The sequence below is a fragment of the Pseudomonas sp. SMN5 genome (assembly GCF_052041925.1).
Lineage (GTDB): Bacteria > Pseudomonadota > Gammaproteobacteria > Pseudomonadales > Pseudomonadaceae > Aquipseudomonas.
Map to the genome: position 1 here is coordinate 167,496 of NZ_JBKGGX010000005.1, position 57,671 is coordinate 225,166.

The 57,671-nt window shown below is 61.3% G+C and carries 49 protein-coding genes (2 of these 49 cut by a window edge); 24 read left to right on the top strand and 25 right to left on the bottom strand.

All coding sequences use genetic code 11. The features are described 5' to 3' along the window. Positions 1–601, bottom strand: the beginning of a protein-coding gene (locus tag ACLEJR_RS07215; protein WP_440812964.1) for an LTA synthase family protein. 1,604 nt of this gene lie to the left of the window's left edge; 601 of the gene's 2,205 nt are visible here — the first part of the coding sequence; its start codon is at positions 599–601; its stop codon lies beyond the left edge, outside the window. 320 nt (positions 602–921) lie between these two features. Here ACLEJR_RS07215 and ACLEJR_RS07220 point away from each other — a divergent pair, with 320 nt between their 5' ends. Further along, positions 922–1,824, top strand: a complete 903-nt coding sequence (locus ACLEJR_RS07220; protein WP_440812966.1) for a LysR family transcriptional regulator — start codon at positions 922–924, stop codon at positions 1,822–1,824. Between the two features lie 126 nt (positions 1,825–1,950). Beyond that, entirely contained in the window at positions 1,951–2,577 is a 627-nt protein-coding gene (locus ACLEJR_RS07225; RefSeq protein ID WP_440812969.1) for a glutathione S-transferase family protein, read from the top strand. Between the two features lie 171 nt (positions 2,578–2,748). Here the strand turns inward: ACLEJR_RS07225 and ACLEJR_RS07230 are convergent, their stop codons facing one another. From ACLEJR_RS07230 to ACLEJR_RS07265, 8 genes are read right to left on the bottom strand one after another with little or no spacing between them, the layout of a single operon-like run. Beyond that, positions 2,749–3,879: a glycosyltransferase family 4 protein gene (locus ACLEJR_RS07230; RefSeq protein ID WP_440794635.1), complete on the bottom strand. Its 1,131-nt coding sequence runs from the start codon at positions 3,877–3,879 to the stop codon at positions 2,749–2,751. Then, a complete protein-coding gene (locus ACLEJR_RS07235) occupies positions 3,880–5,010 on the bottom strand; it encodes a glycosyltransferase family 4 protein (protein ID WP_440812970.1) in 1,131 nt (376 codons plus the stop codon). Further along, complete coding sequence (locus ACLEJR_RS07240; RefSeq protein ID WP_440812971.1) at positions 5,001–6,368, bottom strand: glycosyltransferase family 4 protein; 1,368 nt, start codon at positions 6,366–6,368, stop codon at positions 5,001–5,003. The genes ACLEJR_RS07235 and ACLEJR_RS07240 overlap by 10 nt, the downstream gene beginning before the upstream one ends. Further along, a complete protein-coding gene (locus ACLEJR_RS07245; RefSeq protein ID WP_440812973.1) occupies positions 6,365–7,630 on the bottom strand; it encodes an ABC transporter ATP-binding protein in 1,266 nt (421 codons plus the stop codon). Before ACLEJR_RS07245 ends, ACLEJR_RS07240 begins: the two co-directional genes overlap by 4 nt. After that, on the bottom strand, positions 7,630–8,427 hold the full coding sequence (locus tag ACLEJR_RS07250) for an ABC transporter permease (RefSeq protein ID WP_440813101.1): 798 nt from the start codon (positions 8,425–8,427) through the stop codon (positions 7,630–7,632). The genes ACLEJR_RS07245 and ACLEJR_RS07250 overlap by 1 nt, the downstream gene beginning before the upstream one ends. Next, positions 8,427–9,869 carry a mannose-1-phosphate guanylyltransferase/mannose-6-phosphate isomerase gene (locus ACLEJR_RS07255; protein WP_440812975.1) on the bottom strand — a complete coding sequence of 481 codons (1,443 nt, stop codon included), beginning with the start codon at positions 9,867–9,869 and terminating at the stop codon, positions 8,427–8,429. The genes ACLEJR_RS07250 and ACLEJR_RS07255 overlap by 1 nt, the downstream gene beginning before the upstream one ends. A 3-nt stretch (positions 9,870–9,872) precedes the next feature. Next, positions 9,873–10,841: a GDP-mannose 4,6-dehydratase gene (gene gmd / locus ACLEJR_RS07260; protein ID WP_440812977.1), complete on the bottom strand. Its 969-nt coding sequence runs from the start codon at positions 10,839–10,841 to the stop codon at positions 9,873–9,875. Then, positions 10,838–11,749 carry a GDP-mannose 4,6-dehydratase gene (locus ACLEJR_RS07265; RefSeq protein ID WP_440812978.1) on the bottom strand — a complete coding sequence of 304 codons (912 nt, stop codon included), beginning with the start codon at positions 11,747–11,749 and terminating at the stop codon, positions 10,838–10,840. Before ACLEJR_RS07265 ends, gmd begins: the two co-directional genes overlap by 4 nt. 427 nt (positions 11,750–12,176) lie before the next feature. Between ACLEJR_RS07265 and ACLEJR_RS07270 the strand changes: the two genes are divergently transcribed. From ACLEJR_RS07270 to ACLEJR_RS07300, 7 genes are all read left to right on the top strand, one after another. Continuing rightward, positions 12,177–13,802 (top strand): glycosyltransferase, encoded by a 1,626-nt coding sequence (locus tag ACLEJR_RS07270; protein ID WP_440812980.1) that lies wholly within the window; start codon positions 12,177–12,179, stop codon positions 13,800–13,802. Further along, positions 13,796–15,088, top strand: coding sequence for a glycosyltransferase (locus ACLEJR_RS07275; RefSeq protein ID WP_440812983.1), 1,293 nt, complete (start codon positions 13,796–13,798; stop codon positions 15,086–15,088). The genes ACLEJR_RS07270 and ACLEJR_RS07275 overlap by 7 nt, the downstream gene beginning before the upstream one ends. After that, the gene (locus tag ACLEJR_RS07280; protein WP_440812986.1) at positions 15,085–15,957 is read left to right on the top strand and encodes a class I SAM-dependent methyltransferase; all 873 of its coding nucleotides are present in this window, start codon (positions 15,085–15,087) and stop codon (positions 15,955–15,957) included. Before ACLEJR_RS07275 ends, ACLEJR_RS07280 begins: the two co-directional genes overlap by 4 nt. Then, a complete protein-coding gene (locus ACLEJR_RS07285) occupies positions 15,954–17,102 on the top strand; it encodes an acyltransferase family protein (protein ID WP_440812989.1) in 1,149 nt (382 codons plus the stop codon). The genes ACLEJR_RS07280 and ACLEJR_RS07285 overlap by 4 nt, the downstream gene beginning before the upstream one ends. Then, positions 17,096–17,911 (top strand): class I SAM-dependent methyltransferase, encoded by an 816-nt coding sequence (locus ACLEJR_RS07290; protein WP_440812992.1) that lies wholly within the window; start codon positions 17,096–17,098, stop codon positions 17,909–17,911. Before ACLEJR_RS07285 ends, ACLEJR_RS07290 begins: the two co-directional genes overlap by 7 nt. 201 nt (positions 17,912–18,112) lie before the next feature. Further along, positions 18,113–19,306, top strand: coding sequence for a DUF3142 domain-containing protein (locus ACLEJR_RS07295; RefSeq protein WP_440812994.1), 1,194 nt, complete (start codon positions 18,113–18,115; stop codon positions 19,304–19,306). Further along, entirely contained in the window at positions 19,293–21,443 is a 2,151-nt protein-coding gene (locus ACLEJR_RS07300) for a tetratricopeptide repeat protein (RefSeq protein WP_440812996.1), read from the top strand. The genes ACLEJR_RS07295 and ACLEJR_RS07300 overlap by 14 nt, the downstream gene beginning before the upstream one ends. 564 nt (positions 21,444–22,007) lie before the next feature. Here ACLEJR_RS07300 and lpdA read toward each other — a convergent pair. Beyond that, on the bottom strand, positions 22,008–23,408 hold the full coding sequence (lpdA, locus tag ACLEJR_RS07305) for a dihydrolipoyl dehydrogenase (protein WP_440812999.1): 1,401 nt from the start codon (positions 23,406–23,408) through the stop codon (positions 22,008–22,010). A gap of 220 nt (positions 23,409–23,628) precedes the next feature. Between lpdA and hflK (ACLEJR_RS07310) the strand changes: the two genes are divergently transcribed. The 5 genes from hflK (ACLEJR_RS07310) to cfaB all read left to right on the top strand — a co-directional run bounded on the left by hflK (ACLEJR_RS07310) (position 23,629) and on the right by cfaB (position 30,965). Then, positions 23,629–25,593 (top strand): protease modulator HflK, encoded by a 1,965-nt coding sequence (gene hflK, locus ACLEJR_RS07310; protein ID WP_440813001.1) that lies wholly within the window; start codon positions 23,629–23,631, stop codon positions 25,591–25,593. Beyond that, a complete protein-coding gene (hflC, locus tag ACLEJR_RS07315; RefSeq protein ID WP_440813004.1) occupies positions 25,590–26,630 on the top strand; it encodes a protease modulator HflC in 1,041 nt (346 codons plus the stop codon). The genes hflK (ACLEJR_RS07310) and hflC overlap by 4 nt, the downstream gene beginning before the upstream one ends. After that, positions 26,627–27,679, top strand: coding sequence for a protease modulator HflK (gene hflK, locus ACLEJR_RS07320; protein ID WP_440813006.1), 1,053 nt, complete (start codon positions 26,627–26,629; stop codon positions 27,677–27,679). The genes hflC and hflK (ACLEJR_RS07320) overlap by 4 nt, the downstream gene beginning before the upstream one ends. Beyond that, complete coding sequence (locus ACLEJR_RS07325; protein ID WP_440794671.1) at positions 27,676–29,616, top strand: heavy metal translocating P-type ATPase; 1,941 nt, start codon at positions 27,676–27,678, stop codon at positions 29,614–29,616. The genes hflK (ACLEJR_RS07320) and ACLEJR_RS07325 overlap by 4 nt, the downstream gene beginning before the upstream one ends. Positions 29,617–29,777: 161 nt before the next feature. Further along, a complete protein-coding gene (cfaB, locus tag ACLEJR_RS07330; protein ID WP_440813008.1) occupies positions 29,778–30,965 on the top strand; it encodes a C17 cyclopropane fatty acid synthase CfaB in 1,188 nt (395 codons plus the stop codon). Here the strand turns inward: cfaB and cls are convergent. Then, positions 30,962–32,401, bottom strand: coding sequence for a cardiolipin synthase (gene cls / locus ACLEJR_RS07335; RefSeq protein WP_440813011.1), 1,440 nt, complete (start codon positions 32,399–32,401; stop codon positions 30,962–30,964). The genes cfaB and cls overlap by 4 nt on opposite strands. Positions 32,402–32,540: 139 nt before the next feature. Here cls and ACLEJR_RS07340 point away from each other — a divergent pair, with 139 nt between their 5' ends. Then, entirely contained in the window at positions 32,541–33,062 is a 522-nt protein-coding gene (locus ACLEJR_RS07340; protein WP_440794677.1) for a DUF3617 domain-containing protein, read from the top strand. A gap of 84 nt (positions 33,063–33,146) precedes the next feature. On the opposite strand, the gene ACLEJR_RS07345 is transcribed toward ACLEJR_RS07340, so the two are convergent. From ACLEJR_RS07345 to ACLEJR_RS07365, 5 genes are all read right to left on the bottom strand, one after another. After that, a complete protein-coding gene (locus ACLEJR_RS07345; protein WP_440813013.1) occupies positions 33,147–34,022 on the bottom strand; it encodes a metal ABC transporter substrate-binding protein in 876 nt (291 codons plus the stop codon). 11 nt (positions 34,023–34,033) lie between these two features. Further along, entirely contained in the window at positions 34,034–34,900 is an 867-nt protein-coding gene (locus tag ACLEJR_RS07350) for a metal ABC transporter permease (protein ID WP_440794681.1), read from the bottom strand. Further along, entirely contained in the window at positions 34,900–35,568 is a 669-nt protein-coding gene (locus ACLEJR_RS07355) for a metal ABC transporter ATP-binding protein (RefSeq protein ID WP_440813015.1), read from the bottom strand. The genes ACLEJR_RS07350 and ACLEJR_RS07355 overlap by 1 nt, the downstream gene beginning before the upstream one ends. Next, positions 35,565–36,461 (bottom strand): GTP cyclohydrolase FolE2, encoded by an 897-nt coding sequence (gene folE2 / locus ACLEJR_RS07360; RefSeq protein WP_440813017.1) that lies wholly within the window; start codon positions 36,459–36,461, stop codon positions 35,565–35,567. The genes ACLEJR_RS07355 and folE2 overlap by 4 nt, the downstream gene beginning before the upstream one ends. A gap of 108 nt (positions 36,462–36,569) precedes the next feature. Next, a complete protein-coding gene (locus tag ACLEJR_RS07365) occupies positions 36,570–36,959 on the bottom strand; it encodes a glutamine synthetase (protein ID WP_440813019.1) in 390 nt (129 codons plus the stop codon). A 145-nt stretch (positions 36,960–37,104) separates the two neighbouring features. On the opposite strand from ACLEJR_RS07365, the gene zigA reads away from it, so the two are divergent. After that, on the top strand, positions 37,105–38,313 hold the full coding sequence (zigA, locus tag ACLEJR_RS07370; RefSeq protein WP_440794689.1) for a zinc metallochaperone GTPase ZigA: 1,209 nt from the start codon (positions 37,105–37,107) through the stop codon (positions 38,311–38,313). Between the two features lie 18 nt (positions 38,314–38,331). Here the strand turns inward: zigA and ACLEJR_RS07375 are convergent, their stop codons facing one another. Further along, positions 38,332–38,685 (bottom strand): NADH:ubiquinone oxidoreductase, encoded by a 354-nt coding sequence (locus tag ACLEJR_RS07375; protein ID WP_440794691.1) that lies wholly within the window; start codon positions 38,683–38,685, stop codon positions 38,332–38,334. Between the two features lie 27 nt (positions 38,686–38,712). On the opposite strand from ACLEJR_RS07375, the gene ACLEJR_RS07380 reads away from it, so the two are divergent. Next, complete coding sequence (locus ACLEJR_RS07380) at positions 38,713–39,678, top strand: CobW family GTP-binding protein (protein WP_440813021.1); 966 nt, start codon at positions 38,713–38,715, stop codon at positions 39,676–39,678. 3 nt (positions 39,679–39,681) lie between these two features. On the opposite strand, the gene ACLEJR_RS07385 is transcribed toward ACLEJR_RS07380, so the two are convergent. Continuing rightward, a complete protein-coding gene (locus ACLEJR_RS07385) occupies positions 39,682–40,104 on the bottom strand; it encodes a DUF3301 domain-containing protein (RefSeq protein ID WP_440794695.1) in 423 nt (140 codons plus the stop codon). A gap of 119 nt (positions 40,105–40,223) precedes the next feature. On the opposite strand from ACLEJR_RS07385, the gene pdxY reads away from it, so the two are divergent. Beyond that, a complete protein-coding gene (gene pdxY / locus ACLEJR_RS07390; RefSeq protein ID WP_440813023.1) occupies positions 40,224–41,096 on the top strand; it encodes a pyridoxal kinase PdxY in 873 nt (290 codons plus the stop codon). A gap of 120 nt (positions 41,097–41,216) precedes the next feature. Here the strand turns inward: pdxY and ACLEJR_RS07395 are convergent, their stop codons facing one another. Further along, the gene (locus ACLEJR_RS07395) at positions 41,217–41,705 is read right to left on the bottom strand and encodes an acyl-CoA thioesterase (protein ID WP_440794699.1); all 489 of its coding nucleotides are present in this window, start codon (positions 41,703–41,705) and stop codon (positions 41,217–41,219) included. 255 nt (positions 41,706–41,960) lie between these two features. Between ACLEJR_RS07395 and ACLEJR_RS07400 the strand changes: the two genes are divergently transcribed. Then, complete coding sequence (locus ACLEJR_RS07400) at positions 41,961–43,724, top strand: cation:proton antiporter (protein ID WP_440813026.1); 1,764 nt, start codon at positions 41,961–41,963, stop codon at positions 43,722–43,724. A 22-nt stretch (positions 43,725–43,746) separates the two neighbouring features. Here the strand turns inward: ACLEJR_RS07400 and ACLEJR_RS07405 are convergent, their stop codons facing one another. The 3 genes from ACLEJR_RS07405 to uvrD form a co-directional block, all read right to left on the bottom strand. Next, positions 43,747–44,154: an SMI1/KNR4 family protein gene (locus ACLEJR_RS07405; protein WP_440794703.1), complete on the bottom strand. Its 408-nt coding sequence runs from the start codon at positions 44,152–44,154 to the stop codon at positions 43,747–43,749. A 141-nt stretch (positions 44,155–44,295) separates the two neighbouring features. Beyond that, the gene (locus tag ACLEJR_RS07410; RefSeq protein ID WP_440813029.1) at positions 44,296–45,171 is read right to left on the bottom strand and encodes a Tim44 domain-containing protein; all 876 of its coding nucleotides are present in this window, start codon (positions 45,169–45,171) and stop codon (positions 44,296–44,298) included. 297 nt (positions 45,172–45,468) lie between these two features. Further along, on the bottom strand, positions 45,469–47,649 hold the full coding sequence (gene uvrD / locus ACLEJR_RS07415; RefSeq protein WP_440813032.1) for a DNA helicase II: 2,181 nt from the start codon (positions 47,647–47,649) through the stop codon (positions 45,469–45,471). 260 nt (positions 47,650–47,909) lie between these two features. On the opposite strand from uvrD, the gene ACLEJR_RS07420 reads away from it, so the two are divergent. Next, a complete protein-coding gene (locus ACLEJR_RS07420; RefSeq protein ID WP_440813034.1) occupies positions 47,910–50,780 on the top strand; it encodes an EAL domain-containing protein in 2,871 nt (956 codons plus the stop codon). A 57-nt stretch (positions 50,781–50,837) separates the two neighbouring features. On the opposite strand, the gene ACLEJR_RS07425 is transcribed toward ACLEJR_RS07420, so the two are convergent. Next, entirely contained in the window at positions 50,838–51,152 is a 315-nt protein-coding gene (locus ACLEJR_RS07425; RefSeq protein ID WP_440813036.1) for a hypothetical protein, read from the bottom strand. 457 nt (positions 51,153–51,609) lie between these two features. Here ACLEJR_RS07425 and hexR point away from each other — a divergent pair, with 457 nt between their 5' ends. Continuing rightward, positions 51,610–52,476 carry a transcriptional regulator HexR gene (gene hexR / locus ACLEJR_RS07430; RefSeq protein ID WP_003187110.1) on the top strand — a complete coding sequence of 289 codons (867 nt, stop codon included), beginning with the start codon at positions 51,610–51,612 and terminating at the stop codon, positions 52,474–52,476. Positions 52,477–52,764: 288 nt separating this feature from the next. Next, on the top strand, positions 52,765–52,974 hold the full coding sequence (locus tag ACLEJR_RS07435; RefSeq protein WP_440794713.1) for a PA3496 family putative envelope integrity protein: 210 nt from the start codon (positions 52,765–52,767) through the stop codon (positions 52,972–52,974). Here the strand turns inward: ACLEJR_RS07435 and ACLEJR_RS07440 are convergent. After that, positions 52,916–53,878, bottom strand: coding sequence for a LysR family transcriptional regulator (locus ACLEJR_RS07440; protein WP_440794715.1), 963 nt, complete (start codon positions 53,876–53,878; stop codon positions 52,916–52,918). The two genes, ACLEJR_RS07435 and ACLEJR_RS07440, sit on opposite strands and share 59 nt — an antisense overlap. A 187-nt stretch (positions 53,879–54,065) precedes the next feature. Here ACLEJR_RS07440 and ACLEJR_RS07445 point away from each other — a divergent pair, with 187 nt between their 5' ends. Beyond that, entirely contained in the window at positions 54,066–55,481 is a 1,416-nt protein-coding gene (locus ACLEJR_RS07445; RefSeq protein WP_440794717.1) for an acetyl-CoA carboxylase biotin carboxylase subunit, read from the top strand. 12 nt (positions 55,482–55,493) lie between these two features. After that, positions 55,494–57,302, top strand: coding sequence for a sodium-extruding oxaloacetate decarboxylase subunit alpha (gene oadA, locus ACLEJR_RS07450; RefSeq protein WP_440813039.1), 1,809 nt, complete (start codon positions 55,494–55,496; stop codon positions 57,300–57,302). Positions 57,303–57,498: 196 nt separating this feature from the next. On the opposite strand, the gene ACLEJR_RS07455 is transcribed toward oadA, so the two are convergent. Beyond that, positions 57,499–57,671: the 3' end of an autotransporter outer membrane beta-barrel domain-containing protein gene (locus ACLEJR_RS07455; RefSeq protein WP_440813041.1), read on the bottom strand. Its footprint extends 1,921 nt past the window's final position; the window shows 173 of its 2,094 coding nt (coding positions 1,922–2,094); the start codon falls outside the window, past its right edge; the stop codon is at positions 57,499–57,501.

Genomic DNA, 57,671 nt, shown 5'->3' on the forward strand with positions numbered 1-57,671 from the left:
GGGCCGGATCCACCGCATCGCCGTCGAGCCATTGCTGGGCCCGTTCCTGCCCGGCAGCGATGCCCGCCGCGACCAGTTGGTGTGGCAGGTTGAATACGTTCCACTGGTCCGCCTCGCTCGGCCGCCAGGATTGCACGGCGCTGTGAACCAGCAATAGCGTCACCGGCAATGCCCAGGCGTGGCGTGGCAAGCGCGCCTGCCGGGAAGGTTGACCGGTCCAGCGGACCACCAGCCAGAGGGCCAGCGCCACCAGTTGGATCGCCGCCAGCCAGGGATGGGCGAAACCGCCGCTGGTGGAGTTCTCGACGAACTGCGGATCGAACAGATAATGCAGGTCCGAGGGATTGGGCATCCGCCCGACGGCGCTGACCAACTCGATGCTGGCGAGCATCAACGCACTCCAGGCCAGCAACACCGGCAATGCCAGCCACCAGGGGCGACGGTGGAGCAACACGACCAGCAAACCACCGATGCCCAGGTCCGAGAGGTAGCCCAAGGGGGCGGACCAACCGAGTGCCAGGCGTAGGATGATGGGGACCAGCAGTACGCAACTGGCCAGGGCGATGAGAGACGTACTCGAACGGGAAAAAATGGAATTCACTAAAACAGGCCTTTCAGTTCAAGCCAAACCATGGGGTTGCACACGTACCCTGTGGGAGCGAGCCTGCTCGCGATAGCGGTGTGTCAGCCAACATGCATGGATGTTGTTCCGACGCCATCGCGAGCAGGCTCGCTCCCACAGGGTTTTCCTTCAGTCATTGAGCGCGATGGTACCAAGCACCGCCGCACTGGGCGGCGCCAATCTCCTGGTGTCCGGCTGCGCCAGGCTGTGGTTCACTGGTCCGGGCCTCTACACTGGGCGCGTAGCGCTGCTTCGGTACGTTTAGAAAACTTGTATCAGGATTTCTCATCGGGGGACGGATGGACAGGTTCCAGGAAATGCAGGTCTTTGTCGCAGTCGCTCAGGACGCGGGGTTTTCAGCCGCAGCACGGCGCCTGGGGTTGTCTGCGGCCAGTGTGACGCGGGCAGTGGCGGCGCTTGAACAACGCATCGGTACGCCGCTGTTGGTGCGCACCACACGCAACGTTTACTTGAGCGAAGCCGGCCAGCGTTTTCTCGATGACAGTCGGCGGATTCTCGCGGACTTGCAGGAGGCCGAGGATTCGGCGGCCGGCAGCCACGTACAGCCGCGAGGGCAACTGACGATTACCGCGCCGGTATTGTTCGGTCAGTCGTTCGTCACGCCGGCGCTGGTCGACTACCTGCAACGGTTTCCGGAAGTCTGCATCAATGCGCTGCTGTTGGACCGCACGGTCAGCATGGTGGAGGAGGGCATCGACGTGGCGGTGCGCATTGGCGAACTTCCGGACAGCAACCTGCACGCCATCCGTGTGGGCGAGGTGCGCCGTGTGGTGTGCGGTTCGCCTGGATTTTTTGCGCGCCACGGACGGCCCGAGCATCCTCAGGACCTCGAGCGGATGCCGGTGGTGGCGTCTTCGGCCATCGGCCAGATCAAGAACTGGACCTTCATCGACGCAGGCCAGGCTATGGCCGTCCGGCCCCTGCCGCGCCTGGTAGTGACCGCCAACCAGGCGGCGATTACGGCCGCCTGCCAGGGGCTGGGCATGACCCGGGTCTTGTCGTACCAAGTGGCGGGCAATGTGGCGGCCGGCGAACTGGAAATCGTCCTGGCTGAATTCGAGCTGCCGCCGCTGCCCATCCATGTCGTCTATCAGGGCGGCCGCAATGCGCCGGCGCGGGTGCGCAGTTTTGTCGATTTCATGGTCAGCGCCTTGCGTGAACATGCGGCCTTGAGCGGTTGAATTGATTGTTTCATGAGACGAAACGATGGATTGCATTTGCGGGTGATTCTCCTGGTTTCGCCCACGGAGCAAGATGACTCCATCGACGCCGTTGTGCTGATGGCGTCACTCTCAGCGGAGTTGACCATGAAACCTATCAAGCACTACCACTTCCCACTTTCCGGCCATTCGCACCGTGTCCAACTGATGCTTTCGTTGCTTGAGCTGCCGGTCGAAGTGGTTTTCGTCGACCTGGCCAAGGGCGCCCACAAGTCGCCTGAATTCCTGGCGATCAATGCGTTTGGCCAGGTACCGGTCATCGACGACGACGGCGTGGTGCTGGCGGACTCCAACGCCATTCTGGTGTACCTGGCGACCAAGTATGGCAAGGACCGCTGGTTGCCGACCGACCCGATCGGTGCCGCCCGGGTGCAGCGCTGGTTGTCGGCAGCTGCCGGGCCGATCCACGGCGGGCCTGCGACGGCGCGATTGATCACGGTGTTTGGTGCGGCCTACAACGCCGAGGACGTGATCGCCCGTGCCCACGGCCTGTTGAAAGTGGTGGATCAGGAACTGAGCACCAGCCGCTATCTGGCCGGTGATGTGCCCACCATCGCCGATATTTCCGCCTACACGTATATCGCTCACGCGCCGGAGGGCAATGTGTCGCTGGATGATTACGCGAACGTTCAGGCCTGGCTGGCGCGGATCGAAGCCTTGCCGCATTTTGTGGGCATGCCGCGTACGGTCGTGGGGTTGCAGCGGCACGCCTGAAACAACTGAAATTTCCTGTGGCGGGGGAGCTCGCTCCCGCTGGGCTGCGCAGCAGCCCCAACAAGCAGCTCCTCGGTAGTTGGTTCATGTTGCGGCGTGACATCAAAGGTCTGCTGCGCAGCCCAGCGGGAGCGAGCTCCCTCGCCACGGAGACATTGGCGCATCCTGATCCTAGGCATAGGACAGCGCCCGCTCCTCCAGCATTTCTTCATACAGCCGCACCCATCTGCGTCCCATTTCTTCGGAGGTGAACAGCTGACGGTAGCGGGCTTCGGCCTTCTGGCCCATGGCTCGAGCCTGGTCAGGGTTTTCCCACAGAGTGCGCATTGCCTCGCGGAACGCCTCGGGGTTACTGGGAGGCACCACCAGCCCGGTTTCGTCGTGGATGTTGATGTAGCTGGTGCCGGTGCCGATTTCACTGGAGATCATTGGTTTACCGAACATCGCGCCTTCGAGCAGGGAAATGCCGAAGGCCTCCGAGCGCAGGTGCGAGGGGAATACGATGGCGTAGCTCAGCTCCAGTAGCGCCACCTTGTCTTCGTCCCCCAGGCGTCCGAGGAAATGCAGGTTGCGCAGGCCCAGTGCCTTGGCCTGGGCATGCAGTTGCTTCTCCAGCGGGCCGGCACCGACGATGACCACCGGATAGTCCACGCCTTCAAGGGCATCGAGCAGAATGTGCAGGCCTTTGTAGTAGCGCATCACGCCGACGAACAGGAAGAAGCGTTCGCCCAGTTTGGCCTTCCACCTCGCCATGCGCTCGCTGTCAGGCTGTGGATAACTGGTCTTGTTGAGGCCGTAGGTGATGACTCTGGTTTTATCCGGGTAATTCTTGAGCACATCGCTGGTGTGCACGTAGTTCGGCGATGCCGCGACGATGCGATCGGCGCCGTCCAGGAAGCGGCGCATCAAGGGCCGATACAGCGTCAGCAGATGGCGCTGGCGGACAATGTCCGAATGGTAGGTGACGACGTAGGGTTTTTTGATGGCGCTGCAAAAGTGCACCACGTCCATGAATGGCCAGGGAAAGTGATAGTTGATCACGTCGGCTTCGGCGGCCAGCTCGCGGAATTTTCTGAAAACGCTGTAGGAGAACCCGGTGGAGGCGAGTTGGAAATCCATGCGAGCCTGATGCACGACATGCTGCCGGATCTTCATCGGCCCGGGGTCTGGCCGCCCGCTCAGGGTCAACACGGTGTTATCGATAGCCAACCGGTCGGTGCTATCGCACAGCTGAAAGATCACCTGTTCGATGCCGCCCATGGAATCAGGCAGGTAGGTTTTGTAAAAGTGCAGGACTCGCATTCAACCTCCCAAGGCCTGGCGATACGCTGCAGCGGTCAACTTCGCGCAACGTTCCCAAGAAAACAGCGTCGCTTGTTGCAATCCGGCCGCCCGGCACGCCTGCCAGTGCTGCCGGTCTTCGATCAACCGCAGCATAGCCTCCCGCAGTTCCTGGGGATCGTCCGGTTCACAATAGTTGCCGGCTGGCCCCGCCACTTCGGGCATTGCCGAGCAGCGGGTGGTGATCACCGGCGTGCCGCTGGCCATGGCTTCGAGCACCGGCAGGCCGAAGCCTTCGTAGCGCGACGGAAAAACCAGTGCTCGTGCGCCGGCCAGCAACTGGGCCACCTGTTCGTCCGGTAAGTAACCAGCCAGACATACGTGGCCGTCGGCCAGGGCGCTTTTCAATTCGGCGTTGAGCTGCGCCTGCTGCCATCCGCTCATTCCAACGATAAACAAAGGGAAGGCCTGGCGCACCGACTCGGGCAAGGCTGCGTGGGCTCGCAGGGCGAGCGACAGGTTCTTGCGCGGCTCCAGCGTACCGACGCACAGTAAATAGCGACCCGCCTCCAACCCGTGGGCCTTGAGCACGCCGTCGATAGCCTCGGGTTCACGAGGGTGGAAACGTGCCGAGATGCCCAGCGGGGCAACTCGCAGGCGTTCGGCTGGCAGACCGAAGTGCTGCCGGACTTCATCGGCGATGAACTGCGAGTCCGTCAGGATCAGTCGTGCCTGTTCCACGGCGTGGCCCAGCCTGCGCTCGATTTCCCTGAGCCGGGCTGGCGGTTGCGTTTCGGGATAACGCAGGTGAGTCAAATCATGCAGGGTCATCACGGTCGGGCCGTCGAAGGCCAGCGGCCACAGGCTGGGCTCGTGGTACAGGTCGATGACCTGGGAACGGCGCTGATCGAAGCGTTTCTGTTCAAGCCAGCGACGCGCCCGATAGGCCCCCGGAACCTGGCGCAGCAGTGGGCCCAGGCGCGAATAGCCCGGCATGGCGGCTTGCGGCAACTGCGAACTCCAGCCCCAGCCGTGAAACAGAGACAAGTGCACATCAGGTTCCCGGGTCAGGGCCGTTGCCAGTTCCGCCACGTAATGGCCGATTCCGGTACGAGGGGCCTGGAGAATCCGGGCGTTGAAGGCTATCCGCATACCGCTTCCCGGTCGGAGGCAGTAGTCGTAACGTGATGCTCGATGCGTTCCACCAGTTGCTCACTGGCCTGGCGCCAGCTCAGCCATTGCCATTGGTTCAGAGGGCGAGCTGCCGGAAAAATCCCGCTGAGCTCCATGCCGGTGACCAGGTCCGCCAGGCTTTGCGGGTCATCGAGGTCGAAATAGACCATGAAGTCGCCGCCGATCTCCCGAAACACTTCGATGTCACTGCCCATCGCCGGCAGGCCGCGTTGCATGGCTTCGACCAGGGGCAGGCCGAAGCCTTCCACGTAGGATGGAAACACCAGTGCGGTGGCATGCTGGTAGGCATGTTCGAGGCTTCGGTCCGAAAGGTTGTTGAACATGAACAGGCGTTTGTTGAGTTGCGGATGACGTTCGATCCGTTCGATCAGGGCTTCGCATTTCCAGCCGATTTTCCCGACGATGCACAACCGTGCCCGTGAGCCGGACGCCCAGGCGCGTTCGAAGGCGTCGAGCAGATACGCATGGTTTTTGCGCGGCTCGATGGTGCTGACCATCAGAAATACCGGCTCGGGTTTCTCGAGCATTCGCTGCAGATCCTGGTCGACCTTGAGGTTGGGGTCCACCAGATCCAGTTCGCTACCCAAGTGGAAATAGTCGAACCAACGTTCCTGTGCTTGCTGTGCGCCGATGCGCCGTACCAGTTCCTCGCGCACCTGGTCGCGGATGGTGGTGGAAATAGCCATGTAGCCGTCGGCGGTGCGGGCGATCCAGTCGAACCAATGGTTGAATACCTTGACCAGCCCTGCGTCGCAGAATTGCGGATGAGTCAGAGGGATCAGGTCGTAGATCACGGAGATGATCCCGACGCCGTCGCGCTTGAGCCGTTCGGCCAAGGGGAAAAAGCCGGAGTGCCACGAGGAATCCAGTAACACCAGCTGGTCACCTGCACGGTGTTGCAACGGTACGCTGCGTGCCGGGGCTTGTTCGCGGGTGAGGACACGGTCGATCAGCCGGATCGGGATGCTCAGACAGGCCACGGCGAATAACCGGCAGCCCCAGTACAACAGACGACGGGCCCAAACGGATTGGCTGAAGGGGCGCCGCCGTTCGAGGGTTCGCTGCCTCAGCCAGAAGAGATTGGCGAACTGTTGCAGCTTTGCCCGCAGGCCGGCCAGGTCCAGGCCCTTTGCAGGCAGCGGCGCCAGGCTTTTCACTTCGTACAGCTCACCCTGCAGCATCACCACTGGAATGCATTCGCGCTGCTGGTCTTTGGCCGGTAGCTCGCGAATCACATTGCGCACTACCCGCTGAATACCGGAGTTGTCACTCGGGTGATCGTACACGTAGGTGCAATCCACCAACAGGCGAGTCATGGCAACTCCTTTTGCGCAAGCGCTTCGACGGCAGGCAGGCTGGAACGCTGGATGCTGGTCCGGGCCGCTAGCCACGAACAGCCAACGAAATCTTCCTGGCGATTGTTGATCACGTGAAAAACCAGTCCATAGTCGCGCCACTCGAAATTGCGGTCCAGATGCGAATCCAGTCGCGACAGGCTCAGGGCAACGGAATAGTTGCCCTTGCCCAGGCGCATGTCGAAGCTGAAGCGGAAGGTGATGCGTTCGCCGGCCACCAGGTCGGTGACGGCCTGGTCCTGGCGATGGGTATTGATGCCGTACATGGGCTGGCCGAGGCGGTCCTTGATCAGGAAGCCCAGCACCAGCCGCTCGATGTCCTTGCGGATCTCGACCCGCACCTGCAATACCATCGGTTGGCCAATCTCGGCCACTTCCACCGGCTGGCCCTGGCTGTCGAGCAGTTGTACATCGAGAATACCGGCCTCGCCGGTGCCGGAAATCGTCCGCACCTGGCCGTTGGCGAGCATTTCCTGGCGCACGATCTGACCTTCGCGCTGGGCCAGCATCGCGTTGTAATAGTCCATCACTTCTTCGGGCCTGCCGTGCATGGCCATGCGTCCGTTTTCGAGCAGGATCGCGCTGTCGCAGATCGACTGGATTGCCGAACGGTCATGGGACACGATCAGCAAGGTCGTGCCGGCTTTGCGGAAGCTGCGGATGCGCTCGAAGCTCTTGTGCTGGAAGTAGGCGTCGCCCACCGACAGCGCCTCGTCGACGATCAGGATATCCGGTCGCCGGGCAGTGGCGACGCTGAAGGCCAGGCGCATCTGCATGCCGCTGGAATAGGTGCGCACCGGTTGGTCGATGGCCTCGCCAATTTCGGCAAACCCTTCGATCTGCGGCATCAGTGCCTGGATTTCTTCTACCTGCATACCCAACAACTGACCGGCCATGAAGGCGTTCTGGCGGCCCGTGAAGTCCGGGTGAAAACCCATGCCCAATTCCAGCAATGCGGCCACGCGACCTCGCACCTCGATGTGGCCGCAGGTGGGTTGGGTGGTGCCGGTGATCATCTTGAGCAAGGTGCTTTTACCGGCGCCGTTGACCCCGACGATGCCGACGGCCTCGCCAGGCTGGATCTCGAAATCCACGCCTTGCAGGATCCAGTGCAACTGATGACGTGGAGGGGAAAACGGAATCGCCCATTCGAACAGCCGGCTCCAGCGATTCGGATACTGCTTGTAGGCCTTGCCCAGGCCACTGACGCGCAAATGTCCCATCAGAGTTCGTCCACCATCTCACCGCCGCGCTGACGGAACATCCGCAAGCCCACGGCGCACAACAGCAGGCCGACCACCAGCAGCGGCGTCAGCGAACCCCAGGCCGGCCACTGGTCATACAGGAACAGGTTCTGGTAGCTCTGCATCAGGGCGGTCATGGGATTGAAGGCGAGCAGTTGCTGGACCGATGGCGGAAGAATCGTCATCGGATACACGATCGGCGTCAGCCAGAACCAGAATTGCAGGAAAATCCCGAACAGCTGGCCGACGTCGCGGAAAAACACATTGAGAATTCCCAGCAGCATGCCCAGCCCGGCGGCGAACATCACTTGCAGGGCCAACAACGGCACTAACGCCAGCAGGCTCAAGCCCGGCAGGCGACCGGTGATCAGCAGGAAGCCGAGAAACAATCCGAGGATGATCGCAAAGTTGATCCCGGCATTGAGCAGCACGATCACCGGCAGACAGATCCGGGGAAAGCTGATTTTTTTCAGAAGGTTGGCGTTTTCCAGGAACATGCCCTGGCTGCGGGTGGTGATTTCCGCGAACAGCCCCCAGGTCAGAAGCCCGGCACACAGGTAGACGCTGTAGGCCATGCCGTCTTCTACCCCTGGCAGGCGCGCGCGCATGATGTGGGAAAAAATCACCGTGTAGACCAGGATCATCGACAGCGGGTTGAGCACTGTCCACAACGCGCCGAACAACGAGTTGCGATACCGCGCCTGGAACTCGCGCTTGACGCTGCCGAGGACGAAGCCGCGGTAGCTCCACAGTGTGCGCTGCAATGCCAGCAACATCATACGACCCTGCCGTAGTGATCCTCGAAGCGCACGATGTCGTCCTCGCCCAGGTATTCACCGCTCTGGACTTCGATGATGACCAGGTCGATGACGCCGGGGTTCTCCAGGCGATGCTTGTGGCCGGCGGGGATGAACGTCGATTCGTTCTTGGCCACCAGGTGCGAACCCGAGCCGTTGTTGGTGACCTTGGCCATGCCTTCGACCACTACCCAATGCTCGTTGCGGTGGTGGTGCATCTGCAGCGACAGCGACGCGCCGGGCTTGACCACGATGCGCTTGATCTTGAAGCGGCGGCCTTCCTCGAGCACGGTGTAACTGCCCCAGGGGCGGCTGACCGTACGGTGCAGGCGATAGGCTTCGTGGTCCTTGTCCTTGAGTTGCCGGGCCACGCGGCGCACGTCCTGGGCGCGGTCGGCGTGGGCCACCAGCACGGCGTCTGCGGTGTCGATGATGATCAGGTTTTCCACGCCCAGAGCGGCCACGAGGCGGTCCTCGCCCTGGACAAAGTTGTTCTGGCTGTCGATGAACAACGCCTCGCCCGTGGCGCGGTTGTTCCGGGCATCGGCGGGCACCAGGTCAGCCACGGCGTTCCAGGAGCCGATGTCGCTCCAGTCAAATGAGGCTGGAATCACCACGACGTTGGTGGAGCGCTCCATCAAGGCGTAGTCGATGGAGATGTCCGGCATGTCGCTGAAATGGCTCGCGGACAACTCCTGTTGCACGCAGCCTGAAGTCTCCACGGCTGTGCTGGCCGTAACGCAGACCCGCGCCTGCTCCAACAGCTCGGGTGCGTGGGTTTGCAGCTCCGCCAGCAGGGTCTTGACGCAAAAGCAGAACATCCCGGAATTCCACAGGAACCGGCCACTTTCCAGGTAATGGGTGGCGGTCTGCAGATCCGGTTTTTCAACGAAACGCACGACCCTGGCCGCGCCCTTGGTATCCAGCGGCTCGCCGCGCTCGATATAACCGAAGCCGGTTTCGGCGGCCGTGGGCAGTACGCCGAAGGTCACCAGGTGCCCGCTCTTTGCCAGTTCCACTGCATGCTCCACGGAGGACCTGAACGCGGCCTCATCCTGGATCAGGTGGTCGGCGGGCATTACCACCAGGATCGCATCGTCGCCGTGCAGCGCTTGTACCGCCAGGGTCGCGGCGGCGATGGCCGGCGCGGTGTTACGGCCGGTCGGTTCCAGCACGAAATGCCCGCGATGCCGTTCCAGCTGGGCGCTTTGATAATGGTCGCGGCTCTGGAAGTAGTACTCGCGATTGGTCACGGTGACAATATCGCCGCGACCGTCGAACAGCCCGGCGGCACGACGATAGGTCTTGCCCAGCAGCGACTGGCCGTCGGGCAGGATCATGAAGGGTTTCGGATGGCCTTCGCGGGACACCGGCCACAGCCTCGTCCCGGCACCGCCGGAAAGGATCACGGGAATGAGCATGGCCTACTCCTTGGCAACGCGTTTCATATCCGCATCCATCATCATGCGGATCAGGGTGTCGAGATCGGTCCTGGGCTTCCAGCCCAGGACCCGCTGGGCCTTGGCCGGGTTGCCGAGCAGCACTTCGACTTCGGCCGGGCGGAAAAACGCCGGGTCGATCTTCACGTAGTCGCGGTAATCCAGGTCCACATGCTCGAAGGCAATTCTGCACATCTCGCGCACGGTGGTGGTGATTCCGGTGGCCACCACGAAATCGTCGGGCTTGTCCTGCTGCAACATCAGCCACATGGCTTCGACGTAGTCACCGGCAAAACCCCAGTCGCGCTTGGCGTCGATATTGCCCAGGCGCAGTTCGGTCTGCTTGCCCTGCTTGATGCGCGCAGCGGCGTCGGTGACCTTGCGGGTCACGAACTCGATGCCGCGCAGGGGCGATTCGTGGTTGAACAGGATGCCGCTGCTGGCGTGCAGGCCGAAGCTCTCGCGGTAGTTGACGGTGATCCAGTGGCCGTACAGCTTCGCCACGCCATAGGGGCTGCGGGGGTAGAACGGCGTGTGCTCGTCCTGTCGCTCGGCCTGGATCAGCCCGAACATTTCGCTGGTGGAGGCTTGGTAGAAACGGGTTTCGGGACTGAACTGGCGAATGGCTTCGAGCAGGTGGGTGACCCCCAGCCCGTCGACGATGCCGGTGGTCACCGGCTGGTCCCAGGACGCGGCGACAAAGCTCTGGGCGGCCAGGTTATACACTTCGTGCGCAGCAGACTTGATCACGGCCCGCTGGACCGAGCAGGCGTCAGCCATGTCACCGTCCAGGTAGACGATGTCCTGTTCGATCCCCATCTCTCGCAGCCGCCAGCGCGAATCGCTGCTGCGCCGCGCCACCAGGCCGTGGACCCTGTAACCCTTGTCGAGCAGCAACTTGGCCAGATACGCGCCGTCCTGGCCGGTGATCCCTGTGATCAATGCACTTTTCATTCTTCTTGTACCCGTATCTCCCAGTCGGACAGGATCGCCCGCAAGGATTGTTGTGTTGTTGTTTCAGGCGTCCATCCGGTGGCTTGTCTTAGCTTGGCTTGGCTACCACAGACACGACGCTGTTCTGCGCGGCGAAGACGCGTAGGGTCCTGGATCAGTTGCACATCGACCTGGGCGATGTCTGCCAGTTGTTCGATCAGGTGGCGGATGCTCTGCTCTTGCCCCGAACAGATGTTGTAGACCTGTCCCGGCGTACCCTTGTCCAGCAGGGCCAGGTAGGCCGCGATCACGTCGCTGACATCCAGAAAGTCGCGGGTCACGTCGATATCGCCCACTTGCAGCCGGGCCGGTTGCAAGCCCTGTTTGATACGGCTGATCTGCCGGGCGGCACTGGCGATCACGAAACTGTCTTTCTGACCGGGGCCAATGTGATTGAACGGGCGCGCCACCAGTACCGGCCACCCTTCGCTCATGCCCCATTGCAGGCTCAGCAGTTCGGCCGAGAGCTTGCTCACGCCATAGGGGTTGCGCGGGGCAGGGGGGTGCCCTTCGGTGATAGGCAACTGGTCTTCGCTGACCTGGCCATAGACATCACCGGAGCTGACATACAGGAAGGTACCGGTGAAACCTCGGGCCTTGAGGGCCTGAAGCAGGTTGAGGGTGCCGAGCAGGTTGATTTGCAGGGTACGCGCCGGGTCACGGAAGGATTCGGGAACGAATGTCTGGCCTGCCAGGTGGATCACGGCGTCGGGTATTTCAGGCCAGAGACCTTCTAGGGTCTTGGCGTCTGTCAGATCATAGCGGGCAGGGACCGATATCACCTGCCACGCCTCGTGGTTTTCCAGATGAGATTTGATGTGACGTCCCACGAAACCGCTGAGGCCCGTAATGAACAGACGTTTTTTCAAGCATCAATCCCCTTCTGTGGACGCTTCACTTATGACGAGCCGGTGTGGGAAATTTCCGTAAGATCGGGGAAAAATCGCTCATCGATCAGCCTGGAGGCGCGTTTGTTGTAATTGTTTGACGGTCAATCTGTGCCAAATCTGCGGCAATTTCAACAGTGAAAAACGTGACTGGTCAGTTCTCATATTTATAGTCGGTTTATTCGCGCCAGGCGGTTCACGAACCCTTGGCGGATGTGTTTAGAATGCCCCTCGTCACGCTGCCCGCCCCCGCATTTCGGTCTTCGGATCATGCTGTAGGAAAGGGCCACAACAACAAGAACGAGACGGGTAACAAGATCATCGACGAATGCGGCTCCGGCCGGTTCGCTCCGTGACTCGGCCGTCGTGAAGAAAGGCTGCCAGGATGGCGGCCCGATGATGGGGTGCCATGAATTTCATTCTTTACTCGGACGTGAACGATCACTCCATCAGCCGTAGCCTCGGCCGCCCGGAGTACAGCTACTACTTCGTTCTCAAGGCTTACCGCCCGGTTCTTGAGAGCCTGGGTCAGGTGCATGTGGTGTCGTCGGTTGCCGAGGTCGATCCTTTGTACCTGACATTGCAGCGAGCCGGGCAGGACTGCCTGTTTCTTTCATTTTCCCCGCCGCACAAGACACCGTTGGATTTGCAGTGCCCGATGGTCTGTGTGGTGGCATGGGAATTCGATTCGATTCCAGCCGAGCATTGGGACGACGATCCTCGCCACGACTGGAGCCGTACGCTGGCCCGCCATGGCCGGGTGATTACGCTGTCCAGTCATACCGCCGAGGCGATCCGGCGGACCTTGGGCGAGGATTTCCCGGTGTTGGTGTTACCGACGCCGCTGTGGGAGCGCTTTGCCGCTGTTCGTGAGCAATATCCGAGTGTGCCGGTGAACCCGGGCGCGGTCCTGCAAATTCGGGGGTGCATCATCGACACCCGCTCCCTCGGGCTTTCGGCCGATGGCCTGATTGCACCGCTCATCGAAGATGAAGCTGTGCCTGAGCCGGTACCCGAGCCTGAGCCTGTGCCTGTTGTCGAGCCGGCGCCGCCTACCTGGCGGCGGCGCGCATTCATCTCTCGCCATTACCTGCGTGAGGTCATTCATGTCTTTACGCGTAGCGCCGAGCAGGGCCGCTTATGGCAGATCAAGCACAACCTGTTGTGCTGGTATCGTGAAGCGGTCCGCGACCTGATGCCGGTGCCGCTGCGTATTTTAAGCAACCGTCTGTTGCGAGGGCCGGCAACCCCGCCGGTCCCGGTGTTTGTCGAGCCGCCACCCGAGCCGCCACCACCGGAGCACCCCCAGGCGATCCTGCCAGATACCAGCCAGATCGTGGAGACACAGGTCAGCGGGGTGGTGTATGTCAGCGTGTTCAATCCCGATGACGGGCGCAAGAACTGGCACCACCTGATCACAGCATTCTGCTGGGCCCTGCGGGACGTCGAGGACGCCACGCTGGTGTTGAAGATGACTCAGAACGACCTGTCGACCTATTACGTCGAATTGCTCACGTTGTTATCGCAATTGTCGCCGTTCAGTTGTCGGGTGGTGGTGATGCACGGCTTTCTGGAGGACGAACAGTTTGCCCGTTTGTATGGTGCGGCGAGCTTCTACGTCAATGCTTCGCGCTGCGAAGGCTTGTGCCTGCCGCTGATGGAGTTCATGTCCTGCGCCCGGCCGGCCATCGCGCCGGACCACACAGCGATGCGCGACTACATCGACCCCGAGGTGGCCTTTATCGTCAAGTCCAGCCGTGAGCCGACCATCTGGCCGGAAGATTCGCGCATTTTGTATCGCACCCTGCGCCACCGACCGGATTGGGGGTCGTTGAAACTCGCCTATGAGCAGAGCTATGCCATGGCCCGGCACCAACCGCAGGCCTACCAGGCCATGGCCGAAGCAGCGAACGAGCGGATGCGCCGTTATTGTGGCTTCGAGCCGGTGCGGCAGCGCCTGGCGGATTTCCTGGTGCCGCCTGCGGGTGCCGAGCAACTGCCATTCGTCGCCAGCGCAGGTGCGGCCTCATGCTGATCATCATTTATTCGGAAACCAACCAGACCAACATCCTGGAAAACCTCGGCAAGCCTGAATACAGCTATTACTTCGTGCTCAAGGAGTTTCGCCCGGTGCTGGAGCGGCTGGGCCAGGTGGTCGAAGTGACCCGCCCGGACGAGGAAGTCGATCAGCTGTACGCCGAATGCCAGAGACGTGGCGAGGATTGCGTATTCCTGTCCTTTTCTCCACCCCATCGCACCGCCGCTCACTATGCTTGCCCGACGATTCCGGTATTCGCCTGGGAGTTCAGCACCATCCCTACCGAGAGCTGGCAAGGAGAACCCCGACATGACTGGCGGGTGGTACTGAGTGCTACCGGCATGGCGATCACCCATTCCAGCTTCACCGTCAACGCCGTGCGCGAAGTGATGGGAGCGGACTTTCCCATCATCGCCATCGCGGCCCCCGTATGGGACCGCTTCGCCGCCCGAGGCGCACTGCTGGCCCAACGGCCCACGGTCGAGCACCTGCGTCTGCAACTGCGTGGCTTGTTGATCGACAGCCGCACCACCGACCTGCGTCCCTATGGCCCACCGGCGCATCAGACCGGCACACCGCTGGTGCTCGACGGCCCACCCCAGGATTGCGAGCTGCTGCTGGACGGTGTGGTCTATACGTCGGTGTTCAACCCGTACGACGGGCGCAAGAACTGGAAGGACATGATCAGCGCCTTTTGCACCACGTTCCGCGACGTCGATGACGCCACGCTGGTGCTCAAGCTGACCCACCATGACGTCGCGTCTGCGCTCACCGACATGCTGCATCACGTCTACAAGAACCAGTCCTATCGCTGTCGTATCGTGCTGATCCACGGTTACCTGGCGGATGCGGATTACGAGCGCCTGGTGGAAGCCACCCGCTACGTGGTCAACAGTTCCTATGGCGAAGGGCAGTGCCTGCCGCTGATGGAGTTCATGTCCTGCGGCCGTCCGGCCATCGCACCGCTGAACACGGCGATGGCCGATTACATCGACCACGACAACGCCTTTGTGGTGGACTCCACAGAGGAGCTGACCGCCTGGCCCCATGATCCCCGAGCGGCCTATCGAACCCTGCGCTACGTCACTGACTGGGACTCGCTGTGCTCGGCCTTTCACGCCAGCTATGACGTGGCCAAGAACGACCCCGAGCGTTATCGCCGGATGTCCGCCCATGCCGTGCGCAGCCTGAAGACATTCTGCAGCCAGGCCAACGCCGAGCAGCGTTTGCATACGTTCTTCCAGCAGTTGTCCGAGCGTCGCCGGAGCGCGTCACAGCCATGATCCAGCGATGGCTAGCACGGCTCAGGCCGCCAGTTGAACCTGCGCTGTCACCTACCGACCGCGTTTCGCCCCGTGATGCAGGGCTCTACGATGCGATGCTGGACGGTTGGTTCTGCAATGAGACCGGCGAGTTGCTCAAAGGCTTCGCCTTGGGCGCCGGCGACACTCTGCTGGACGTGGGTTGTGGAGAGGGCGTGGCGACCCTGTTCGGCGTGCGCCAGGGCGCATCGGTGATCTTTACCGACAGCGAGCACGACAAGGTGCGTGATCTGGCGCGCCAGGTCGCAGGGCAGACGGGCGCACCGTTCCTGGGATTGGTGAGCAACAGCTTGCCGCTGCCTCTGGCCGATGGCTGTGCGAATAAAATCGTCTGCATGGAAGTGCTCGAGCATATCCACCAGCCGGAACCGTTCATGGCCGAATTGGTGCGCATGGGCCGGCCAGGAGCGCAGTACTTGCTCAGCGTACCGGCACCGGTGGGCGAGCATCTGCAACAGGGCATCGCGCCGCCCGCCTATTTCCAATCGCCCAACCATGTGCAGATCTTCAGCGCCGAACGCTTTGCCGCGCTGGTGGAGGACGCCGGGCTGGTGATCGAGCATCGCCAGGCCAGCGGATTCTTCTGGGTCATGGGCATGATTTTCTTCTGGGCCAGCCAACAGGCGGCCGGGCGCAGTCTTGAAGGCGCCGTGCGCGACCGCATCCAGGCGCCGTACCCGCCTTTGATGGAGCGCTGGGCCAGTGTCTGGCAGGACTTGCTGACGCAACCCGATGGCCTGGCGATCAAACAGGTGCTGGACCGGTTCATGCCCAAGAGCCAGGTCATCATTGCACGCAAACCCGATCCTTCGGCCAGGGGTGGCGCATGAGCAGCAAGCGGATCCTGGACATCGAGTTGCTGCGCGCCATTGCGGTGGGCGGGGTGCTTTTCCATCACATACAGGGCATGTTCCCGGGCGGCTGGCCGCGCCTGACGGCACTGGCCGATACGTTCCAGCTGTGGTGGGGCGTGGATCTGTTCTTTGCCATCTCGGGGTTTGTCATCGGGCGCAGCCTGATTCCCCAATTGCGTGGTTGCGACGGCTCCCGGCAGTTCTGGGCCGTGACCCGCGAATTCTGGATTCGCCGGGCGTTTCGCCTGTTGCCGTCGGCGTGGCTGTGGCTGCTGCTGGTGCTGCTAGCGGTGTTCTTCTTCAATCGCTCCGGCGCGTTCGGCAGCGTACAGGCCAACCTGCAAGCGACCTTGGCCGGTTTCCTGCAATTTGCCAACCTGCGCTTCGCCGACGCCTTCATGCGATATGAATACGGCGCCAGTTTCGTCTACTGGACGCTGTCGCTGGAAGAGCAGTTCTATCTGATTTTGCCGCTGCTGGTGTTCGTCTCGCGCCGCTACCTGGTCTGGGTGCTGTTGGCGGTGGTCGTGGTGCAGTTCTTTACCTGGCGGGCGCTGTGGCTGTCGGTTATCCGCACCGATGCCCTGGCGCTTGGCGTGCTGCTCTCGATCTGGAGCCTGCGTCCGGGTTATTGGCGCTTGGAGCCCAAATGGCTGCGCTGGCCCGGGTTTGGGCTGGCGTTGATCGTAGCAGCCGGAGGCGTGATGGCCTGGATCGCGACCGAGCGCTTCAACCTGTCTTTCTACCGACTCGGGGTCATCGCGATACTCAGTGCGGTGCTGGTCTGGGTGGCTTCCTATGACCGGGACTATCTGCTGCCTCGGGGCCGATTGAAGACCGCGCTGACCTGGGTCGGCAGTCGGTCCTACGGGATCTACCTGATCCACGTCCCGGTGTTTTTCCTGCTGCGCGAGTTGTGGTTTCGTTTCGCGCCGTCGGGCTCACAGGACCCGGCGAGCCATCCCTGGCTGGCCCTGTCGTGCGCCTTGTTGTTGATCGGCCTGCTGAGCGAGCTCAACTACCGGCTGGTGGAAATGCCCCTGCGCAATCGCGGCGCCCAACTGGTCGGACGCCTGTCCGCCGCCCGAACCCTTCCTGTCTCCGGAGCCCCTTCATGCTGAGCCTTTTGAAGAAACTCACCACGGGCACGCCCGCGCCCGCTACGCCTGCCGCTGATAAGGTCGACCCTTATATGCTCGGGCTGCACGACGCGATGCTCAGTGGCTGGTTCAACCAGCAGACGGGAGAGCTGTTCAGCGGTTTTCCGGTAACGGCTGACGACACGCTGCTGGACGTGGGCTGCGGCGATGGCGGCAACGTGCATTTTTGCGCGATGCGTGGGGCGAAGATCATCATCGCCGACATCGACGCGGCCAAGGTCGAGGCCACGCGCCAGCGCTTGAGCGACACGCCGGCGCGGGGCGTCGAATGCCACGTGACCGACTGCAACCCGCTGCCCCTCGCCGATGCCACGGCGACTCGGGTGGTCTCCACCGAAGTCATCGAGCACGTCGATGACCCGGCGCAGTTTCTCGCCGAACTGGTGCGGGTCGGCCAACCCGGTGCGCTGTACCTGTTGAGCGTGCCGCACCCCAGCTCCGAAGACCTGCAAAAGGACATCGCCGCACCGGAGTATTTCCAGAAGCCCAACCACATTCGCATCATCACCGAGGACCAGTTCAAGGCGATGGTCAGCGAGGCCGGGCTGGAGGTGTTGAGCCACAGTCAGTATGGGTTCTATTGGTCGATGTGGATGCTGCTGTTCTGGGAGGCCAAGGTCGACTTCAGCAACGCTGACCACCCCTTGCTCAACCATTGGGCCGACACCTGGCAGGCGGTGCTCGATTCGCCACGCGGGGCGCAGATCAAGCAGGCGCTGGATGCGGTGGTGGCCAAGAGTCAGGTGATCATTGCGCGTAGGCCTGCTTGATCGGGCGATTTCTTGTGGCGAGGGGATTTATCCCCGCTGGGTCGCGAAGCGGCCCGTAAGATACGAACGCGATGAGTTTGTCGGTTGAATGTGCCTTCTTGGGACTGCTTTGCAGTCCAGCGGGGATAAATCCCCTCGCCACGGTTTTCGCGTCTGCCAATGTAGCGGTAATCTGCCGGCCATTTGGGGTGGTGAGGTTTCATGAGATTTGTTTTCCGGCTTTCGCTGGCGCTCGCCGCGTTGCTGTCGGGCGGCTGCGGGCAGCCGACACCGGTCGTTCTAGACCAACAGCTGTATATCTGGCAACGCCAGTGGACGCCGGCTCATGAGTCGGCGCTGCGTCAGAGCCGTGGCGATTTCTCCAGTTTGCGGGTGTTGGCATTGCAGGCGTTCCCTGGGGCAGGGTGGAGCCGCGCACATATCGATCCGGCCTTGCTCAAGGCGGATGGCCGCCCTGTGATTGCCGTGATTCGCCTGGACGGCCAGCTCAAAGCCCTGGATCAGGACGAGGTGATTGCGCAGATCCAGCAAGTCTTGAGCGATTGGCAGGCCCAAGGCCTGGCGCCGGTGGGTGTGGAGATCGACCACGACGCCGGCAACGCCCGGCTGCCGGCCTACGGAAAATTCCTTCACCAACTGCGCCAGGTGTTGCCCGAAAGCTTGCGGCTGAGCATCACGGCGCTGCCGGCCTGGCTCGACAGCCCGGCACTGCCAGGATTGCTGGCAACGGTAGACAGCAGCGTGTTGCAAGCCCATGCGGTGAGCGACCCGCAGCAAGGGTTGTTCGATCCGGAACTGGCTCGGCGCTGGGCTGAGCGCTGGGGTGCGGTCACCACACGGCCGTTCTATCTGGCCTTGCCCGCCTACGGCGTGGCGTTGCTGACAAAGGACGGCGGCGGGCCGGTGGTTGAAAGCGAAGTGCCGATCGATCGGGTCGGCGAACGTCGGGAGTTGTTGGCCGATCCGCAACAAGTCGCCGGATTGGCGGCCGACTTGCGGGCCGACCCGCCCAAGCATCTGGCCGGGCTGATCTGGTTTCGCCTGCCACTGGCCGGCGACCGACGGGCCTGGAGCCTGACCACCCTCAGCGCCGTCGCCCGAGGGGACAACCTGGACAGCCGCTTGGCCTTGCAGTTGGAAGAGCGGGGCGGGCTGTACGACATCCGCCTGGTTAACCAGGGCAATCTGGATAGCCCTTGGCCGCAACGCCTGACCCTGGCGGTCGGCGCGTGTGACGGTGTCGATGCCTTGGCGGGTTACACATTGCAACAAAGTCCCGGACTGCTTACCTTCACCCGCATTCAGCAAGGCCGCCTGGCTGCGGGTGCGCAACGGGCAATCGGCTGGGCGCGCTGTACAAAAATTGAACAAGGAGCTTTCAATGTTTACCCGTAAGTGGCCTCGTCGCCTGCTGTGTCTGAGCCTCAGCCTGCCGTTAGGCTCCGCGTTGGCGTGCGGGCCGGAATTCCCGATGCGCCTGCTGGATAATCGCGCCCAATCCCTGGCCGAACTGCCCGAAGGCAGCTTTCGCTTCGAAGTCAGCCGTCTCGGCCAGGCCATCAACGGGCTCAAGCCGGTCACCGAGGCGACGCGCAATCCCGATTACAGCTATGACGATGTGTCTTCCTACATTGAACAGCGCAATCAGGCCGAACGGATCGGCCTGACCCCACCCCAGCAAGCGGTGGTGGAACGGCTGCGGGCGATGACGGATCCGGAGCAGATCGCTGTCGAAGCGGCAAAGCTGCCTGACGAGCTGCGTTTGTATGCCATCGGCGCGGCGGCTTTCAGCGCTGGCGAGCATCAACGTGCCGTCGAATCGTTCCAGCAACTGTTGGCGTTACCGGCCGACCAGCGTCCGCTGCGCAGCACCTGGGCCGCGTATTCCCTTGGGCGAGCCTTGTTCAACATGAGTTCCGAGGCCGGCAGCGGCGAACCGGCGGCCTTGCACCAGCAGGCGCGCGAAGCGTTTCGCCAGGCCCGCGAGCTGAGCGTTGCCGGCTTTAGCGATCCCTTGGAACTGGGCGTCGCCAGCCTGGGCGAAGAAGCCCGGGTGGCCTACACCAGCAACGACTGGGACAGTGCCATCGGTTTGTATGCGAGCCAGTTATTGCAAGGTTCACCGGTGGGCTACAGCTCGCTGTTGCAACTGGCCGGTGACCTGAACGTGCAATCTGACGAGCATTTGAGCGAATTGCTCAAGAGCAAGGCGGTGCAGCGCCTGGCGACTGCGTACCTGCTCAGTCGCGTTGGCTGGTGGGACGGTGAGGAACCTTCAGGCGAGAAAAGACTGTTCCAACTCTTGCAAGCCAACACCCAAGGCAATCTTGACGATGCTGATCGCCTGGCGGCGGTGAGTTATCAACACGGTGACTACGCCAGTGCCAAGGCTTTCGTCGATAAAGCCCAAGGCAGCGGATTGGCTTGGTGGGTGCGGGCCAAGCTGGCGTTGCGCGACGGTGACAAGGTGGCAGCGGCGGCGGCTTATGCCAAGGCGGCCCAGGCCTTCCCGGACGATGAGTCGTGGGGCAGTCGCCGTACACCGGATTGGGATTTCGAGTCGGTTCAGCCCAAGTGCCGGGTCGAAGGGGAAAGCGCGATTCTTGCCTTGCAGCGCGGCGATTACTTGCAAGCCTTCGATCAGCTTTATCGCGGCCAAAGCAATTACTGGTACGACGCCGCCGCAGTCGCCGAGCGCGTGCTGACTGTCGAGGAACTCAAACAGTATGTCGACGCCCAGGTTCCAGCGCCGCCGGCGTTGAGCCAACAGGATCGGGACAACTATGTGCCGCTGCCGGTCGCCGCGAGCCTGCGCAACCTGTTGGGTCGCCGCCTGTTGAGGGAAGGGCGTTACGAGGAGGCGCCGGCCTACTTCGATAATCCCGATCTGCAGAACAAGGCGCAGGTCTACGGGCAGTTGCGTCAGGACGCCGAATCGAAATGGTGGCCGACCCGCCGGGCCGAGGCTTATTACCAAGCGTCGTGGATGGCGCGCAGGTGGGGCATGGAACTGCTCGGCTATGAGATGGCGCCGGACTACGCCAGCCTGGGCGGAAGCTACAGCTTTGAACCGGTCGAACTGAAAGTCGGGCCGCTGGTGGCCGAGGGTGAAGTGCAACGCCAGCAAGCCAGCGCCGCACAACCGGACGTGCGTTACCACTATCGGTTTGTCGCCACCGCGCTGGCGGGCAAGGCGGCTGACTATCTGCCCCACACCAGCCAGGCGTTTGCCGCGGTGTTGTGCAAGGCGGTGGGCTACAACTCCAGCCTGGAAGAGCAAAGCGCGTTGTATCAGCGTTATGTCGACGAAGGTCCCTACGTGACCTGGGCCGGCGATTTCGGTCACCAGTGCCAGGAACCGGACTTCCAGAAAGCCGACAAACGCTACGTCACCCAGGCGCTGGAACCGATTCGCTCGACGCTACGGCCTTACAAGGTTTGGCTGGAGTTTGCCGGCGTGGTGCTGGTGGTCGCGGTGGCGCTGGGGCTGATCAGCCGACGCCGACGCAAGGCACGGATGTCGGCAGGCTAAAGGGGAATACCTGTGAGGGCGAGCCTGCACGCGATGCCGTCCTGACTGACACCATGAGGCGGGACTGAAGGCCTCATCGCGAGCAGGCTCGCTCCCACAATTGAATTGGGCTCGGTCGAAATAACAGGCCGACTGTAAGGCCGCTTCGCGAGCAAGCTTTGCTCCCACAGTAGATCCAGGCACAGCCGAAAAAACAGGTCGGCTATAAAGCCGCTTTTGCTTTTTGCTTTTGATCTTGGACGCCCCATCAACCACAAGGGCCGAACGCAGGCATTGCGTAGTGGGCAACCCGGCATGGATGCCGGGTTAGCCGCGCAGGGCCATGGATGGCCCATCGCGGCGGGCCCACGGAGCAATGCCGGAGTGAGGGAACACCTCGCCTTGGCGAGGTGCCCAGTGGTGGGGCAAGAGCGCTTTGGTTACTTTCGCGCTGTCGAAAGTGACCCGCCGTAAGGGCGGAACCCTAAGCCGCCGTTACCGCAGCAATGGATATGTACTCAGTCAAAAATCCACACAGGCCTCATCGCGAGCAGGCTCGCTCCCACAGGGTCAAGGGGCAGCCGCTTACATCTGCGTGGCCATTCCTTCGACATCCATCGCCGCCTGACGCAACGCCTCTGAACGGGTCGGGTGCGGGTGGCAGGTCAGGGCAATGTCTTCGGCCGAGGCGCTGAACTCCATCGCCACGCAGTATTCGCCGATCATTTCACTGACGCTAGGGCCTATCAGGTGCACCCCGAGAATCTGGTCGGTCCGCTCATCGGCCAGTACCTTGGCGAAGCCTTCGGTCTCGTGGTTGATCTTGGCCCGGCTATTGGCAGTGAATGGAAATTTTCCGACCTTGTACGCACGGCCTTCGGCCTTGAGCTGTTCCTCGGTCTTGCCAACGCTCGCCAGTTCCGGGCGGGTGTAGATGACGCTGGGAATCAGATCGTAGTTGACCTCGGCGGCCTTGCCGGCGATCCGCTCGATGCAGGCCATGGCTTCGTCTTCAGCCTTGTGGGCCAGCATCGGGCCGGAGGTCACGTCGCCGATCACCCACACGCCGGGTGCTTCGGTGCGGTGCTGCTGGTGGGCGAGCATGCCGCGCTTGTCGGTAGCGAGTCCGACATTCTCCAGCCCCAACCCTTGGGTGTAAGGCCGACGGCCAATGGCGACCAGCACGTAGTCGGCGTCCATGGCCTGGGACTCGCCGCCCGCCGCCGGTTCAATCTGCAACTGCACACCGCTGGCCGAGGGCACGGCGCCGGTGACTTTGGTGCTTAGCTTGAAGGTAATGCCCTGTTTGGCCAGGGCGCGTTGCAGGGTCTTGCCGGCTTCAGCATCCACGCCCGGACAGATGCGATCCAGGTACTCGATCACCGTTACCTGCGCCCCCAGTCGGCGCCAGACCGAACCCAGTTCCAGGCCAATGACCCCAGCGCCGATCACCACCAGATGACGCGGCACTTCATTCAGGGACAACGCGCCGGTGGAGTCGAGGATGCGCTGGTTATCGATGGTCACGCCGGGCAGTGGAGTGGGCTCGGAACCGGTGGCGATGACGATGTCCTTGGCGCTGAGCTGGGTCTTGCTGGCGTCTGCGTGGGTAACGGTGACTCTGCCCGGACCGTCGATATGGCTCCAGCCTTTGATCCAGTCGACCTTGTTCTTGCGAAACAGAAACTCGATGCCTTTGGTCAGGCCTGCGACGCTCTCGTCTTTCTGTTTCATCATTTGCGCGAGATTGAGCCTCGGGGTGACGTCGATACCCAGATCGGCGAACTCTTTGCCAGTGGCCGCTTCGTACAACTCCGAGGCGTGGAGCAATGCTTTGGAGGGCATGCAGCCCACGTTCAGGCAGGTGCCGCCCAGGGTCGCCCGGCCTTCGACGCAGGCGGCTTTGAGCCCCAGCTGTCCGGCACGGATCGCCGCGTTATAGCCACCGGGGCCGCCGCCCAGAATCACCACGTCGTAGTTGCTCATCGCTACACTCCCCGTTCGGACTGGAAAAAATTATGCTCGTAATATGAGCGTTTTTGCAGATTCAGGTCAAGGCTCTAGTCAAGTGCCTGCACGGCCCTCGTCATGAAGAATTCAAAACGGAAATTTCACAGCAATCGTTATAAGGTAACGGGATATAACGAAGCGGCGCTGGTGTTTTCCACCGGCCCGGATTTTTGATCGCTACAGGCGCTGGGGTGGTATGCAAGTCGATCTGGATGTCGAGGGGGCCCAGGTGGCCCAATGGCCGCGCTTTCAGCGAGCGACGTTCCAGGCGCAACGCCTGAAGCGCATCGGTGTTGCACTGACAACGATGGCCGGCCTGGGACTTGTCCTGGCGTTTTTCATCGGACTCTTTTCGCCGCAATCGCTGTGGCCGGCTTTGCTGGTCAGCCAGAGCGCCGGGTTGCTGGTGCTGGTGGCGGGCGTGCAGTCCGTCTGGTGGATCACCCGGTGGCGCAGCCAGGCATTAGCGCCGACAGCCGGAAATGACACGGTCTTGGAATATCCGGGGCAGGAGAACCCTGGCTGGTATGAGCGACTGCTTGATCGCATTGGCGCCCGCTCGGTTCAACTGCTCAAGCAGATCGGTGCGCCCACCTCGTGGCTGGCCGGTTGGGCAACGCTCGTGCTGTTGAGCCTGGAGCAGACCTGGGACTTGAACTTGCCTGCGGCGGCGCTTGGTATGTCGGCCAGCGTGGGGGCAGTGCTGGGCTTGCTGTCGGCGTTCGGGCTGTTGGTGTTCGAGCGTCAGTTGGTCCAGCAATCCCCTTTGGAATGGCCGGAAGCCCAGCAACTGGCGCAATTGGCCCGGGTGCCGATCATCGTTCTGGTGCTCGGCACGTTGTGCTTGCTGTTCGCTTCGCAAACGTCTGTGTGGCCGGTGCGCCTGGCGGTGTTGATGGGGATTTTGCCAGGGGTGGTGGCGCTGGAGTTATTGCTGCGTGCATTGCTTTCGCTGTTCGTTGCGCGGCGAGATACCGTGGAGCCGACGCTGCTTGGCCGCAGTGTCGTTGCCGACCTGTTGCGCTGGCCGCCGCAACCGCTGTTGGCGCTGCAGCATGAGCTGCACAACCGTTTCGGCATCGACCTGCGTCAGATCTGGGCGTTCGGTTACATGCGCCGCGCGTTCTTGCCGGTTCTGGCGCTCGTGTCATTGCTGGGTTGGTCACTCACGGGGGTGCATGAAGTGCCGTTGCATGAGCGGGGCATCTATGAGCGTTTCGGCAAACCGGTGGAAGTCTTCGGCCCGGGCTTGCACGCTGGATTGCCCTGGCCGTGGGGCAGGGTACTCCCTGTCGAATACGGGGTGGTGCGCGAATTGGCGACCAGCGCGAGCGACAAACCCGTGCCCACCCAGACGGAACCGGCGGATGGACCGGCGCCGCTGATTGCCAATCGCCTGTGGGACGCCAGCCATGTGAACGACAAATCCCAGGTGATTGCCAGCCGCCGTGCCGATCAGCAGAGCTTTCAGATCGTCAACATGGATGTGCGCTTCGTCTATCGCATCGGTCTGACTGACGCAGCGGCATTGGCCGCGACCTACAACAGTGCCGATGTGCCAACGCTGATTCGCAGCATCGCCAGCCGTGTCCTGGTGCACGAGTTTGCGTCGCGCACGCTGGACGGCTTGCTCGGTGTGGACCGTCTCAGCCTGGCCGATGAAATCGGTCGCGCCGTGCAGGCCGATTTGCAATCACTCGACAGCGGCGTAGAAATACTCGCAACCGTGGTGGAAGCGATTCACCCGCCGGCGGGGGCGGCCAATGCCTACCACGGTGTGCAAGCGGCACAGATCGGCGTCCAGGCGTTGATTGCCCGAGAGCGTGGCGCGGCGGCGGAGCAGATCAACCAGGCGCAGCTACAAGCCAGCATTGCCCATGACCAGGCCCAGGCCAGTGCCCAGGAAATCAACGCCGCTGCCCAGGCCAGCGACTTGCGCTTCAGCGCCGACCAGAAAGCCTACACAACCGCCGGCCATGCCTTTGTGCTGGAGCAATTCCTCAGCCAACTGAGCCGGGGCCTCGGCAATGCCAGGCTGTTGATTCTTGATCATCGCCTGGGCGCCGGCGGCAACGCGCCGACTATCGACCTGCGTACCTTCATGCTGCCGGCAGACCCCGCGTCGCCGCGTAACTCTGTCCAGCCAGGAGCTGCCCATTGAGCCAGTCCTCTTCCCACACTCATCATGATCACGCCGGCCACGATCACGCGCATGCCGGTCATCACCATGGCCATCACCACCACCATCATGGCGATCCGCAGCAGGCCGGTCCGTTTCCCTGGCGGCGGATGGGCTGGGCAGCGCTGCTGGTGGCATTCGCCATCGCAGCCGCCAGCCTTGTACAAGTGCGCTCGGGGGAGGCCACCGTCATTACTCGTTTTGGCAATCCGGCCCGGGTGCTGTTGCAACCGGGGCTGGGTTGGCGTTGGCCGGCGCCGTTCGAAGCGGCGATCCCGGTGGACCTGCGACTGCGCACCACCTCCAGCGGGCTACAGGATGTCGGGACACGCGACGGGTTGCGGATCATCGTTCAGGCTTACGTGGCTTGGCAGGTCCAGGGGGATCCCGATAACGTTCAGCGCTTCATGCGCGCAGTGCAGAATCAACCGGATGAAGCAGCGCGGCAGATTCGAACCTTCGTAGGTTCGGCGCTGGAAACCACGGCGGCCAGTTTTGACCTGGCGAATCTGGTGAACACCGACGCCAGCCAAGTGCGCATCGCCGATTTCGAAGCGCAATTGCGTCAGCAGATCGACCAGCAGTTGCTCACGACGTATGGCGTGCGCGTGTTGCAGGTGGGTGTCGAGCGCCTGACGCTGCCCTCGGTCACGCTGACCGCAACAGTGGACCGCATGCGGGCCGAGCGCGAAACCATCGCCACCGAACGTACCGCCATCGGCAAGCGCGAAGCGGCGCAGATCCGTTCGGCTGCCGAACGCGATGCGCGGATCGTGCAGGCTGATGCCACGGTAAAAGCCGCCGATATCGAGGCGCGATCCCGGGTGGAAGCGGCGGCCATCTATGGCAAGGCGTATGCCGGTGCACCCCAGCTCTACAACCTGCTGCGCTCGCTGGACACTTTGGGCACGATTGTCAGCCCTGGCACCAAACTCATTTTGCGCACGGACGCGGCGCCGTTTCGGGTGTTGGTGGACGGTCCACCTTCCATGGAACTCAAAGGTGGAACACAACCATGAGTTTGGTTCCACGTGGAACAAATGAGTTATCCAGTCCGTGGATCCAGGCTGGGCGCCTGGCTTTTCTGGCCCTGTATGCGGTAACGGTGCTGACGGCGCTGGCTTGGGCGTTTTCCAACGTCCGCCAGATTGACCCACAAGACCGCGCGGTGGTGCTGCGCTTTGGCGCTTTGGATCGAATCCAGAATGCGGGCCTGTTATTGGCTTGGCCACGTCCCGTGGAACAAGTGGTGTTGCTACCGGCAGCAGACCGGGTGCTTGAACGGCGCGTGGAAAATCTGCTGCGTTCGGATGAAGCGCTGCAGGCTGATCGCGTTGCCAGTTTCGCTACACCGGTGAGCGATGCGCTGGCAGGGTCTGGTTATTTATTGACCGGAGACGCCGGTGTGGTGCAACTGGATGTACGGGTGTTCTACAGAGTGACCGATCCGTTTGCCTTTGTGTTGCAAGGAGAACATGTGCTGCCTGCATTGGACCGGATAGCCACGCGTAGCGCCTTGGCACTCACGGCGGCACGGGATCTGGACACCATTCTGGTGGCTCGTCCTGAACTAATGGGCAGTGACAATCAGGCCGCCGAACGCCGCGAACGCTTGCGTGGCGATTTGGTGCAAGGCATCAACCGCCGCTTGGCCGACCTGGCGACGACAGGGCAGGGGCTGGGTCTGGAAGTGGTGCGGGTCGATGTGCAATCGAGTCTGCCCGGGCCGGCCGTTGGTGCATTCAATGCCGTACTGACGGCCAGCCAACAGGCGGACAAGGCTGTTGCCAACGCCCGGACCGAAGCCGAAAAACTGACTCAGACCGCTCGACAGGAGGCTGACCGCGCCGTGCAAGTCGCCCATGCCCAGGCCAGCGAGCGGCTCGCCAGGGCTTCGGCCGACACCGCCACGGTGCTCGGTCTGGCGAAAACCCAAGGCAGCGATCCGCAACTGTTGTTGCGCCTGTATCGCGAACGCATGCCTGGCATTCTCCGCCAGGCCGGCTCAGTGACCACGGTTAATCCGAAAGACGATTCCCGCCTGATCATTCAGGGAGCCGAACAATGACCGCCCAAACCCACGCCTTGCCCATGCTATCTTCGGCTGAACAACGCGTTGCCGCCCGGCAGTTGACCCTGGCGATGCTCGCCCTCGGTTTGCTCGCATTAGGTCTGGCATGGCGCGGCTGGTCGCCGGAGCAGAGCGGGGTCAGTCAACTGCTGCTGGGCTTTGCCTCGCTGCTGGTGGCGGTGCCGGTGATGCGGTCGGCCTGGTACAGCTTGCGCTACCCCAGCCTCCACGGGATCACCGATCAACTGATCGCTTTGGCCATGCTGGGTGCTTGGGCGACAGGCGATCTGCTGACGGCGGCGCTGTTGCCGATCATCATGATCTTCGGCCATGTGCTGGAAGAGCGCAGCGTCATCGGCTCCCAAGAGGCGATCCACGCCCTGGGCCAGCTGACGCGCAGCCAAGGGCGCAAGGTGCAGGCCGACGGAACGATCATCGACGTGGACAACGGCACGCTACGGCCAGGCGATGTGGTGGAGGTGCGTGCCGGAGACCGAGTGCCTGCGGACGGCCGGGTGCTGTCCGGCCAGGCCAGTCTGGACACTGCGCCGATCACTGGCGAATCGGTGCCACTTGAGGCTGTGGTGGGGACTGACGTCTTCGGTGGGGCAATTAACCTGGACGGCTTGTTGCGCCTGGAAGTGACCCGCACCGGTGACGAGTCCACGTTGGGTAAAGTCATCGCCCTGATGCAAAACGCGGAGCGCTCGAAGCCGCCGATCACCCGATTGCTGGAGCGCTACGCCGGCAGCTATCTGGTGCTGGTGTTGCTGCTGGCAGCGGTAACCTGGTTCGTGACGAACGATGCCCAGGCGATGCTCGCGGTGCTGGTCGCGGCGTGCCCCTGCGCGTTGGTGTTGTCGGCGCCCGCCACAGCCATTGCCGGGATTGCGGTGGCGGCACGCCATGGAATCCTGATTCGCAGTTCGGCATTTCTTGAAGAGCTGGCGGACCTCACTTCATTGGTGGTCGACAAGACCGGGACCCTGACCTACGGCGCCCTGCGCCTGCAATCGGTGGAACGCGCCCGTGACGATCACGCGTCTATGTTGTTGCCCTTGGCCGCCAGCCTGGGTTCGGCCAGCAGCCATCCAGTCAGCCGTGCACTGGCCGGGTTGGTGGAGGCGGAAAGTGCTGTGCCGCTGACACAGATACATGAGCGCCAAGGGCTGGGCGTCGTCGCGATGACCGCACAGGGCGAAGCGGCGCTCGGCCGGCCCGAATTGTTCGCCCTACTGGGTATCGAGACGCCGGCCGTGCCGGATCACGACGGTCCTATTGCCGGCCTGGCGCTGGGCGGACAGTTCCTCGCCTGGCTGCTGTTGGCCGACAGTATGAAACCGGAGGCCAGGGTCGCGATGGCTGAACTGCGGGAGCTGGGACTGGGGCGGCAACTGTTGCTCACCGGCGACCGACAGAGTGTAGCCACTACGTTGGCAAGGGACGTCGGCATTGGCGATGTGCAAGCCCAGGCCTTGCCCGAGGACAAACTCAAACGAGTCATGGGCGAGATCGCTCATGGCTACCGCCCTATGGTGGTAGGCGATGGCATCAACGATTCCCTGGCGCTCAAGGCCGGCGTGGTGGGCGTCGCGATGGGCGCGGGCGGCGCGGACATCGCGCTGGCGTCGGCGGATATCGTGCTGATCGGCAGTGACCTGCGGCGCCTTGGCACGTGCGTGCGGCTCAGCCGTCAGTGCCGACGCACACTGCAGGTCAATGTGATCATCGGCCTGGGCTGGACGTTGGCCATCGTCGCGTTTGCCGCCTTCGGCTGGCTGGGTGCGGCGGGGGCGATGATCGCTGCACTGCTGCACAACCTGAGCACGTTGCTGGTCTTGGGGAATGCCGGACGCCTGCTGCGGTTCCAGGAGCCGTTGGCGAAGATCCATCAGGATGGACAGTCGCAAGCGTTGGGTCGAACTGTGGACTAGACTTGCGGTCAGCAACGAAGAGAGGGGCACGCCATATCAGGCAGTTACTGGCATCCAGTAGATCAGGACGGCGATAGATAAAGGCTATAAATTCGATAGCCTGCTATTTTTCCAGCATGGACTACCCTCATTTCAGGTATCTGGAATCAGGGGGATATCCCATGCTCGCGCAACTTCCACCGGCCTTACAGAATTTGCATCTGCCGCTTCGGCTTCGGCTCTGGGACGGCCATGAATTCGCGCTGGGGGCCGATCCCAGCGTCACGATCGTGGTCAAGGACCCACAAATGGTCGCGCAATTGACCCATCCCAGCCTGGATGCGCTGGGGGCCGCGTTCGTCGAAGGCAAACTGGAACTCGAAGGTTCGATCCACGAGGTCGTCCGGGTTTGTGATGAATGGAGCCAGGCCCTGCTGGAGGAAGACATCGGCAGTCAGCCGGTTCGGTCGGTCCATGACAAGGAAACCGACGCCAAGGCCATTTCCTACCATTACGATCTTTCCAACGCGTTTTATCAGCTGTGGCTCGACAGCGACATGGCCTATTCCTGCGCCTATTTCGAGACGGGCAGTGAAACGCTGGAGCAGGCGCAACAGGCCAAATTCCGTCATCTGTGCCGCAAGCTGCGTTTGCAGCCGGGAGATTATCTGCTAGACGTGGGCTGTGGCTGGGGCGGCTTGGCGCGTTATGCCGCAAGGGAATTCGGCGCCAGGGTCTTTGGCATCACCTTGAGCAAGGCTCAATTGAATTTGGCTCGCGAGCGAGTCAAGGCTGAAGGCTTGGAAGGCCAGGTGGAACTGCAATTGCTCGATTATCGAGACTTGCCCCAGGATGGCCGCTTCGACAAGGTGGTCAGCGTCGGGATGTTCGAGCATGTGGGTCATGCCAATCTCGCCCAGTACTCCAAGACACTGTTCGGCGCGGTACGCGAAGGCGGGTTGGTCATGAATCATGGCATCACTGCCAGGCACACCGATGGCCGTCCGGTTGGAAGGGGGGCAGGTGATTTCATCGAGAAGTATGTGTTCCCCAATGGCGAGCTACCGCACCTGTCGATGATTTCCGCCCATATCAGCGAGGCCGGGCTGGAGATTGTCGATGTGGAAAGCCTGCGCTTGCATTATGCCCGCACGCTCGATCATTGGAGCGAGCGCCTGGAGGACAACCTCGAGGCCGCAGCGAAAGAAGTGCCGGAGCAGGCGCTACGGATCTGGCGGTTGTATCTGGCCGGGTGTGCCTATGCGTTCGCCAAGGGCTGGATCAACCTGCACCAGATCCTGGCGGTGAAGGCGCATGCCGATGGAAGTCATGAGTTGCCATGGACCCGTGACGACATCTACAGGCCCTAGAGGATCGGCGAGATAAGCCGGGCGATCCGCATGCCGATTTTCTGCACGCGGTGAGTCTCCCGGCTTTCCTGTTTGTCGATTTCCAGGGCTTGGGCGAAATCCTTTTCGAGCATCTGTTCGACCTCGGTGGCGAATGAACTGTCCACGGTGAGCAGCATCACTTCGAAATTCAAGCGGAACGACCTGTTGTCGAGATTCGCGCTACCGATGGCGCTGATTTCCTGGTCGATCAGCACCACTTTCTGGTGCAGGAAGCCCGGCCCATAGCGGAACACCCGGACGCCGGCGCGCACCGCTTCGAATGCGTAGAGGCTCGACGCCGCATAGACCACCTTGTGGTCGGGACGTGAAGGCAGCAGGATGCGCACATCCACCCCGCGCAATACCGCCAGGCGTAACGCCGCAAACACCGCCTCGTCCGGAATGAAATACGGCGTGGTGATCCAGACCCGTTCGCTGGCCGCGTGAATCGCTTCAACGAAGAACAGCGAGCAGGTTTCGTAGGGGTCGGCCGGGCCACTGGCGAGCAGTTGGCAAAGCACACCGTCATCCGGATAAGCGTCCGGCAGAATCAGCGGCGGTAGCGAACGGGCCGCCCAGAACCAATCTTCGGCGAACGACTCCTGCATGCTCGCCACCACCGGTCCGCGGACCTGGACATGGGTATCGCGCCAAGGCGCCAGCGGAGGCATTTCGCCGAGGTATTCATCGCCCACGTTGTGCCCGCCGACAAACCCCAGCACGCCATCTACCGCGACGATCTTGCGGTGGTTACGGAAATTGACCTGGAACCGGTTGAGCCAGCCGCTACGAGTGGCGAACGCTTTGACATGTACGCCGCCGTCGCGCAGGGCCTGGACATAATGGTGGGGCAGGGCGTGGCTACCGATCCGGTCGTAAAGCAGATACACCGCCACGCCTTCGGCAGCTTTCTTCAGGAGCAGCGTTTTCAGGCGTTGGCCGAGCCGGTCGTCATGAATGATGAAAAACTGGATCAGCACTGCCTGTCGGGCAGCTTCGATGGCTTGGAATATCGCCTCGAAGGTCGCTCGTCCATCCACCAGCAAGCGCACCTGGTTATTCGCCAGGCAAGGTGCCCGTCCCAGTTTTGGCATGGCCCGCAACGAGGCATAGGCCTTGGATGCTCGGGCTGCGAGGGCTTCCTCGACCCAGGGGCGCCAGTTCAATTCCGAGATGGCTTTGCGCATCTGCTCGTTGGCCTGTCGACGGGCCTTGATGTAGCCATCGAAGGTGCTGCGGCCGAACACCAAGTAAGGAATCAGCGTCAGGTAGGGAATGAACACCAGCGACAAGGCCCAGGCGATCGAGCCTTGGGCGGTTCGTACAGTCAGTACCGCATGCACGGCGGCGATGGCGCCCAGGGTATGCAGCAGCGCGATCAGGTAACCGAAAACATGCGGGCCGAAGTAATCCATTGGGCAGTCTTGCTCCTGAAGTCCAATGCTTAACAGACCATGTTCCACGGCGAATGTCGCTATTTAAATCACTGGCTCGCGCCTGAACCGAAGTATGCCTGCGGCGTCTAACGGCCACTTGTCCTCTGGAGTTCTTGCAATGAATGTTCGTCTGCTGGGTTTGGCCTTGGCGGTGGGTTTATCGATTCCTGTGGCCGCTCAGGCGCAGATGCTTCAACCGGGGCTGTGGGAATTGACGACCAGCAATATGAAAGTCGACAACCAGAACCTGCCGGACCTGCAACTGATCCTCGGCCAGCTGCAAACCCAGATGACTCCGGAGCAACGGGCCATGCTGGAAAAGCAGGGCATTACCATGGGCGGCAAAGGCATCCGTGTATGCCTGACCCCAGCCCAGGTGCAAACCAATGACATCCCGCTGCAAGACCCTCAATCGGGGTGCAAGCAGCAGATCACCGAGCGGACCGGCAACCAGTGGAAGTTTCGCTTCAGTTGCCCGAAAGCGCAGGGTAGTGGGGTGGCGACGTTCCAGAGCGACCGTGAATTCACCACCAAGGTCAACGGCACGTTCAACGCCACCGGCATCCAGCAGAACGGCAGCCTCGATACCCGTGCCGTGTGGCTGGGGCAGGATTGCGGAACGGTCAAGCCGCGGGCCTGACGGGCCCCAAGCTCCTGTGGCGAGGTAGCTTGCTCCCGCTGGGTCGCGACGCGGCCCCAAAAAGGATCTGTGGCCACTGCGCATTCAAGGCCGGCCCAACGCCTCATACAACGTATTGAGGTTGTATTCAAACAGGCCAGTGAACGTACTGGCCGGTCCACTCGCAGCAAGGGCATCGGAATACAGTGTTCCGCCGATGTGCGCTCCACTCTCGTCGGCGATCTGCTTGAGCAGCCTGGCGTCCTTGATGTTTTCCATGAATACCGCTTTGACCTTCGCCTGACGGATCTGGGTAATCAGTGCGGCAACCTCCGCCGCCGATGGCTCACGCTCCGTGGATAACCCTTGGGGCGCCATAAAGTCGATGCCATAGGCCTGGCCCAGATAGCCGAAGGCATCATGGGAGGTCACGATCTTGCGATTGCCCGCAGGCAGTGTGCCGAGCTTGGACTTCGCTTCGGCGAGCAGTCCGTAGATTTTCTTGAGATACGCTTGGCTGTTTCGCTCGTAGTCGGCCTTATTGGCCGGGTCCACGGCTTCCAAGGCCTTGGTGATGTTGCGAACGTACAGCTCGGCATTGGCCAGATTGTGCCAGGCATGTGGGTCTGGAATGGTCTCGCCATCCTCTTCCAGTGAGCGTGGAATGACCCCACGGCTGGCGCTGATCACCGGTGCTTTTGTTTCAGTGCTCGTAATCAGCCGATCCAGCCACGGCTCGAAACCCAACCCATTCTTGATGATCAGTTTTGCGCTGAGTAGTGCCTTGGCATCGTCGGGCGTGGGCTCGTATGTGTGTGCGTCGGCATCCGGGCCGACCATGTTGGTGATCTGGATATGGTTACCGCCGACCTGTCGGGTCATGTCGGCGAGGATACTGAAACTGGTCACCACCTGGAGTTTTTCAGCGGCTGATAAAGACATGGACAGCGTCAGACTGAGCAGCACGAGCAGCATACGCATGGGCGCAAACCTCATTGGGATGTGAGCAAGGGCGGGCGGTGCAGCAAGCCGTGCACCGGACCGGATATCACGGACAGCAGGTACAACGCACCCGCCACCAATACAATGGAAGGGCCGCTGGGCAGTGAGAAATAGAATGACAACAACAAGCCCAGCCATACGGAGAGGCATCCCAGCAGCGCCGCGACCATCATCAGAATCGGCAGGCGGCGGCTCCAGAATCGCGCCGCGGCCGCCGGCAGCATCATCAAGCCGACCACCATCAGAGCGCCGATGGCCTGGAAGCCGATCACCAGGTTCAACACCACCAAGGTCAGGAACACGCCATGCGCCAGAGGCCCGAGACGGCTGACCGTTTGCAGGAACAGTGGATCTAGCGTGTCGAGCAGCAAAGGGCGATAAATCAGTGCCATGGCGACTAGGCTGACGCCCGATACCCAGAGCATGCCGGTAAGTGTCGGACCGTCGACCGCCAACGCAGAGCCGAATAACAGATGGAGCAGATCCAGGCGTTTGCCGGCCATGCCGAGGATCAATACGCCGGCAGCCAGGGAGATGGGATAGATCGCCGCGAGACTGGCATCCTCGCGTAAGCCGGTACGGCGGGTGATCCAGGCCGCGAGTCCGGCCATGCCCAGGCCTGCGCCCAAACCGCCCAATGTCAGGGCCGGCAGGCTCAAGCCTGCGAACCAGAAACCCAGGGCTGCGCCGGGCAAGATACCGTGCGCCACGGCGTCGCCGATCAGGCTCATGCGACGAAGAATCAGGAACACCCCCAGCGGAGCCGTACTGCAGGCCAACACCAGCCCGCCTATGAGCGCCCGGCGCATGAAGATGAATTCCTGGAATGGCTGCCAGAAATGAGTGGCCGCCAGCATCAAGCCACCTGCGCGTGAGGGTGTTGGACGATCAGTTCCGCACTGGCGCCCAGGACGCAGCCGGACGGGCTGATCCGTAGCGTTTGCACGATATGCTGGCGTACCGCAGCCAGGTCATGACACACCACGACCAGGGTCCGGCCCTCGGCGTGCCAGCGGTGGATATGGTTCCATAGCAACGCCTGGCCCAATTCGTCGAGGGCGGCGTGAGGTTCATCGAGCAACAGCAGCGGTGCTTCGGCAAGGCTCAGGCGGGCGAGCAGGGCGCGTTGCAATTCCCCGCCGGACAACGCCATCAACGGTCGGTGCTCAAGGCCATTCAGCGCCCAGTCGTCCAACACGGTTTGCAGCTTCAGGCGTCTCATGGCGGGTGTATGGCGAGTGCCCCATGAGCCTGCTGCGACCAACTCCTGCAGGTTGATGGGAAACTGCCGGTCCAGATGATGTTGCTGCGGTACGAACGAGACCCCGCCGCGACGTGGAACATCCAGCGTGACCTTTCCGGAAAGAGGTTTCTGCAACCCCGCGAGCACCTTCAACAAACTACTTTTGCCCACCCCGTTGGCGCCGATCACTGCGGTGAGGCTTCCGGCCGGTCGTTGCAGATTCAGCGGCGGTGTAAGGAGTTGGCCCGGGGCACCCCAACGCAGCGCTTGGCAGTCGATCATGGGCGCTCCCAGTTCCAGCGGCTTTGTGCGACGGCATCGTGGGCATGCAGGCTTTCAGCGTGAACTACCCATACATCGAATGCACTGACGTGGGAGGAGCGCCTCAAGGCTGTGCTCAATCGTCGGGCGGCGTCTTCGCAGAACATCAGATTTTGCCCATTGGCAAGCGCGAACGCCTGCTCATCGGCACGCTTGACTGCGGTTTGGACGGCGGTACCTAAGGCGGCTTCGGCTTCGTTGATGAGGGGTACCCAAGGCAATTCATCTGCGTCAGCGTTCAGCCGCAGATTTAGCACGGCTGTGCTGCGTTGGCTGTGAGGCGTCGCGATGATGCCCTCCGACGAGCCCAGCCAGGCCAGGACCTCAGCATGCTCCAGAGTCTTGTTAGCGAAATCATCAACGAACTGCTGCTGGATCAGTTGCCGAGCAAGTGCCGCTGAGCACGGGCAGGTAGAGGAGTAAGGGATCTCGATTTTTAGTTCCACGTGGAACACATCGTTTGCCAAGCGAGCCTTGACGCTCACTGGATACCGTTTCCAACCTGACAAAGGACTGACGAGGGCCGGGCGCTTGACTAGCAGATGGGTATGAAGATCCAGGGAAGCCACGCGAGATATTCCGTGATGAGTCGAGAGGAACTGCTGCAGGATTTGGCGCAGCAAACGTATAGACAGCGGTGAGCTCTCTAATGCCTCCAATTCCAAGTACAAGCGGGACATGTGAATACCGCGAGCCGCTCCGTCATCGAGACTCACCCCTGCGTCCGCCAAGGCATCCAAACGCTGGCCATCGATAAGCACAGGAACGGCAATGCCCTGCATGCCAACCCAGGCGAGAGGCAACGTTTGTCCGGACTCCTGCGCGGCCACATCCGGCAGCGTTATTGCGTTCATGGGGAACATCCATCGTAGGTTTAGCTGAATGTTATAGTATAACGATAAATGTAGCGTAGCCTTTTTCGATGAAAAGAGTTTCATCACGCCTGGGTTCCACGTGAAACATCACCTAGAACCTTGGCATCCTCCTACCCGTGCACAGGTAAACCTGCCTACGCTTCCCCCTGAGCTTGAAAAGCGATTGATCGTGGTCCAGCCCACCCGCCGGCTGTAACCCACCCAACTTTCACCATCAGAAGCCAAGCCTGTGAAGAACGTAAGCTGGCCGTAACGGCTGTTGGTTTGCGCCCAGAAGCGGCGCCTGTCTGCTTCAAATCCACGTAAATAAACGATATCGCCAGCGGTTGCGACGCTGTAGTAATTGCCCAGACTGTCGCTGCAGGCCAAGAGATTAGCGCTACGCGTGCAACTCGTCTTCATCGGGGCTTGAGCAAAAGCACTCAGAGCCAACAGCAGGAGCGCAATCGCCAATACCAATTTGGATAGGGTACGCATTGAGGCCTCAGGGCGTTTTCGGATCGCAGATATTTGTGTTGTTATACTATAACAATAAATCTATGATTCGGCTGAACCGATACCTGACTTTGCGTGCTGGGTGCTATCTGCGTCTCCAGCGCCGTTATCCGATGAGGATTTCCTGATGCCCAATCGCCTCCCAGTCACCGTACTCTCCGGCTTCCTCGGTGCCGGTAAAAGTACCTTGCTCAACCACATCCTGCGTAATCGCGACAATCTACGAGTCGCCGTAATCGTTAACGATATGAGCGAGATCAACATTGATGGCAGCGAAGTCCAGCGTGATGTCACCTTGAATCGTTCCGAGGAGAAACTGGTGGAAATGAGCAACGGCTGCATCTGCTGTACGTTGCGCGAAGACCTTTTGCAGGAGGTCAGCCAACTCGCCAAGGAAGGGCGCTTCGATTATCTGCTGATCGAATCCACTGGCATTTCCGAGCCGCTGCCTGTGGCGGAGACCTTTACCTTTCGTGATGAAGAAGGCCGTAGCCTGGGCGATGTCGCTCGACTGGATACCCTGGTCACAGTCGTCGATGGGGTGAATTTCCTGCTGGATTACCAGGCCGCCGAAAGCCTGGCGACACGAGGGGAAACCCTGGGTGAAGATGATGAACGTTCGATCACTGACCTGCTGATCGAACAGATCGAATTTGCCGACGTGATCCTGATCAGCAAGATCGACTTGATCAGCCGGCAGGAGCGCGAAGAACTGATTGAGATCCTCAAGCGCCTCAACACCCAGGCGCAGATCCTGCCCATGGTCATGGGGCAGGTGCCGCTGGGTAGGATCCTCGATACCGGGCTGTTTAACTTCGAACGCGCCGCCCAGTCACCCGGATGGCTGCGCGAGCTGCGCGGCGAGCACCTGCCGGAGACCGAGGAATATGGCATCGCCTCGACCGCCTACCGGGCCCGGGCGCCGTTTCATCCCCAGCGCTTCTTCGACTTCATCAACCGCCCTTGGGAAAATGGCAGACTGTTGCGTTCCAAAGGCTTCTTCTGGCTCGCCAGCAAGCCCGAGGAAGCGGGTAGCTGGTCTCAGGCCGGCGGGCTGATGCGCCACGGGTTTGCCGGGCGCTGGTGGCGGTTCGTGCCGAAAAACCAATGGCCGCAGGACGAGGAAAGTACTGCCTTTATCATGAAGAACTGGCTTGCCGGCACCGGCGATTGCCGCCAGGAGCTTGTGTTCATCGGCCAGGGCATCGACTTCAGCCGACTCACCGCCGAGTTGGACGCTTGCCTGCTCACCGACGCGGAGATGACCCTCGGCATGGACGCCTGGCGGCAGTTGCCGGACCCGTTCGGCCCGTGGCATGAAGAGGCCGCAGCGTAACATCAAGGGTTGTCTGCATTAGGGTTTGACCCAGATGCCCTGGCTCTGCCCTTCGCAAAATGGCCGCAGATAAGCGGCGTCGGTCGCCACGCCGTAATAGTGAATATCCTGGCGGTAAGGCATATTGGCGACCTGGGCATTGCTGCAGATGCCGAACGCGCCGCCAGGGCACTGATCGACGTATTGCACCTCGACCTTCTGTCCGGCAAGGCTTGGCTGACAGAAACCGTCGGCGAACAGTTTCTGCGGAATGTTGCGGTTCTGCTGGCAGACTTGCACATCAAGCCGTTCCGCCTGACTGTGCACCACACACGCCTGGGCCAGTGCCTGGTTCGACGTCAGGGCCAGCAAGAACCAGCCGATCATCCGCATCTTCACCTCCATCAAAAGCCGTCGATTATGTTGCAGCACATTCCCACCCATGTCATCGCCGGGCCCTTGGGTGCTGGCAAGACCACGCTGATCCGGCACCTGCTGGCCCAGCGCCCGGCCCACGAATGCTGGGCCGTGTTGATCAACGAGTTCGGCCAGATCGGCCTGGACGCTGCGTTACTTAGCCAGTCCGCCGATGGTATCGCACTGGGCGAAGTGGCCGGGGGCTGTTTGTGTTGTGTCAACGGCGCGCCATTTCAGATCGGTCTGGGGCGTCTGCTGCGCAAGGCCCGACCGGACCGGCTGTTCATCGAGCCCTCTGGATTGGGCCATCCGGTGCAACTGATGCGGCAACTGAACCAGGCGCCCTGGGTCGGTGTACTCACCGTCCAGCCTTGCGTGCTGGTACTGGATGCTCGCGCGATGGCGGACGGCAGCCCCCTGGCCGATGCACAGCGCCAAGCCCTGAACCATGCCGGACTGCTGGTGCTGAACAAGTCCGAAAGCCTGACTCAGGCCGATCGCGAACGGCTGGCCGCCGAGCTGCCAAAGCTTGCGTTGTACTGGACACAGCAGGCCGCGTTACCCATCGACCGACTGCCGGGCCATGCAGCGCAGGGGCACGGCGCTGCGAATCACCTGGAGTTACCCCAGGGCGTGGGAGAGCTGCCGGCGATCTGGAACGATCCGAGCACGCCGATTTGCCTGTATCGACAGCAAGAAGGTGCGTGGAGCATTGGCTGGCGTTGGCATCCGAGCCAGCGATTCGACAGCGCGCTGCTGACTCAATGGTTGAAAACCATGCGCTGGAAACGGGCGAAGGTGGTTATCCACAGCCCCGACGGTTGGGTTTCGGCCAACGCCCTGGACAGCGCGACGTTGCACTGGATACCCAGCGAGTGGCGGGAGGATTCACGGATTGAATTGATTTTCGACGAACCCCAGGACGTTATGGCCCTGCAAAGCAGTCTGGTGGATTGCCGTTGTCCCTGAGTTTCAGGACTTCCACTTGTTATGCTCCTGGCGCCACTGGCTCAGCTCGATGACTTCCGCCCGGGGCCGGGTCTGCACCGGCTCGATCGGTGTTGGCGGGGTTTCTTCGAAGGGCATCGGGTAGGGGGCCAGTTCGATTTGCGCGCTGTGGGCGCCAAACTGAGTGATGGTGCCCGTGTGGCGGGTTTCACCCGTGACGGTGAACTCGAAATTGTAGACCCGTGCCAGGCGCCGTCGCCCATGAGCGTCCTTCACGAAACCGATCTTTTTCAGCGCCACGTTGCCGTCGAGCAATTCGATCTTCAGGTTGACGCAGTGCTGCATGACCCTCGCCAATGCACGCTCGCGCAAACCATGGTTGTGCCACAGCCAGGCGCCGCCGGTAGCCAGCAGCATCAGCACGAAAATGTTTCCAAGGGTCAGCATGAACGAAGTGCTCCAACAAGTTGTTGTCAGCTTAACTGTCTCGCCGGTCTGTCGTACAGGCTGCGTTTAGTCGCATACTGCGCGGCTTGAATTTCAATCGTTTTACGGAAATGTCCCGCATGAAGCGCACACCTCATCTGCTTGCCATCCAGTCCCATGTGGTATTCGGTCACGCCGGCAACAGCGCTGCCGTTTTCCCGATGCAACGGCTCGGGGTGAACGTGTGGCCGCTCAATACGGTGCAGTTTTCCAACCATACGCAATACGGCCAGTGGGCCGGCGAGGTACTTGCTCCTGAGCAGATCCCTGCGCTCGTGGAGGGGATCGCGGCAATCGGTGAGCTGGGTAACTGCGATGCGGTGCTATCCGGCTATCTGGGCAGCGCCGCCCAGGGACGAGCGATCCTGACGGGCGTGGCGCGAATCAAGGCGGCCAATCCAAGGGCGCTGTACCTCTGTGACCCGGTCATGGGGCACCCGGAGAAGGGCTGCATCGTGGCGCCTGAGGTCAGTGACTTTCTGTTGGACGAAGCTGCAGCCGTGGCAGACCTCATGTGCCCGAATCAACTGGAGCTGGACAGCTTCTCGGGACGCAAGGCGCAGTCGCTACTGGATTGCCTGGCGATGGCCCGAGCTCTGTTGCAGCGCGGACCGAAGGCGGTTTTGGTCAAGCATCTGGCTTATCCGGGCAAGCCCGAAGACAGTTTCGAAATGCTCCTGGTGACGACCGATGGCAGCTGGCATCTGCGCCGTCCGCTGCTGGCCTTCCCCCGTCAGCCGGTGGGCGTGGGTGACCTGACGTCGGGGTTGTTCCTGGCGCGGATACTTTTGGGGGACAGCCTGGTGGCGGCGTTTGAGTTCACCGCCGCAGCGGTGCACGAAGTGCTGCTCGAAACCCAGGCCTGCGCCAGTTACGAGCTGGAGTTGGTGCGCGCCCAGGACCGTATCGCCCATCCACGGGTCCGGTTCGAGGCAGTGCCGATCAGCCTCTGATCGACAGCACACCCTGTGGGAGCGAGCCTGCTCACGTTAGCGTTGTCATGGCCGATATTGTCGTGGGTTGTGACACCTTCATCGCCAGCAGGCTCGCTTCCACATCTTGAATTGCGTTGATCAGTTGACCCCGTCGTCCTTGATTTCCTGATAGCGCTTTTCCAGTTCCTGACGAATCTGCCGGCGCTGCTGCGCCTGTTTGTAGCGGCGTTTCTCTTCGCTGTTCTGTGGCTGCAAGGGCGGGACGGGGGCGGGTTTGCGCTGGTCGTCCACCGCGACCATGGTGAAGAAGCAGCTGTTGGTGTGGCGTACCGAGCGCTCGCGAATATTTTCGGTGACGACCTTGATGCCCACTTCCATCGACGTATTGCCGGTGTAGTTCACCGACGCCAGGAAGGTCACCAGCTCGCCGACATGGATCGGCTCCCGGAAAATCACCTGGTCGACCGACAGGGTCACCACGTAGCGCCCGGCGTAGCGGCTGGCGCAGGCGTAGGCGACTTCGTCGAGGTATTTGAGCAAGGTGCCGCCATGGACATTGCCAGAGAAGTTGGCCATATCGGGGGTCATCAACACCGTCATCGACAGCTGGGCGTTTCCAGGTTCCATAGCGTTCTCACGGTTCAAGGCAGCAATTTCAGGGAAGGGCGCCTCTGCGGGCGCTGGGTTCTATAAACCACCGATATCGGGGACGCTGCGCTTGTAGTTGCCGTCACGCCTCGGTGGATCTGTTTCCATATATTGCATCGACTTTTTGTCGGAAGTCGCGGTGTTACCCTGCAAAAGCCCATCTTGAGGGCATTTCCTACGAAGGAAACGGACTTTTCAAGTCGGCGCTACGCCACCGAACAGGGAGCTTCCTACATGCATGCCATCAGCTTCATACAAGACCTGGCAATCATCATGATCGCCGCGGGGCTGGTGACCGTTCTGTTTCATCGCTTCAAGCAACCGGTGGTACTGGGCTATATCGTCGCGGGCTTCCTCATCGGCCCGCACACCCCACCGTTCGGTTTCATCCACGACGAGGATACGATCAAGACGCTGGCCGAGCTCGGGGTGATTTTCCTGATGTTCTGCCTGGGCCTGGAATTCAGCCTGCGCAAACTGTTTCGGGTCGGGGCCACGGCGTTCATCGCGGCGTTTCTCGAGATCGTGCTGATGATATGGATCGGCTACGAGATTGGCCGCTGGTTTGAATGGAGCACCATGGACTCGCTGTTCCTCGGCGCCATCCTGGCGATCTCCTCGACCACCATCATCGTCAAGGCCCTCAACGACTTGAAGATGAAGAACGAGCGCTTCGCCCAGCTGATTTTCGGTGTGCTGATCGTCGAGGACATCCTGGGCATCGGCATCATCGCCTTGCTGTCTAGCATTGCAGTCAGTGGCACGGTGAGCTCGGGCGAGGTATTTTCCACCGTCGGCAAGCTGTCGCTGTTCATGATTGTCGCGCTGGTCATCGGCATTTTGCTGGTGCCCAGGCTGCTGGCCTACGTGGCGAAGTTCGACAGCAACGAAATGCTGTTGATCACCGTGCTGGGCCTATGCTTCGGCTTCTGTCTGCTGGTGGTGAAGCTCGAATACAGCATGGTGCTGGGGGCATTCCTGATCGGCGCGATCATGGCCGAATCCCGGCAGTTGTTGAAGATCGAGCGGCTGGTGGAGCCGGTCCGTGACCTGTTCAGCGCGATATTCTTCGTCGCCATCGGGCTGATGCTCGATCCGGCCATTTTGCTGCAGTACGCCTGGCCGATCGCGGTGATCACTGGTGCAGTGGTGCTTGGCAAGATGGTGTCCTGTGGCCTTGGTGCCTTTATCGCCGGTAATGACGGACGTACCTCACTCCGCGTAGGGATGGGGCTTTCGCAGATTGGAGAATTTTCCTTCATCATCGCCTCGCTGGGGATGACGCTGCAGGTCACCAGCGATTTTCTCTACCCCGTCGCGGTCGCCGTCTCGGTGCTGACCACTCTAATGACACCCTACTTAATCCGGGCCGCCGATCCGCTGTCCGTCCGGTTGGCGTCGGCGATGCCGCAACGGCTGACCCGGGTGCTGGGAATGTACGGCGAATGGTTGCGCAGCATCCAGCCGCAAGGCGAGGGCGCGATGGTGGCCTCGATGATCAGGCGTATCCTGTTGCAGGTCGGCGTCAACCTGGCGCTAGTGATCGCGATTTTTGTCTCGGGCGGCTATTTCGCCGAGGGGATATCCGCCTATCTAAGCGGGTGGATCAGCGAACCGAGCTGGCAGAAGGCTTTGATCTGGGGTGGGGCGTTGCTGCTGTCGCTTGCGTTCCTGATTGCCGCTTATCGTAAGCTCAAGGCGCTGTCGATGCTGCTGGCGGAAATGGGCGTGACACCAGAAATGGCGGGCCGCCACACCCAGCGCGTGCGTCGGGTCATTGCCGAAGTGATCCCTATCCTCTCGCTGCTGGTGATTTTCCTGCTACTGGCCGCCCTGTCGGCCAGTATTCTGCCGACCAACAAGTTGCTGGTGTTGATTGCGGTGGTGGCAGCAGGCGTGGCGGCGCTGCTCTGGCGTTGGCTCATCCGCCTGCACACGCGGATGCAGGTGGCCTTGCTCGAAACCCTGGACAACCACAAGGAGTCGTCCGGGCATTGACCGAGGACGGGCGCCGGCGGGGTCAGCTTTCCAGCCAGACGTCCCGGGCCCAGTGCCAGACCGACTCCCAGGTCTCTTGCGCAATCAGTTCTTCTTCTGCTTGCCACAGCACCACGGTGCCGTCTTCTTCGACGCAATAGTAATCGTCGCCGTCCTGGCAGATCGGGATCAGGCTGCGGTCGACCCCGGCATCCCAGGCATTGGCCGCCACCTCCGGCAGGTAGGTGTGGGACTGCGGATCGGTGACGGTCACGGGTTCCAGGCTGCCATAGACCACGTCGCTGACAGTCAGCAGGAATTCCCTGAAGACAAATGGGATGTCGATGAACAATTGCTCTTCGATCTCTACCAGCAGGTCTTCGTCGGGCAATTCCAGCGGAACCGGTACGGGCTCGTTGGCTTCACGTAGTTGTTCGATGATTTCTTCCACGTCCGGGGATCCTCTCTCTCGATGGCGCGGTTTCACAATGCAGCGGTTTATACAGTAGCTCGCTATAGATGCAACCGCGAAATAGAAAACCCCGGCCTGGGCCGGGGTTCTTTTATTTCAACATGCGAAACCGGCGAAGGTTCAACCGTTTTGACGGATACCGGCCACCAGCCAAGGCTGGTCATCGCCCTGGACACGCTCCATGTTCCAGCTTTCGCTGAACGCCTCGCCCTTGTCGAAGCGAGAGTCTTTCGACACACCGCTGAAGGTCAGGGTGGCGATGGTCTTGTCGGCGCGATCGTCGACGCCATCCAGTTGCACGTGCAGGTTGTCGATGTAGGTGGACTGGAAACCGTCACCCAGCTCAGCTCGCTCGCGCTTGAGGAACTCCAGCAGTTGCGGGGTTACGAACTCGGCGATCTTGTCCATTTCGTTCGCGTCCCAATGTTGCTGCAGGGCCATGAAGTGGCTGCGGGCAGCTTCGATGAAACGTTGTTCGTTGAACCAGGCGGGCGCGTTGATGACCGGCCGGGCGGCAGCAGTGGCTGGCGAGCCACCGAAGATCGAACCACTGGCTGGCTGTTGGTTGAACACTTCACGCTGCATCGGCGCGTGACCGGCCGGAGCGAACTGCTCCTGCTGCTTGCGGCGACGAGCGGCAATGAAGCGGAAGACCATGAAGGCGATGACCGCCATGATCAGGATGTCGAAGATCTGCATGCCCTGGAAGCCGTCGCCCATGAACATGGAGGCGAGCAGGCCACCGGCGGCGATGCCGGCCAGGGGGCCGAGCCAGCGCGAAGCACCGCTGGCCTTGGTAGCGGCGCCGGCGGCACCGGCCGCGCCTGCGGTGGCCGCAGTGGAACCGGCGGCAGAGGACGGCGCCATCTGGCTGGTCTGGTGAGTCGGAGCGGCGCCCGAGCTTTTACCACCGCCAAAGCGCTTGGCGGCATTGGCGTCGATGGCCATCGTCAGGCCGATGCACAACGCCATGGCGATGCTAAGAAAACGTTTCATATAAAGGCATTCCCATTTGTGGATAGCACGCGCGCCATGTTGCACAGCTGAACTGTTGCTGGCTAGCGGCAGAGTGTTTCGGGCTTTTGCGTGACAGCTCAGGTTCAGCTTCAATCGCGCAAGAGGGCTTGTTCGCTTTGGGCTGTAGGAAAGAGGGATTAGTTCTGTCGGAGAACTGAGGGCAACCTTATTGTGGGAGCGAGCCTGCTCGCGATTGCGGTGGGTCAGTCAGTAGAGATGCTGACTGTTACTGCGCAATCGCGAGCGGGCTCGCTCCCACAGGGTCTACACAAATCTCTAGATTGCCTCGAGCTTGGCATACCCCAGCATCAGCCACTTGCTGCCTTCGCTGAAGTTGACCTGCACCCGGGCCTGCGCGCCGGCGCCTTCGAAGTTGAGGATCACGCCGTCGCCGAATACCGAATGGCGCACGGCCTGGCCGAGGCTGAAGCCGGTTTCCGGGATGTCGCTGCCGCCGAACAGGCTGCTGGTGCCTTGCTGCTGGCCGCCGAACGGACGGCTGACACTGTTGGACAAACGCACTTCCTGGATCAGGCCTTTCGGCACTTCACGTACGAAGCGCGACACTTTGTTGTAGGTCTCGCTGCCATACAAGCGTCGGGTTTCGGCATAAGTCAGCACAAGGTTCTGCATGGCGCGGGTGATGCCGACATAGGCCAATCGTCGCTCCTCTTCCAGGCGTCCCGGTTCTTCCAGGCTCATCTTGTGCGGAAACAGACCTTCTTCCATGCCCACCAGGAATACGTAGGGGAATTCCAGGCCCTTGGCGCTGTGCAGAGTCATGAGCTGGATGCTGTCTTCATGCTCGTCAGCCTGGGTGTCGCCGGCTTCCAGGGAGGCGTGGCCAAGGAAGGCAGCCAATGGCGACAGGTCGGCGTCTTCTTCGGTGTTCTCGAAGTTGCGTGCGGCGCTGACCAGTTCCTCAAGGTTTTCCACCCGGGCCTGGCCTTTCTCGCCTTTTTCCGCTTCGTGGTAGGCGATCAGCCCGGACTGCTCGATGACGGTCTGGGTCATAGAATGCAGGGGCATTTCCCTGCATTTGGTGGCCAGGTCCTCGATCAGTTCCATGAACGCCTTCAGCGCACCGGCTGCGCGGCCGGTCAGCCCTTTGTTGGCAACCAACTGCTGCATGGCCTCCCACATGGACACATGGCTGTGCCGTGCGTGATCGCGAATGGCTTCGACGGTCTTCTCGCCAATGCCCCGGGTCGGCACATTGATGACTCGTTCCAGGGCCGCATCGTTGCCGCGACCTTCGATCAGACGCAGGTAGGCCATGGCGTTCTTGATCTCGGCGCGCTCGAAGAAGCGCTGGCCGCCGTAGATGCGATAAGGGATCCGCTCGCGCAGCAAGGCCTCTTCCAACACCCGCGACTGGGCGTTGGAGCGATACAGAATGGCAATGTCGCTGCGGGCCAGGCCGGTTTTCAGCGCGCTCTCGATGGTTTCCACCACATAGCGGGCTTCATCGTGTTCGTTGAAGGCGGCGTAGAGGTTGATCGCCTCGCCGTCGCCACCGTCGGTCCACAGCTCCTTGCCCAGGCGTCCGGTGTTGTTGGCGATCAAGGCGTTGGCGGCTTTGAGGATACCGGCGGTGGAGCGGTAGTTCTGTTCCAGGCGGATGACTTCGGCGTCGGGAAAGTCAGCGGAGTACTGGTGGATATTCTCGATCTTGGCACCGCGCCAGCCATAGATCGACTGATCGTCGTCACCCACCACCATCAGGCTGTCGCCGCCCTTGGCAAGCAGGCGCAACCAGGCGTATTGCACGGCGTTGGTGTCCTGGAATTCGTCCACCAGCACATGCCGGAAGCGCTTCTGATAGTGCTCCAGCAAGCCTGGGTGGTCACGCCACAGGTCCAGCGCACGTAGCAGCAACTCGGAAAAGTCGATGACGCCGGCGCGCTGGCAGGCAGCCTCGTAGGCCTCGTAAATGCTGCGCATGGTTGCCAGGAACAGATCACCGCTGGCCTGGATGTGTTGCGGGCGCAGCCCCTCGTCCTTCTGTCCGTTGATGAACCACTGGGCCTGGCGCGCCGGCCAGCGCTGCTCGTCCAGCCCCAGCTCGCGGATCACTCGCTTGACCAGGCGCTGCTGGTCATCACTGTCGAGGATCTGGAAGGTCTGGCTCAGACCGGCTTCCTGCCAGTGTGCCCGCAGCAGGCGGTGCGCCAGGCCGTGGAATGTACCGACCCACATGCCGGCAGGGTTGAGGCCCATCAGTTGCTCGATGCGATGACGCATCTCGGCAGCGGCCTTGTTGGTGAAAGTCACCGACAGGATCGAATGGGGCGAGGCATTCTCGACCTGGATCAACCAGGCGATACGGTGCACCAGCACTCGGGTCTTACCGGAGCCGGCACCGGCCAGGACCAACTGACGACCCACGGAGGCGGCTACGGCCTGACGTTGGGCATCGTTGAGGGAATTCAGCAGAAGGGAGAGATCATCGCGCATCGGGGCATTCTAGGGTGTCGAAGTCACCCCGGGCAAACCGAGCTTTGCACCAGCCGATAAAAGACCGTTTGTTGATGACCGGTTGGTCATGGCCTACAGGCATCGGTGGGCCTCGCTTGGAGGCGTTATAGCAACGGAAATTGTGACTTTTTTCGCTGATTTTATGAGCCAGGACAGTGTGGGATGGCCTATGGCTTGTGTATGCTCGCTGCATGTTCGGGTTCTCCACGCCTCGCTGAATAAGAACAACAACAGTGCCAATGACGCTCAATCCCGATCCGGCGGGCCCTTGTGTGGAACCGCGGGTCATCTACAAGCAGTACGCCACGCAGATGGCGGTCGAACGCACGCGTCTGCTGTATCAAGGCTCTCTGTTGCCTACGCTGTTCATGCTGATCAACGGCCTGGTTTGTGCCGCGCTGCTTTGGGAGCCGCGGCGCTATTTCCTGGTGAGTGTCTGGCTTGTCTGGTTGCTGTCGCTGGTCGCGTTGCGGGTGATTCAGGTCGCCGCGTTCGATTCGGCGATTCCCAGTCGCCAGGCACAGCCCATCTGGCTGCGCATGTTCTTGCTTGGCTCCGCGCTAACCGGACTGACACTGGCCGGGGCCGGCATCGCTCTGGTTCCGGCCGACAGCTTCCAGCAACAGGCCTGGGTGTTCGGGCTGATCGGGGCCGCTACCTTGTCGGCCAGCGTTGCCTATGCGGTGAGTCTGCCGGCGTTCCTGTCATTTACCTTGCCCTGCCTGTTGCCGGCCATTCTCTATCTGTTCTGGGGCGATGACGAGCAGCAGCGGGGGTGGGGCTGGCTCGGGCTGGTGGTGCTGGTTTCGTTGAGCGTAGTGGCCTGGCAAGTCAACCGGTTGATACGCAGTGGCATGCTGCGGCGGTTCCAGAACCAGGCGTTGATCGAGCATTTGCAGCAGGCGCAAACCTGCAGCGCGCAGCTCAACGAGGCACTCGCACGGGAAGTCGAGCAGCGTCGTAACGCCGAAGACCAGTTGCGCGCCGCCCAGGCCGGCCTGGAGGCCCGAGTGGCCCAGCGCGGCCAGGCGCTGGAGGTGGCCAGCCAGGCCCTGAGCAAAAGCGAGGCTCGCCTGGCCTTGGCCCTCAAGGCCAGTGAGCTGGGGCTGTGGGATTGGAACCTGCAGACGGACGAGGTTCATCACACTCAACTCAAGGAGCTGTTCGGCCTGGAGCCCGAATACGTCACGGCGATGCTCGGCCACCTGACTCCGCGCCTGCATCCTCAGGACCTGCCGGTGCTCAAGCGGGCGTTGGTCGAACACCTCAAGGGCCGCAGCGAGGATTACCAGATCGAATATCGGGTGCGCCACGGCGACGGGCATTGGGTATGGATCGAAGACCGCGGCCGTGCGGTGGAACGCAGTGCCAGCGGACGGGTGCTGCGCATGGTCGGTACCCGGCGCAACATCAGTGCCACTAAAGAACTCGAACAGCAACGACAACTGGCAGCCACGGTGTTTGAAGCCGCCAGCGAAGGCATCGTGATCTTTGACCCCAACTATGCATTACTGGCCGCCAACCAGGCGTTCACCCGGGTGACCGGTTTCAATATCGATGACATGCTGGGTCGCAACGTGGTCGACCTGCCGTGCAGTCGCGATGCGCGCCGACACTACCCGATCATCCGTCAATCGCTCAAGCAACACGGCACCTGGCAGGGTGAACTGGTGGAAGCCAGAGCCAATGGCGAGTTGTACCCGCAATGGTTGCAACTGAATGTGGTGCGCGATAGTCGGGGAAATATCAGCCATATCGTGGGCTTCTTTGCTGATCTTTCGGCGCGGCGCGCCTCCGAAGAGCGCATGCGCTATCTGACCCATTACGATGAGCTGACCGGCCTGGCGAACCGCTCGTTGTTCCGTGAGCGCCTCCACGAGGCTCACCAACGGATACGTCAGGGCGGGCGGCGCAGTCTGGCGTTGCTGCATATCGACCTGGATCGGTTCAAGCTGCTCAACGACAGCCTCGGTCACGATATTGCCGACCAGTTACTACAGAAGATGGCCAGACGCCTGATCAATGCGCTTCCCGAGGCGGACACTATCGCCCGGCTGTCCGGCGATGAGTTCGCGGTATTGTTCGATGCGTATGGCAACCTTTCCAGCCTGGCGAGGGTAGCGACGCGCCTGTCGGCCAAGTTGCGCTTGCCGGTGACCATCGAAGGTCACGAATTGGTAGTCAGTGCCTCTATCGGCATCAGCCTGCTGCCCGACAATGCACGGGAAGTGTCCACGCTGGTCAGCCAGGCGAACATGGCGATGCAGCATGCCAAGCACCTGGGTGGAGATAATTTCCAGTTTTACACCGACAGCCTCCAGGCCAGTACCCTGGAACGCCTGCAACTGGAAAATCAGCTGCGCAAGGCCCTCGAAGAGCAGCAGTTGAAAGTCTTCTACCAACCCAAGCTGTGCCTGACGACCGGACGCTTGAACGCCGTCGAGGCGTTGGTGCGCTGGGAGCATCCGCTCATGGGCCAGGTCCCGCCGGGGGATTTCATCGGTTTGGCCGAAGAAACCGGGCTCATCGGGCCAATTGGCGAATTCGTGTTGCGCCAGGCCTGTTGGCAGGCCTGCGAATGGCAGCGCCAAGGGCTTGCGCCCATCCGGGTGTCGGTCAATCTGTCGGTGCATCAGCTACGCCATGGCAAACTGGTCAGCCTGGTGCGGCAAGTGCTGGAAGAAACCGGCCTGGCGCCTCAATACCTGGAGCTGGAGTTGACTGAGAGCCAATTGCTCGACAGCGTGGAGCACATCATCGCCACGTTCCAGCAATTGCGTGACCTCGGGGTCAAGCTGGCAATCGACGATTTCGGCACCGGTTATTCGTCCTTGAGCTACCTCAAGCGTATCCCGGTGGATTACGTGAAGATCGATCAGGCGTTCATTCGCGGGCTGGAAGAGGGCAGCGTGGATACGGCGATCACTCGGGCGATCATTACGATGGCCCATGGGTTGTCGCTCAAGGTAGTGGCCGAGGGCGTGGAGCGCCGCGAACAGCTCGACTTCCTGAAAGCCGAGCAATGCGACGAGGTGCAGGGTTACCTCATCAGTCGCCCGGTCGAGGCCGATGAGCTGGTCCGGTTGCTACAGAAACAGTACATGGAATGAACTTCCCACCGCAGCGCCAGGTGTCGTGACGGTCCGGTGGGAAGATCAAGGTGTTAATTAATGGGTGATGATGACTTCATCGATGTGATGAAGTAGCTCGCCCTGATAAAAGATACTGACACCGGTCACATTCGACTGTCCTGCAACGGCATATTCAACGTGTTTTTCGGTGATGACTTGCAGCGACGGATCGCTGGAGTGCTCCAACTTCAGTTCCAGTCGCAAGTCAAAAGATTTGTCTTGTAGTGCACTTCGCACCAGCGTCGGCGTAACGCCGGTGTTGGGGACTTCTACGGTGCCGAACGCGCGGAAAGAGGCGGCGCCCGGCATGCGGTCGATTTGTGCGGTCCAGTTTTTGGTTTTAATAGTCATGTTTGTAACTCCTGTAATTGAGTGGGTATTGCGTCCTGCGTCACCAATATAGGAGGCTGCAATTAATTAGGGAAGACGAGGGTGTGCGTGGATTTGAAAGATAGTATGTATTCGGCTTATTAGGGTTAGTTGTATTTTTTAGTTTGGGTACGGTCTGGGAAACCAACTAGTGTTCAATAACACTAGTTGGGCGGATGAGTGGGCTCGGGGGCTTTGACGCGTCAGCATCCTTACGCCCATGGATGCGAAAGCCGTCGGCCACATTCCAGATTTGTCGTCAGATGATTTTCATATGTCCGCAAGGCCGCTGCAGGTGGCTACATGGCGCATTTCCCGCCAAAACCAGGGGTAGCCAAGCCCATCCAGTTACGTTTTGACCAGGCAAGATGCCAATTCTTGTAGTATAACTACAAGATTGCTACATCCCGGCCCCTGCCAATAACAAGAGTCCAGCCCCTTGAACCTGTTGCAACACATCGCCCAGTCACGCCACCTGCTGCGCAAATCGGAATTGAAAGTTGCCGATCATGTACTGCTTGACCCTGCGGCCGTCATGCACAGCTCCATGGCTGATCTCGCCCACAGCGTTGGCATCAGCGAACCGACCATCGTGCGTTTCTGCCGGGCCATCGGTTGCTCTGGCTTCCAGGACCTGAAGCTCAAGCTGGCGCAAAGCCTGGCGGCCGGGGCGAGCTTCGGCCAGTTTGCGATCCATGAAGATGATTCGGTCGCCGACTATAGCCTGAAGATTTTCGACACCACCCTGCACACCTTGATGGAGGTTCGCGAGAAGCTCGACCCGGTGGCGTTGCAGAAAGCCGTGACGGCGATGTCCCAGGCCCAGCGGGTCGAGTTCTACGGCTTCGGTGCTTCCGGCGCGGTAGCGGCCGATGCCCAGCACAAGTTCTTCAGGCTGCTGCTCACAGCGGCGGCCTATTCCGATCCGCACATGCAGGCAATGTCGGCGGTCACGTTGAAGCCTACCGACGTGGCGATCTGTATTTCCCAGTCGGGACGTTCCAAGGACTTGCTGATCACCGCCAACCTGGTGCGTGAGAGTGGGGCCTCGCTGATCACCCTGTGCCCGAGCCAGACGCCACTGGCCGAGCTCTCCACGGTGAACCTGGCCATCGACGTGCATGAGGACACCGAGATCTACACGCCGCTGACCTCACGCATCGCGCATCTGGTGGTCATCGACGTCCTGGCAATGGGCGTCGCCATGGCGCGCGGCCCGAGCCTGGTCAACCACCTCAAGAGCGTCAAGCGCAGCCTGCGCAGCCTGCGGTTGTCGCCCAAGTCGGTAAAGGCGCTGGACGACTGAGTCCCGAAGGCAGAGGTTCTGTGGCGAGGGAGCTTGCTCTGTAGCGAGGGGATTTATCCCCGCTGGACTGCGCAGCAGTCCCAAGCTTTTCTCCGGTGTACATATTTGTAGGTGTGGCGTTCTCGGATGAGGGTTGCTTCGCAGCCCAGCGGGGATAAATCCACTCGCCACAGTTTTATCCCTTCAAAATCTCATCCCTGAATTCATCGTTCTGTAACCCATGCGCCGCCAAACGGTCATCCCACGCCTGCATCGTAAAGCTCCCGTATACGTCTTGGGAGTCTCGACATGACCCAGTCCTACGAAGAACGCAGCGCCGTCAAAACCCGCCGTCAGCAAGAAGACCAGCGCCGCATGGCGTTCCGTCGTGCGATCGAAGACCGCTATGAGCAGCGTCAGCTTCTGGCAGAAATCAGCGAATTTCCTGACGCGGTCGAGTTCAATTACTGGCAGGCGTCACCGTTGGCTTCCCGTCGAAACGCTCAACCAGGCCAATGATCTGAGCGCGCTCGCCGCGCACGAATGCCAGGAAAGCGTGGGCCACCGGTGACAAGCGCTTGGCCCGGGCCTGCACCAGGCACCAGCTGCGGTAGAGCGGCAGTTCCTCGACCGGCAGTTCGATGAGCGCGCCGGATGACAACTCACGGCTCACGGCGTGGCGCGTCAACAGCGCCACGCCCAGGCCCGCCACCACGCACTCGCGTTGGGCCTCGGCCGAGGCCACCTCCAGGGTCTGGGTGAAATGCACCCGTTTCTCCTTGAAATACTCTTCGCAGGCCAACCGCGTACCCGAGCCCGGTTCGCGCAGCAACAGCGTGTACGGTTCCAGATCTTGCAGGCGCAGGGGGGGCATGTGGGACAGCGGATGGTCGGGCGGCGCCACGGCGACGATGGGATTGTTGAGAAACGGTAGGAATTCCAGACCCATGTCCTGAGGCACCATGGACATGATCACCAGATCATCGCGGTTGTCCGAGAGCCGTCGAATGACCTGGCCGCGATTGACCACCGTGAGGCTCAGGTTCACCTCCGGGTGCTGGCGCTTGAACGCGGCGAACAGGTGCGGGGCGAAATACTTGGCACTGGATTCCACTGCCAGTTTCAGCTGGCCCTGCAGCGAACCCTGCATGTCCGAGAGTTGCATATCGAGGTTTTCCAGGCGCCCGAAGATGTCCCGGCTTGCCCGCTGCAACGCTTCGGCGGCTTCGGTCATGTAGAGCTTTTTGCCTACATATTCAAACAGCGGCTGGCCGATCAGCTCTTCAAGGGATCGAATCTGTAGGCTAACGGCCGGTTGCGTGAGCGACATTTCATCGGCCGCACGGCTGTAGGACCGTAGGTCACACACCTCATTGAAAACCTGAAGTTGCCGCAATGTCATACGCATCAATGACTTACGCATTCGCTAGGTACTCTGAACCGCGTCGGATGGTCCAACTATAAAGGTTTGCTTATACACGACCCAATAAATATTCATTTTTGTTAATCCTTAGCCGGGACTAGTGTGGACGTGCGACCAATTGTTACATCTGGTCACGCGTCGGCCTGGGCTCCAGGTCGTGGTATCACCGGCTCAAGGGAACCTCCAATTGATAAAAAAGATCCTGATCGCCAACCGCGGTGAGATTGCCGTTCGCATCGTGCGCGCCTGCGCCGAGATGGGCATTCGCTCGGTCGCGGTCTATTCCGACGCTGATCGGCATGCGTTGCATGTCAAGCGTGCGGACGAGGCCCACAGCATCGGTGCCGATCCGCTGGCCGGTTACCTGAACCCGCGCAAGCTGGTGAACCTGGCGGTGGAGACCGGTTGCGATGCCCTGCATCCCGGCTACGGTTTTCTCTCGGAAAACGCCGAACTGGCGGACATCTGCGCCGAACGCGGAATCAAATTCATCGGTCCGGCGGCTGAAGTCATTCGCCGCATGGGCGACAAGACCGAAGCGCGCCGCAGCATGATCAAGGCTGGTGTGCCGGTCACGCCGGGCACCGAAGGCAACGTGTCGGGCATCGAAGAAGCGCTCAGCGAAGGGGACCGCATCGGTTACCCGGTGATGCTCAAGGCCACCTCCGGCGGTGGCGGTCGCGGTATCCGTCGCTGCAACAGCCGTGAAGAACTCGAACAGGCCTTCCCACGGGTGATTTCCGAGGCCACCAAGGCGTTCGGCTCGGCGGAAGTATTCCTGGAAAAGTGCATCGTCAATCCCAAGCACATCGAAGCGCAAATCCTGGGTGACAGTTTCGGCAATGTGGTGCATCTGTTCGAGCGTGACTGCTCGATCCAGCGTCGTAACCAGAAGCTGATCGAGATCGCCCCCAGCCCGCAATTGACCCCTGAACAGCGCGCCTATATCGGCGACCTCTCGGTGCGCGCCGCCAAGGCCGTGGGGTATGAGAACGCCGGCACCGTGGAGTTCCTGCTCGCCGAGGGCGAGGTGTACTTCATGGAGATGAACACCCGGGTGCAGGTGGAGCACACCATCACCGAAGAAATCACCGGGATCGACATCGTTCGTGAGCAGATCCGCATTGCGTCCGGGCTGCCGCTGTCGGTCAAGCAAGAGGACATCGTGCACCGTGGCTTTGCGTTGCAGTTCCGGATCAACGCCGAGGACCCGAAAAACAACTTCCTGCCCAGCTTCGGCAAGATCACCCGCTACTACGCCCCCGGCGGACCGGGCGTGCGCACCGACACGGCAATCTATACCGGCTATACCATTCCGCCGTTCTACGACTCGATGTGCCTGAAGCTGGTGGTCTGGGCGTTGACCTGGGAAGAAGCGATGGACCGTGGCCTGCGGGCCCTGGACGACATGCGGCTGCAAGGGGTCAAGACCACCGCCGCGTATTACCAGGAAATCCTGCGCAATCCGGAATTCCGTAGCGGCCAGTTCAACACCAGCTTCGTCGAAAGCCACCCTGAACTGACCAACTACTCGATCAAGCGCAAACCCGAAGAGCTGGCCCTGGCCATCGCCGCCGCCATTGCCGCCCACGCAGGCCTGTAAGGAATCATGAACATGTCCAAGAAGATCTTTGTTACCGACACAATCCTGCGCGACGCCCACCAATCGCTGCTTGCCACCCGCATGCGCACCGAAGACATGCTGCCGATCTGCGACAAGCTCGACAAAGTCGGCTATTGGTCGCTGGAAGTCTGGGGCGGTGCGACGTTCGACGCCTGCGTGCGTTTCCTCAAGGAAGACCCTTGGGAGCGTCTGCGCCAACTGCGCGCGGCCTTGCCCAACACCCGCCTGCAAATGCTCCTGCGCGGCCAGAACCTGCTGGGCTACCGCCATTACAGCGATGACGTAGTCCGCGCATTCGTTGCCAAGGCGGCGGTCAACGGCATCGATGTGTTCCGGATTTTCGATGCAATGAACGACGTGCGTAACCTGCGGGTTGCCATCGAAGCGGTGAAGGCTGCCGGCAAGCATGCCCAGGGCACCATCGCCTACACCACCAGCCCGGTGCACACCATCGATGCCTTCGTGGCTCAGGCCAAGCAGATGGAAGCCATGGGTTGCGATTCGGTGGCGATCAAGGACATGGCCGGTCTGCTGACCCCCTACGCCACCGGCGAATTGGTCAAGGTACTGAAAGCTGAGCAATCGCTGCCGGTGTTCATCCACTCCCACGACACCGCCGGCCTGGCTGCGATGTGCCAACTCAAGGCCGTGGAAAACGGGGCCGATCACATCGACACCGCGATCTCCAGCTTCGCCTGGGGCACCAGCCATCCGGGCACTGAGTCGATGGTCGCCGCCCTCAAGGGCAGTGAGTTCGATACCGGTCTGGACCTGGAACTGTTGCAAGAGATCGGCCTGTACTTCTACGCCGTGCGCAAGAAGTACCACCAGTTCGAAAGCGAGTTCACGGCGGTAGACACCCGCGTCCAGGTCAACCAGGTGCCGGGCGGGATGATCTCCAACCTCGCCAACCAGTTGAAAGAGCAGGGCGCGCTGAACCGGATGAACGAAGTGCTGGCGGAAATCCCGCGGGTGCGCGAAGACCTCGGCTTCCCGCCGTTGGTGACTCCGACCTCGCAGATCGTCGGCACCCAGGCTTTCTTCAACGTACTGGCCGGTGAGCGCTACAAGACCATCACCAACGAAGTGAAGCTTTATCTGCAAGGCGGCTACGGCAAGGCGCCGGGGTCGGTGAATGAGAAGCTGCGTCGTCAGGCCATCGGCAGCGAAGATGTGATCGATGTGCGTCCGGCCGATCTGCTCAAGCCGGAAATGACCAAGCTGCGTGGCGAAATCGGTGCGCTGGCCAAGTCCGAAGAAGACGTACTGACCTATGCCATGTTCCCGGACATCGGCCGCAAGTTCCTCGAAGAACGCGAAGCCGGCACCCTGACTCCGGAAGTGCTGTTGCCGATCCCCGAGGCAGGCGCTGTCAGCTCTGCCGGCGGCGAAGGCGTGCCGACCGAGTTCGTCATCGACGTGCACGGCGAGACCTACCGCGTCGACATCACCGGCGTCGGCGTCAAAGCCGAAGGCAAGCGTCACTTCTACCTGTCCATCGATGGCATGCCGGAAGAGGTGGTGTTCGAGCCGCTCAACGAATTCGTCGGCGGCGGCAGCAGCAAGCGCAAGCAAGCCACTGCACCAGGCCACGTCAGCACCACCATGCCGGGCAACATCGTCGATGTGCTGGTCAAGGAAGGCGACGTGGTCAAGGCCGGCCAGGCGGTACTGATCACCGAAGCCATGAAGATGGAAACCGAAGTCCAGGCGGCTATCGCCGGCAAGGTCACCGCTATCCACGTGGCCAAGGGCGACCGGGTCAACCCGGGCGAGATCCTGATCGAGATCGAAGGCTGAACGAACAGCCTCGATACAACGTTTTAACCTCGGGGGGGCATGGGCTCCCCTTTTTTTTGCCTGAATTTTCGCGGCCCCCCTGTGGGAGCGAGCCTGCTCGCGATAGCGTTGGGTCAGCGCGCATAGTCGGTGATTGTGACGCCGTCACCGCGAGCAGGCGCGCTCCCACAGGGGATGGAGGTCTGCACGGAACAGGTCAGAACACCATCCGCCATTGCCCCATCAACGCACCGTTGCGATTGTCCTGGCCGGTTTCACCCTTGTAGCTCAGTCCCAATGTGTGTCGCGGCGAAACGGCCAGGTCCAGTGCGGCTTCCAGCTGCAGGCTGTCCCGGTCCAGTTCGATGCCTTCGACGGTATAAATCTTGC

Bases quoted from the DNA above. Each gene is read 5' to 3' on its own strand.
- ACLEJR_RS07220 (WP_440812966.1), top strand. From the start codon at position 922: ATGGACAGGTTCCAGGAAATGCAGGTCTTTGTCGCAGTCGCTCAGGAC.
- ACLEJR_RS07225 (WP_440812969.1), top strand. From the start codon at position 1,951: ATGAAACCTATCAAGCACTACCACTTCCCACTTTCCGGCCATTCGCAC.
- ACLEJR_RS07230 (WP_440794635.1), bottom strand. From the start codon at position 3,879: ATGCGAGTCCTGCACTTTTACAAAACCTACCTGCCTGATTCCATGGGC.
- ACLEJR_RS07235 (WP_440812970.1), bottom strand. From the start codon at position 5,010: ATGCGGATAGCCTTCAACGCCCGGATTCTCCAGGCCCCTCGTACCGGA.
- ACLEJR_RS07240 (WP_440812971.1), bottom strand. From the start codon at position 6,368: ATGACTCGCCTGTTGGTGGATTGCACCTACGTGTACGATCACCCGAGT.
- ACLEJR_RS07245 (WP_440812973.1), bottom strand. From the start codon at position 7,630: ATGGGACATTTGCGCGTCAGTGGCCTGGGCAAGGCCTACAAGCAGTAT.
- ACLEJR_RS07250 (WP_440813101.1), bottom strand. From the start codon at position 8,427: ATGTTGCTGGCATTGCAGCGCACACTGTGGAGCTACCGCGGCTTCGTC.
- ACLEJR_RS07255 (WP_440812975.1), bottom strand. From the start codon at position 9,869: ATGCTCATTCCCGTGATCCTTTCCGGCGGTGCCGGGACGAGGCTGTGG.
- gmd (WP_440812977.1), bottom strand. From the start codon at position 10,841: ATGAAAAGTGCATTGATCACAGGGATCACCGGCCAGGACGGCGCGTAT.
- ACLEJR_RS07270 (WP_440812980.1), top strand. From the start codon at position 12,177: ATGAATTTCATTCTTTACTCGGACGTGAACGATCACTCCATCAGCCGT.
- ACLEJR_RS07275 (WP_440812983.1), top strand. From the start codon at position 13,796: ATGCTGATCATCATTTATTCGGAAACCAACCAGACCAACATCCTGGAA.
- ACLEJR_RS07280 (WP_440812986.1), top strand. From the start codon at position 15,085: ATGATCCAGCGATGGCTAGCACGGCTCAGGCCGCCAGTTGAACCTGCG.
- ACLEJR_RS07285 (WP_440812989.1), top strand. From the start codon at position 15,954: ATGAGCAGCAAGCGGATCCTGGACATCGAGTTGCTGCGCGCCATTGCG.
- ACLEJR_RS07290 (WP_440812992.1), top strand. From the start codon at position 17,096: ATGCTGAGCCTTTTGAAGAAACTCACCACGGGCACGCCCGCGCCCGCT.
- ACLEJR_RS07295 (WP_440812994.1), top strand. From the start codon at position 18,113: ATGAGATTTGTTTTCCGGCTTTCGCTGGCGCTCGCCGCGTTGCTGTCG.
- ACLEJR_RS07300 (WP_440812996.1), top strand. From the start codon at position 19,293: ATGTTTACCCGTAAGTGGCCTCGTCGCCTGCTGTGTCTGAGCCTCAGC.
- lpdA (WP_440812999.1), bottom strand. From the start codon at position 23,408: ATGAGCAACTACGACGTGGTGATTCTGGGCGGCGGCCCCGGTGGCTAT.
- hflK (WP_440813001.1), top strand. From the start codon at position 23,629: ATGCAAGTCGATCTGGATGTCGAGGGGGCCCAGGTGGCCCAATGGCCG.
- hflK (WP_440813006.1), top strand. From the start codon at position 26,627: ATGAGTTTGGTTCCACGTGGAACAAATGAGTTATCCAGTCCGTGGATC.
- ACLEJR_RS07325 (WP_440794671.1), top strand. From the start codon at position 27,676: ATGACCGCCCAAACCCACGCCTTGCCCATGCTATCTTCGGCTGAACAA.
- cfaB (WP_440813008.1), top strand. From the start codon at position 29,778: ATGCTCGCGCAACTTCCACCGGCCTTACAGAATTTGCATCTGCCGCTT.
- cls (WP_440813011.1), bottom strand. From the start codon at position 32,401: ATGGATTACTTCGGCCCGCATGTTTTCGGTTACCTGATCGCGCTGCTG.
- ACLEJR_RS07340 (WP_440794677.1), top strand. From the start codon at position 32,541: ATGAATGTTCGTCTGCTGGGTTTGGCCTTGGCGGTGGGTTTATCGATT.
- ACLEJR_RS07345 (WP_440813013.1), bottom strand. From the start codon at position 34,022: ATGCGTATGCTGCTCGTGCTGCTCAGTCTGACGCTGTCCATGTCTTTA.
- ACLEJR_RS07350 (WP_440794681.1), bottom strand. From the start codon at position 34,900: ATGCTGGCGGCCACTCATTTCTGGCAGCCATTCCAGGAATTCATCTTC.
- ACLEJR_RS07355 (WP_440813015.1), bottom strand. From the start codon at position 35,568: ATGATCGACTGCCAAGCGCTGCGTTGGGGTGCCCCGGGCCAACTCCTT.
- folE2 (WP_440813017.1), bottom strand. From the start codon at position 36,461: ATGAACGCAATAACGCTGCCGGATGTGGCCGCGCAGGAGTCCGGACAA.
- ACLEJR_RS07365 (WP_440813019.1), bottom strand. From the start codon at position 36,959: ATGCGTACCCTATCCAAATTGGTATTGGCGATTGCGCTCCTGCTGTTG.
- zigA (WP_440794689.1), top strand. From the start codon at position 37,105: ATGCCCAATCGCCTCCCAGTCACCGTACTCTCCGGCTTCCTCGGTGCC.
- ACLEJR_RS07375 (WP_440794691.1), bottom strand. From the start codon at position 38,685: ATGCGGATGATCGGCTGGTTCTTGCTGGCCCTGACGTCGAACCAGGCA.
- ACLEJR_RS07380 (WP_440813021.1), top strand. From the start codon at position 38,713: ATGTTGCAGCACATTCCCACCCATGTCATCGCCGGGCCCTTGGGTGCT.
- ACLEJR_RS07385 (WP_440794695.1), bottom strand. From the start codon at position 40,104: ATGCTGACCCTTGGAAACATTTTCGTGCTGATGCTGCTGGCTACCGGC.
- pdxY (WP_440813023.1), top strand. From the start codon at position 40,224: ATGAAGCGCACACCTCATCTGCTTGCCATCCAGTCCCATGTGGTATTC.
- ACLEJR_RS07395 (WP_440794699.1), bottom strand. From the start codon at position 41,705: ATGGAACCTGGAAACGCCCAGCTGTCGATGACGGTGTTGATGACCCCC.
- ACLEJR_RS07400 (WP_440813026.1), top strand. From the start codon at position 41,961: ATGCATGCCATCAGCTTCATACAAGACCTGGCAATCATCATGATCGCC.
- ACLEJR_RS07410 (WP_440813029.1), bottom strand. From the start codon at position 45,171: ATGAAACGTTTTCTTAGCATCGCCATGGCGTTGTGCATCGGCCTGACG.
- uvrD (WP_440813032.1), bottom strand. From the start codon at position 47,649: ATGCGCGATGATCTCTCCCTTCTGCTGAATTCCCTCAACGATGCCCAA.
- ACLEJR_RS07420 (WP_440813034.1), top strand. From the start codon at position 47,910: ATGACGCTCAATCCCGATCCGGCGGGCCCTTGTGTGGAACCGCGGGTC.
- ACLEJR_RS07425 (WP_440813036.1), bottom strand. From the start codon at position 51,152: ATGACTATTAAAACCAAAAACTGGACCGCACAAATCGACCGCATGCCG.
- ACLEJR_RS07435 (WP_440794713.1), top strand. From the start codon at position 52,765: ATGACCCAGTCCTACGAAGAACGCAGCGCCGTCAAAACCCGCCGTCAG.
- ACLEJR_RS07440 (WP_440794715.1), bottom strand. From the start codon at position 53,878: ATGCGTAAGTCATTGATGCGTATGACATTGCGGCAACTTCAGGTTTTC.
- oadA (WP_440813039.1), top strand. From the start codon at position 55,494: ATGTCCAAGAAGATCTTTGTTACCGACACAATCCTGCGCGACGCCCAC.